The sequence below is a fragment of the Streptomyces sp. NPDC059957 genome (genome assembly GCF_042730015.1).
Lineage (GTDB): Bacteria > Actinomycetota > Actinomycetes > Streptomycetales > Streptomycetaceae > Streptomyces.
Window position 1 is genome coordinate 114,800 of sequence record NZ_JBHWMB010000005.1, and the last position, 56,498, is coordinate 171,297.

At 70.6% G+C, this 56,498-nt stretch carries 50 protein-coding genes and 1 riboswitch (2 of these 51 running past the window's edge); of the genes, 23 read left to right on the forward strand and 27 right to left on the reverse strand.

What is annotated here, in order from left to right; all coding sequences use genetic code 11:
• Positions 1-159: the 5' portion of a GNAT family N-acetyltransferase gene (locus ACFWBW_RS05410; protein ID WP_385368596.1), read on the reverse strand. The gene continues 729 nt to the left of window position 1, outside the view; only the first 159 of its 888 coding nucleotides appear in the window; it begins with the start codon at positions 157-159; its stop codon lies beyond the left edge, outside the window.
• A gap of 134 nt (positions 160-293) precedes the next feature.
• Between ACFWBW_RS05410 and ACFWBW_RS05415 the strand changes: the two genes are divergently transcribed.
• Positions 294-944 (forward strand): HAD family hydrolase, encoded by a 651-nt coding sequence (locus ACFWBW_RS05415; RefSeq protein WP_385368598.1) that lies wholly within the window; start codon positions 294-296, stop codon positions 942-944.
• A 25-nt stretch (positions 945-969) separates the two neighbouring features.
• Complete coding sequence (locus ACFWBW_RS05420) at positions 970-2,289, forward strand: globin domain-containing protein (protein WP_385368739.1); 1,320 nt, start codon at positions 970-972, stop codon at positions 2,287-2,289.
• 29 nt (positions 2,290-2,318) lie between these two features.
• Here the strand turns inward: ACFWBW_RS05420 and ACFWBW_RS05425 are convergent, their stop codons facing one another.
• From ACFWBW_RS05425 to ACFWBW_RS05440, 4 genes are all read right to left on the reverse strand, one after another.
• Positions 2,319-2,798, reverse strand: coding sequence for an NUDIX domain-containing protein (locus ACFWBW_RS05425; protein WP_385368599.1), 480 nt, complete (start codon positions 2,796-2,798; stop codon positions 2,319-2,321).
• 118 nt (positions 2,799-2,916) lie between these two features.
• Positions 2,917-4,080, reverse strand: coding sequence for a cystathionine gamma-lyase (locus ACFWBW_RS05430; RefSeq protein WP_385368601.1), 1,164 nt, complete (start codon positions 4,078-4,080; stop codon positions 2,917-2,919).
• The gene (locus tag ACFWBW_RS05435) at positions 4,077-4,568 is read right to left on the reverse strand and encodes a low molecular weight protein-tyrosine-phosphatase (protein WP_385368603.1); all 492 of its coding nucleotides are present in this window, start codon (positions 4,566-4,568) and stop codon (positions 4,077-4,079) included. The genes ACFWBW_RS05430 and ACFWBW_RS05435 overlap by 4 nt, the downstream gene beginning before the upstream one ends.
• A gap of 12 nt (positions 4,569-4,580) precedes the next feature.
• Positions 4,581-4,964, reverse strand: coding sequence for a phage holin family protein (locus tag ACFWBW_RS05440; RefSeq protein ID WP_385368605.1), 384 nt, complete (start codon positions 4,962-4,964; stop codon positions 4,581-4,583).
• Positions 4,965-5,054: 90 nt separating this feature from the next.
• Here ACFWBW_RS05440 and ACFWBW_RS05445 point away from each other — a divergent pair, with 90 nt between their 5' ends.
• The 4 genes from ACFWBW_RS05445 (at position 5,055) to ACFWBW_RS05460 (ending at position 7,341) form a co-directional block, all read left to right on the forward strand.
• On the forward strand, positions 5,055-5,372 hold the full coding sequence (locus ACFWBW_RS05445; RefSeq protein ID WP_243331175.1) for a cupin domain-containing protein: 318 nt from the start codon (positions 5,055-5,057) through the stop codon (positions 5,370-5,372).
• A 174-nt stretch (positions 5,373-5,546) separates the two neighbouring features.
• On the forward strand, positions 5,547-5,765 hold the full coding sequence (locus ACFWBW_RS05450) for a DUF5326 family protein (RefSeq protein WP_385368741.1): 219 nt from the start codon (positions 5,547-5,549) through the stop codon (positions 5,763-5,765).
• A gap of 291 nt (positions 5,766-6,056) precedes the next feature.
• Positions 6,057-6,794, forward strand: a complete 738-nt coding sequence (locus tag ACFWBW_RS05455; RefSeq protein ID WP_385368743.1) for an IclR family transcriptional regulator — start codon at positions 6,057-6,059, stop codon at positions 6,792-6,794.
• Between the two features lie 97 nt (positions 6,795-6,891).
• Positions 6,892-7,341 carry an SsgA family sporulation/cell division regulator gene (locus tag ACFWBW_RS05460; protein WP_243331178.1) on the forward strand — a complete coding sequence of 150 codons (450 nt, stop codon included), beginning with the start codon at positions 6,892-6,894 and terminating at the stop codon, positions 7,339-7,341.
• Positions 7,342-7,555: 214 nt separating this feature from the next.
• Here ACFWBW_RS05460 and ACFWBW_RS05465 read toward each other — a convergent pair whose 3' ends face one another.
• A complete protein-coding gene (locus ACFWBW_RS05465; RefSeq protein WP_385368608.1) occupies positions 7,556-8,962 on the reverse strand; it encodes a YibE/F family protein in 1,407 nt (468 codons plus the stop codon).
• Between the two features lie 72 nt (positions 8,963-9,034).
• A riboswitch (TPP riboswitch) is annotated at positions 9,035-9,179 on the forward strand.
• Here ACFWBW_RS05465 and thiC point away from each other — a divergent pair.
• On the forward strand, positions 9,174-10,961 hold the full coding sequence (thiC, locus tag ACFWBW_RS05470) for a phosphomethylpyrimidine synthase ThiC (protein WP_266906913.1): 1,788 nt from the start codon (positions 9,174-9,176) through the stop codon (positions 10,959-10,961). Its footprint overlaps the riboswitch before it by 6 nt.
• A gap of 73 nt (positions 10,962-11,034) precedes the next feature.
• On the opposite strand, the gene ACFWBW_RS05475 is transcribed toward thiC, so the two are convergent.
• Together ACFWBW_RS05475 and ACFWBW_RS05480 are read right to left on the reverse strand one after the other, a co-directional pair.
• The gene (locus ACFWBW_RS05475) at positions 11,035-11,898 is read right to left on the reverse strand and encodes an FkbM family methyltransferase (RefSeq protein ID WP_385368610.1); all 864 of its coding nucleotides are present in this window, start codon (positions 11,896-11,898) and stop codon (positions 11,035-11,037) included.
• 49 nt (positions 11,899-11,947) lie between these two features.
• The gene (locus ACFWBW_RS05480) at positions 11,948-13,036 is read right to left on the reverse strand and encodes a glycosyltransferase (protein ID WP_385368612.1); all 1,089 of its coding nucleotides are present in this window, start codon (positions 13,034-13,036) and stop codon (positions 11,948-11,950) included.
• A 284-nt stretch (positions 13,037-13,320) separates the two neighbouring features.
• On the opposite strand from ACFWBW_RS05480, the gene ACFWBW_RS05485 reads away from it, so the two are divergent.
• The 3 genes from ACFWBW_RS05485 to ACFWBW_RS05495 all read left to right on the forward strand — a co-directional run bounded on the left by ACFWBW_RS05485 (position 13,321) and on the right by ACFWBW_RS05495 (position 16,689).
• The gene (locus tag ACFWBW_RS05485; RefSeq protein WP_385368614.1) at positions 13,321-14,427 is read left to right on the forward strand and encodes a hypothetical protein; all 1,107 of its coding nucleotides are present in this window, start codon (positions 13,321-13,323) and stop codon (positions 14,425-14,427) included.
• Positions 14,428-14,595: 168 nt separating this feature from the next.
• The gene (locus ACFWBW_RS05490; RefSeq protein ID WP_385368616.1) at positions 14,596-15,585 is read left to right on the forward strand and encodes an aldo/keto reductase; all 990 of its coding nucleotides are present in this window, start codon (positions 14,596-14,598) and stop codon (positions 15,583-15,585) included.
• A gap of 264 nt (positions 15,586-15,849) precedes the next feature.
• Entirely contained in the window at positions 15,850-16,689 is an 840-nt protein-coding gene (locus ACFWBW_RS05495; RefSeq protein WP_385368618.1) for a hypothetical protein, read from the forward strand.
• A 3-nt stretch (positions 16,690-16,692) separates the two neighbouring features.
• On the opposite strand, the gene ACFWBW_RS05500 is transcribed toward ACFWBW_RS05495, so the two are convergent.
• From ACFWBW_RS05500 to ACFWBW_RS05510, 3 genes are all read right to left on the reverse strand, one after another.
• A complete protein-coding gene (locus ACFWBW_RS05500) occupies positions 16,693-17,505 on the reverse strand; it encodes a hypothetical protein (RefSeq protein WP_385368620.1) in 813 nt (270 codons plus the stop codon).
• 148 nt (positions 17,506-17,653) lie between these two features.
• Positions 17,654-18,910, reverse strand: a complete 1,257-nt coding sequence (locus ACFWBW_RS05505; protein ID WP_385368745.1) for a metallophosphoesterase — start codon at positions 18,908-18,910, stop codon at positions 17,654-17,656.
• A 215-nt stretch (positions 18,911-19,125) separates the two neighbouring features.
• Complete coding sequence (locus ACFWBW_RS05510; RefSeq protein WP_214954921.1) at positions 19,126-20,241, reverse strand: LacI family DNA-binding transcriptional regulator; 1,116 nt, start codon at positions 20,239-20,241, stop codon at positions 19,126-19,128.
• A gap of 362 nt (positions 20,242-20,603) precedes the next feature.
• Between ACFWBW_RS05510 and hisC the strand changes: the two genes are divergently transcribed.
• Positions 20,604-21,686, forward strand: a complete 1,083-nt coding sequence (hisC, locus tag ACFWBW_RS05515) for a histidinol-phosphate transaminase (RefSeq protein ID WP_385368622.1) — start codon at positions 20,604-20,606, stop codon at positions 21,684-21,686.
• Positions 21,687-21,729: 43 nt separating this feature from the next.
• Here the strand turns inward: hisC and ACFWBW_RS05520 are convergent, their stop codons facing one another.
• The gene (locus tag ACFWBW_RS05520; protein ID WP_385368624.1) at positions 21,730-22,098 is read right to left on the reverse strand and encodes a cyclophilin-like fold protein; all 369 of its coding nucleotides are present in this window, start codon (positions 22,096-22,098) and stop codon (positions 21,730-21,732) included.
• Positions 22,099-22,287: 189 nt separating this feature from the next.
• On the opposite strand from ACFWBW_RS05520, the gene ACFWBW_RS05525 reads away from it, so the two are divergent.
• The 4 genes from ACFWBW_RS05525 to ACFWBW_RS05540 all read left to right on the forward strand — a co-directional run bounded on the left by ACFWBW_RS05525 (position 22,288) and on the right by ACFWBW_RS05540 (position 30,220).
• Entirely contained in the window at positions 22,288-23,793 is a 1,506-nt protein-coding gene (locus ACFWBW_RS05525) for a cytochrome ubiquinol oxidase subunit I (RefSeq protein WP_385368626.1), read from the forward strand.
• An 18-nt stretch (positions 23,794-23,811) separates the two neighbouring features.
• Entirely contained in the window at positions 23,812-24,813 is a 1,002-nt protein-coding gene (gene cydB / locus ACFWBW_RS05530) for a cytochrome d ubiquinol oxidase subunit II (protein ID WP_385368628.1), read from the forward strand.
• Between the two features lie 51 nt (positions 24,814-24,864).
• Positions 24,865-28,461 carry a thiol reductant ABC exporter subunit CydD gene (gene cydD, locus ACFWBW_RS05535; protein ID WP_385368630.1) on the forward strand — a complete coding sequence of 1,199 codons (3,597 nt, stop codon included), beginning with the start codon at positions 24,865-24,867 and terminating at the stop codon, positions 28,459-28,461.
• A 79-nt stretch (positions 28,462-28,540) separates the two neighbouring features.
• Positions 28,541-30,220, forward strand: coding sequence for a GAF domain-containing sensor histidine kinase (locus ACFWBW_RS05540; RefSeq protein WP_385368747.1), 1,680 nt, complete (start codon positions 28,541-28,543; stop codon positions 30,218-30,220).
• Between the two features lie 86 nt (positions 30,221-30,306).
• Here the strand turns inward: ACFWBW_RS05540 and ACFWBW_RS05545 are convergent, their stop codons facing one another.
• Positions 30,307-31,227 (reverse strand): HAD-IIB family hydrolase, encoded by a 921-nt coding sequence (locus tag ACFWBW_RS05545; RefSeq protein WP_385368632.1) that lies wholly within the window; start codon positions 31,225-31,227, stop codon positions 30,307-30,309.
• Positions 31,228-31,404: 177 nt separating this feature from the next.
• Here ACFWBW_RS05545 and ACFWBW_RS05550 point away from each other — a divergent pair, with 177 nt between their 5' ends.
• On the forward strand, positions 31,405-31,671 hold the full coding sequence (locus ACFWBW_RS05550) for a hypothetical protein (RefSeq protein WP_385368634.1): 267 nt from the start codon (positions 31,405-31,407) through the stop codon (positions 31,669-31,671).
• A gap of 102 nt (positions 31,672-31,773) precedes the next feature.
• Entirely contained in the window at positions 31,774-32,679 is a 906-nt protein-coding gene (locus tag ACFWBW_RS05555; protein ID WP_385368636.1) for an LLM class flavin-dependent oxidoreductase, read from the forward strand.
• 73 nt (positions 32,680-32,752) lie between these two features.
• On the opposite strand, the gene ACFWBW_RS05560 is transcribed toward ACFWBW_RS05555, so the two are convergent.
• The 3 genes from ACFWBW_RS05560 to ACFWBW_RS05570 all read right to left on the reverse strand — a co-directional run bounded on the left by ACFWBW_RS05560 (position 32,753) and on the right by ACFWBW_RS05570 (position 38,353).
• Positions 32,753-35,770, reverse strand: a complete 3,018-nt coding sequence (locus ACFWBW_RS05560; protein ID WP_385368638.1) for a tetratricopeptide repeat protein — start codon at positions 35,768-35,770, stop codon at positions 32,753-32,755.
• Complete coding sequence (locus ACFWBW_RS05565) at positions 35,767-37,662, reverse strand: HSP90 family protein (protein ID WP_385368640.1); 1,896 nt, start codon at positions 37,660-37,662, stop codon at positions 35,767-35,769. The genes ACFWBW_RS05560 and ACFWBW_RS05565 overlap by 4 nt, the downstream gene beginning before the upstream one ends.
• Positions 37,663-37,813: 151 nt before the next feature.
• Complete coding sequence (locus ACFWBW_RS05570; protein ID WP_385368642.1) at positions 37,814-38,353, reverse strand: RNA 2'-phosphotransferase; 540 nt, start codon at positions 38,351-38,353, stop codon at positions 37,814-37,816.
• Between the two features lie 135 nt (positions 38,354-38,488).
• Between ACFWBW_RS05570 and ACFWBW_RS05575 the strand changes: the two genes are divergently transcribed.
• On the forward strand, positions 38,489-39,310 hold the full coding sequence (locus ACFWBW_RS05575) for an aquaporin (protein ID WP_385368644.1): 822 nt from the start codon (positions 38,489-38,491) through the stop codon (positions 39,308-39,310).
• Positions 39,311-39,415: 105 nt separating this feature from the next.
• On the opposite strand, the gene ACFWBW_RS05580 is transcribed toward ACFWBW_RS05575, so the two are convergent.
• Genes ACFWBW_RS05580 through ACFWBW_RS05595 form a run of 4 tightly spaced genes read right to left on the reverse strand, consistent with a single transcriptional unit; the run spans position 39,416 to position 43,908 of the window.
• Positions 39,416-40,330 (reverse strand): MerR family transcriptional regulator, encoded by a 915-nt coding sequence (locus ACFWBW_RS05580; protein ID WP_243331221.1) that lies wholly within the window; start codon positions 40,328-40,330, stop codon positions 39,416-39,418.
• 10 nt (positions 40,331-40,340) lie between these two features.
• The gene (locus ACFWBW_RS05585) at positions 40,341-41,264 is read right to left on the reverse strand and encodes a metal-dependent hydrolase (RefSeq protein ID WP_385368646.1); all 924 of its coding nucleotides are present in this window, start codon (positions 41,262-41,264) and stop codon (positions 40,341-40,343) included.
• Positions 41,261-43,033: an SDR family oxidoreductase gene (locus tag ACFWBW_RS05590; protein ID WP_385368749.1), complete on the reverse strand. Its 1,773-nt coding sequence runs from the start codon at positions 43,031-43,033 to the stop codon at positions 41,261-41,263. Before ACFWBW_RS05590 ends, ACFWBW_RS05585 begins: the two co-directional genes overlap by 4 nt.
• A 5-nt stretch (positions 43,034-43,038) precedes the next feature.
• Positions 43,039-43,908 carry a M24 family metallopeptidase gene (locus ACFWBW_RS05595; RefSeq protein WP_385368648.1) on the reverse strand — a complete coding sequence of 290 codons (870 nt, stop codon included), beginning with the start codon at positions 43,906-43,908 and terminating at the stop codon, positions 43,039-43,041.
• A gap of 227 nt (positions 43,909-44,135) precedes the next feature.
• On the opposite strand from ACFWBW_RS05595, the gene ACFWBW_RS05600 reads away from it, so the two are divergent.
• The 5 genes from ACFWBW_RS05600 (at position 44,136) to ACFWBW_RS05620 (ending at position 48,447) form a co-directional block, all read left to right on the forward strand.
• Positions 44,136-45,173 (forward strand): ABC transporter ATP-binding protein, encoded by a 1,038-nt coding sequence (locus tag ACFWBW_RS05600; protein ID WP_385368650.1) that lies wholly within the window; start codon positions 44,136-44,138, stop codon positions 45,171-45,173.
• On the forward strand, positions 45,163-46,050 hold the full coding sequence (locus tag ACFWBW_RS05605) for an ABC transporter permease (RefSeq protein WP_385368652.1): 888 nt from the start codon (positions 45,163-45,165) through the stop codon (positions 46,048-46,050). The genes ACFWBW_RS05600 and ACFWBW_RS05605 overlap by 11 nt, the downstream gene beginning before the upstream one ends.
• Positions 46,047-46,958 (forward strand): ABC transporter ATP-binding protein, encoded by a 912-nt coding sequence (locus tag ACFWBW_RS05610; protein WP_385368654.1) that lies wholly within the window; start codon positions 46,047-46,049, stop codon positions 46,956-46,958. Before ACFWBW_RS05605 ends, ACFWBW_RS05610 begins: the two co-directional genes overlap by 4 nt.
• Before the next feature lie 14 nt (positions 46,959-46,972).
• The gene (locus ACFWBW_RS05615; RefSeq protein ID WP_385368656.1) at positions 46,973-47,692 is read left to right on the forward strand and encodes an ABC transporter permease; all 720 of its coding nucleotides are present in this window, start codon (positions 46,973-46,975) and stop codon (positions 47,690-47,692) included.
• A 113-nt stretch (positions 47,693-47,805) separates the two neighbouring features.
• A complete protein-coding gene (locus tag ACFWBW_RS05620) occupies positions 47,806-48,447 on the forward strand; it encodes a rhomboid-like protein (protein WP_385368658.1) in 642 nt (213 codons plus the stop codon).
• 141 nt (positions 48,448-48,588) lie between these two features.
• On the opposite strand, the gene ACFWBW_RS05625 is transcribed toward ACFWBW_RS05620, so the two are convergent.
• From ACFWBW_RS05625 to ACFWBW_RS05655, 7 genes are all read right to left on the reverse strand, one after another.
• The gene (locus ACFWBW_RS05625) at positions 48,589-49,401 is read right to left on the reverse strand and encodes an HAD family hydrolase (RefSeq protein ID WP_385368660.1); all 813 of its coding nucleotides are present in this window, start codon (positions 49,399-49,401) and stop codon (positions 48,589-48,591) included.
• Positions 49,398-50,675 (reverse strand): serine--tRNA ligase, encoded by a 1,278-nt coding sequence (gene serS / locus ACFWBW_RS05630; protein ID WP_385368661.1) that lies wholly within the window; start codon positions 50,673-50,675, stop codon positions 49,398-49,400. The genes ACFWBW_RS05625 and serS overlap by 4 nt, the downstream gene beginning before the upstream one ends.
• 527 nt (positions 50,676-51,202) lie before the next feature.
• Positions 51,203-52,138: a prephenate dehydratase gene (gene pheA, locus ACFWBW_RS05635; protein WP_385368663.1), complete on the reverse strand. Its 936-nt coding sequence runs from the start codon at positions 52,136-52,138 to the stop codon at positions 51,203-51,205.
• Between the two features lie 42 nt (positions 52,139-52,180).
• Positions 52,181-53,422 (reverse strand): iron uptake transporter deferrochelatase/peroxidase subunit, encoded by a 1,242-nt coding sequence (gene efeB / locus ACFWBW_RS05640; protein ID WP_385368751.1) that lies wholly within the window; start codon positions 53,420-53,422, stop codon positions 52,181-52,183.
• 71 nt (positions 53,423-53,493) lie between these two features.
• Positions 53,494-55,551 carry a copper resistance CopC/CopD family protein gene (locus ACFWBW_RS05645; RefSeq protein ID WP_385368665.1) on the reverse strand — a complete coding sequence of 686 codons (2,058 nt, stop codon included), beginning with the start codon at positions 55,549-55,551 and terminating at the stop codon, positions 53,494-53,496.
• A gap of 22 nt (positions 55,552-55,573) precedes the next feature.
• Complete coding sequence (locus tag ACFWBW_RS05650) at positions 55,574-56,077, reverse strand: copper chaperone PCu(A)C (RefSeq protein ID WP_385368667.1); 504 nt, start codon at positions 56,075-56,077, stop codon at positions 55,574-55,576.
• Positions 56,074-56,498, reverse strand: partial view of an SCO family protein gene (locus tag ACFWBW_RS05655; RefSeq protein ID WP_385368669.1) — the 3' portion only. It continues 229 nt past the right edge of the window; 425 of the gene's 654 nt are visible here — the last part of the coding sequence; the start codon falls outside the window, past its right edge; its stop codon occupies positions 56,074-56,076. The genes ACFWBW_RS05650 and ACFWBW_RS05655 overlap by 4 nt, the downstream gene beginning before the upstream one ends.

Sequence of the window (56,498 nt, forward strand, 5' to 3'; positions counted from 1 at the left end):
GGGGGCGTCGATGCCGTAGCCGTGTCCGGCGGCGAGCAGCAGACCCCACTTGTGGTCCTCGCGGGGCCAGCCGCGGTCTTCGGAGAGATCGGCGCAGTGGCGGAGGTCGTCCACGGTCAGTGCGCGGATCGGGAGGGAGGCGAGATGTGGTGGTGTCACGCGCCCAGACTGGTTCATCGAAGGCGACCCGGTCCAGAGGATTTGGGATGGATGTTTCACGTGAAACATCCACCCGAGGTCCGTGGGCGGCACCCACTGTTTCACGGGAAACGAAGGTACTAGCCTCGACGGTTATGACCCTCCTTCACCTGTTCGACCTCGACGGGACGCTGATGTACGGCTCGGCCTCGCCGGTCGAGATCTCGCGCCAGCTCGGGCTGTCCGACGAGATCGCCGAGTTGGAGCGGGCCTTCGCCGCACGGGAGCTCCAGCCGCACCAGTTCGCACTGGCGGCGCAGACGCTCTGGGCGGAGCTGACCCCGGCACACGTCCGGGCCGCGTTCGACGGGGCTCCGTGGCTGTCGGGGATCCGGGAGGTCTGGCAGGAGATCCGGGGGCGCGGGGACTACTGCGCGGTCATCTCGCTGTCGCCGTCGTTCTTCGTGGAGCTGCTGCTGGAGTGGGGTGCGCACGCCGCGCACGGCTCGGTCTTCCCGGAAGTGCCCTTCACCCGGCTGGTGGACGTGGCCGGGATCCTGACGCCGGAGGGGAAGGTGACGATCGCCGACCGGCTGTGCGAGCAGTTCGGCGTGACCCGGGCCGATTGTGTCGCGTACGGGGACTCCAGTACCGACGTGGCGCTCTTCGCGGCGGTCCCGCTCTCGGTCGCGGTGAACGCCCGGCCCTACCTGGTGGAGCGTGCGACGCACGTGTACGAGGGCCGGGACCTGCGCGAGGCATACCAGCTGACAGGGGTGGCGCGCACGGGAGTTGAGGCATCTTAAGGGGAAAGTGGGTTCGAAACGCGGAATTCCCGCATTTCCCCGCAAGCTCTGGGGCGGACTGGCACGCTGTGAAACCCGGAACCACGGATTCGAAGGCCGTGGCGCGTGCAGACCTACCGAGATGCTCGAAGCGAGGCACCGCATGGACGCTCCGCCCACCAGATCGGCAAGACGGGGGTCATCCCGGATACCGTCCGGGGACGGGGCGCCCGAGCCCTCCCCCGAACCCTCTCCCGATGCGGTGCTCATCCGCCGGACCCTCGCGGAGATCGCACCCGTCGCCGACAAGGTGACCTCTTACTTCTACGCCGTCGTCTTCACGGGATACCCGGACCTGCGGGGGCTGTTCCCCGCCGCGATGGACGTACAGCGCGACCGGCTGCTGAAGGCGCTGCTGACGGCCGCCGAGCACATCGACAACCCCGAGGTGCTCACCGCCTACCTGCGCCGGCTGGGCACGGGACACCGCAAGTACGGAACCCTGCCCGAGCACTATCCGCCGGTGGGAGAGGCCCTGATCGGGGCGCTGTCCAAGTACGCGGAGGCCACTTGGGGGCCGGAGACCGAAGCCGCCTGGGTGCGGGCGTACACCGCGATCTCCCAGATCATGATCGACGCGGCGGCCGAGGACGTGCCCAAGGCGCCGCCGTGGTGGCACGCGGAGGTGGTCTCGCACGATCTGCGCACCTCCGACATCGCGGTGCTCACCGTCCGCCCCGACCAGCCCTACCCCTTCCTCGCGGGTCAGTACACGACCCTGGAGACTCCGTGGTGGCCGCGGATCTGGCGGCACTATTCCTTCGCCTCGGCGCCGCGTGCGGACGGACTGCTGTCCTTCCACGTCAAGGCCGTTCCGGCGGGATGGGTCTCCAACGCGCTCGTCCGGCACGCCCGCCCCGGCGACGTGCTGCGGCTCGGGCCCCCGGCGGGATCGATGGTGGTGGACCACAGCACCGACAACGGGATGCTGTGCCTGGGCGGCGGGACGGGCATCGCCCCGATCAAAGCGCTGATCGAGGACGTGGCCGAGCACGGAGAGCGGCGCCCGGTGGAAGTGTTCTTCGGGGCGCGCAGCGACGACGACCTGTACGACAAGGACACGCTGCTGGGGCTGCAGCGCTCGCACCCCTGGCTGTCGGTGCGCCCGGTGGTCTGCGACGAGGGTCTGGCCGGACAACTGCCCCAGGCCGTCGGCACCCACGGGCCCTGGAGCTCGTACGACGCGTTCGTCTCGGGGCCGGCCGCGATGATCCGCAGTGGGGTGGACGCGCTGAAGAGGATCGGGATCCCCGGGGAGCGGATCCGGCACGACGAGGTGGAGGAACTGGCGGGCGTCGCCGGCTGATTCCGGCGGCGGCGCCCGCGTGCGGTGGGTCAGCCCAGGTCGGGGGCGTGCATCGCGCGCACGCCCTCGATGTTGCCGTCGAGGTAGTGGCGCAGGGACAGCGGGACGAGATGTACCGCGGCGATACCGACGCGGCTGAAGGGCACGCGGACGATCTCGTACTCGCCCTCCGGCTCGTCGATCTCGGGGCCGTGCCGCTGACTGGGGTCCATGGATTCGAGATGGCAGACGAAGAAGTGCTGCACCTTGACGCCGGTCACTCCCCCGTCGGCGATGTGCTCGACGGTGTCGACGAAGCAGGGCACGACATCTGTGATCTTCGCGCCGAGTTCCTCGTGGAGTTCTCGGTGGAGGGCGTCGACGACGGTCAGGTCCGAGGGCTCCACGCCCCCGCCGGGGGTGAGCCAGTACGGGTCGACGCCGGGTTTGGTCCGCTTGATGAGGATCAGGTCGCCACCGTCGAGCAGAATCGCGCGGGCGGTGCGTTTGACCACTGGACGTTCGGTCATGGGAGAAGAGTGGCCCAGACTTCCCCTTCTGAAACGCGTGCCGGTGAAACCCGCCGGGCGGGGATCCGGGCGGTCCGAGCCGCAGGACAGCGTTCTCGGACCGCCCTCGGGCAGGCGGTCAGCTCTGCGCGGCCGCCAGGTCGAGTGCCCGCAGGACGTCAGTGACCAGGTCCTCGGTGTCTTCGGCCCCGGCGGAGAAGCGGATGAAGCCCTCCGGAACGTTGTCGCCGCCCCACCGTCGGCGGCGCTCCGCGGTGGACCGCACCCCACCGAAACTGGTGGCGTCCTCGACGAGCCGCAGGGCGGCCATGAACCGTTCCGCGTGCGCGCGGTCGGGCAGGGTGAAGGAGACCACGGAGCCGAAGCCGCGCATCTGCCGCGCGGCCGTCTTGTGGGACGGGTCCGTCGGCAGGCCCGGGTAGCGCAGCCCGGTGACGTCGCCGCGGTCGGCGAGGGCCTCGGCGACGGCGAGGGCGTTGGCCCACTGGCGCTGGGCGCGCAGCTGGATCGTGGACAGGGACCGGTGGGCGAGCCAGGCCTCCATGGGGCCGGGGATCGCGCCGACCACCTTGCGCCAGCGGCGGATGCCGGCGGCGAGCTCGGCGTCGCGGCAGACGACGTACCCGAGGAGCAGGTCACCGTGGCCGGTCAGGCCCTTGGTGCCGCTGGCCACCGAGAAGTCGGCGCCCAGTTCGAGGGGCCGCTGTCCGAGCGGGGTCGCGAGGGTGTTGTCGACGGCGACGAGGGTTCCGCCGGCGTGCGCCGCGTCCACGAGGCGCCGTACGTCGCAGACGTCGAGCCCCGGGTTGGACGGGGTCTCCAGCCACAGCAGCCGGGCTCCGTCGAGAACCGGGAGCTGGGCGTCCTCGCCGGTGGGGGCGGTGCGCACGTGGACCCCGTAGGCCTCCAGCTGCTCCCGTACGAGGGGCAGCGCCTGGTAGCCGTCGTCGGGCAGGACGACGGTGTCGCCGGGGCGTGCCTGGGAGAGCAGGACGGCGGATACGGCGGCCATGCCGGAGGCGAAGACGACCGTGTCCACCCCGTCCAGGCCGGGGGCCTCCAGCTCTCCGATGGCCCGCTCCAGCAGGGTCCAGGTGGGGTTGGTGTCGCGGCCGTAGGTGTAGGGGCCCTCGACGTCGCCGGGGAGGTGGAAGTGGGCGGCGAAGACGGGGCCGGGCAGCGGCGGCTCGTTCTTGACGGGCTCCGGCAGACCGGCGCGGACGGCGACGGTGCCGTCGCCGAGCCGCTCGGACGCCGGGGGCACGGGGGCGGGGGCGTTCATGGGGTGTGCTCCTTCACGGCTTCGCTTACGGCGGCCAGCAGGCCGGGGCTCGCCGCCTCGACCAGGTGCAGGCACTCCTCGAATCCTTCGAGGGGGCCGTAGTAGGGGTCCGGTACGTCGGCCTGTGCGGTCGGGGCCGCCGGATCGTAGGACCGCAGCAGCCGGACCTTGGCGGCGTCCTCCGGGGTGGGGGCGAGCGCCCTGAGGTCGCGCAGGTGTCCGGCGTCGAGCGCGATGACGAGGTCGAGGCCGGCGAACCAGGAGGCCCGGAACTGCCGGGCCCGGTGTCCCGGCTCGTATCCGGCGGCTTCCAGGACGGCCACGGTGCGCGGGTCGGCCCCGTCGCCCTCGTGCCAGCCGCCGGTGCCGGCGCTGTCGACCTCGACCAGGCCCGAGAGCCCGGCGTCGGCCACACGGGAGCGGAAGACCGACTCGGCCATGGGTGAGCGGCAGATGTTGCCGGTGCAGACGAAGCACACGCGGTACATGGGCGCCCGGCTTCAGTTCTTGTCGGGCAGGACCATGTTCGCGGCCCAGGAGACGATGGAGACGATCAGGGCGCCGACGATCGCCGACCAGAAGAAGTTCTCCACGTGGAAGCTGAGGTCGAACTGCTTCGCCAGCCATGAGGTCAGCAGCAGCATCGCCGCGTTCACCACGATGGTGAAGAGGCCGAGGGTGAGGACGAAGAGCGGCAGCGAGAGCAGCTTCACCACGGGCTTGACGATGAGGTTGACCAGGCCGAAGATCAGCGCGACCAGGATCAGGGAGAGTGCTTGGTGGCCCTTGCTGGTGTCGTCCTCCAGCGTGATGCCCGAGACGAGCCAGATGGCGACGGCCAGGGCTGCCGCGTTGGCGAGGGTCTTGACTACGAAATTCGTCATGTGTCTGATCGTTGCAGAGAAGGTCCCGGTGGAACATCAGCTGATCTGCGGATGCTTGCCGGACGAGAGCGCACAAGGGGTACAAAGAAGATGAAGGCCTTCCGGCTGGACGAGCTCGAGGCCGAGCGGGCCGCGAACGAGGGTGCCTACCTGCAGTTCCTGCGCGAGCGGAACATGTCGGTCGGGCTCTACGCGCTGGACGCCGGGCAGAACGATCCCCAACAGCCGCACGGCCAGGACGAGGTGTACTTCGTCGTCAGCGGCCGGGCCTCGATCACCGTCGGGGAGGAGACGACGATGGTCGCCAACGGGAGCGTGGTCTACGTGCCGGCCGGGGTGCCGCACAAGTTCCACCACATCACCGAGAACCTGAAGGTAATGGTCGTCTTCTCTCCGCCGGAAGGGTGAACGGACCCGGGGTCTGAGGGTCCGGAGCCCCGTCCCCCTAGGGGTCGGATCAGGGGACTACGGGGGCTCGCGGGCCCCCGTCGGGAGCCGTGGCCTCCTAGCATCGAGAGCAGGAGTTCACCGGACTAGACGGACTAGACGGACTAGGAAGAAGAGGTCGAGGACATGGAAGGCATCCGAGGGATATTCGAGGGCATGCCCTGGTGGGTCAAGTGGGTCGCCGTCCCGCTGCTGGTGCTGTTCGTCTTCGGTGGTGTGATCACCAGCATCATCGGTGCGCTGATCGGCTTCCTCTTCAAGGCGCTGCTCCTCGTGGCCCTCGTCGGAGGCCTGATCTTCGTCGTCAGGAAGTTCAAGGGCACCAAGTCGAAGTCCTCTGCCGGAGAGTGGTAGAACTGGCGCAAGCAGGGTCACAGTGGGATTAACCCAGCTGAGGGAACGTGAAGCGCTAAACCGCTCACAGCCCGGGAATCGGCGGATAGAGTGGCAATCTGTGCCGTTCCCTGGGCACCGAACGCCGGTACTGCCGCTCTGACCTGCGGTTCTTTGTTACAGCCACCGAGCACGACCCCCAGGAGTCACGGCACGCGCGGGGGCGGCCCCCGCAGGGCGGGCCCCCCCAAGGCTCGCCGCCACGCCTGGGGGTGAGCTTTGTCTTCGGTTCACAATGCCGGTGTGCCGACTCTGATCGGTTCGGTGCAGCGGGCACTGAGGCTGCTCGAAGCCGTGGGTTCCCATAGCGAGGGAGCCCCGGCGAAACAACTGGCGCGCGAGGCCGGGCTCCCGCTTCCCACCGCGTACCACCTGTTGCGCACCCTGACGCACGAGGGCTATCTGCGACGGGAGAGCGGGGTCTTCGTCCTGGGCGATGCCGCGGGCCGTCTGGCCGGTGGCGGGCTTCAGCAGAAACGTCGCAGCATGATCCTCGACTCCCTCGCGCACTTCCGCGACGCGGTCGGTGCCCCCGTCTACTTCGCGGTCTACCGCGAGGGTGAAATCGAGGTCGTGGGTGTCTCGGACACCCCGGCGAACCCGGCCTGTGAAGAGTGGGCCGACTTCCGCGAGACCGGCCACGCGCACGCCATCGGGCAGTGCCTGCTCGGCCAGCTCGACGAGAAGGCGCGCAAGGACTACTACGACCGTCACCCGGTCGAGGCCATCACCCCCTACACCGTGCGGGATTTGAGGGCTCTGGAGCTGCGGATCGGCTCCATGGAGCGGATGCAGCCGGTGACAGAGCGTCAGGAATACGCCCTGGGCACGGTGTGCGCGGCCATCCCCATCACGGCCGGCGACACCGCCGCGACCATGGCGATTTCTCTCCCTCTGCACCAGGAGAATCGATTGCTGTATGCGGTCGATCGGCTACGGAGTGAAGTAGGCGCGCTGTTGAGCACCCTCTCGTTCTCTATCAGTATCTGAAAACTCACTCCTTGTGATCTGCAAGCGCTTACACCACTCTTGTCAAGAGGGCCTTGGGGGATCATTCCTGGCCACTTCCACTACAGCGGGGTAGGCAATGCGCGAGTCGGTACAGGCAGAGGTCATGATGAGTTTCCTCGTTTCCGAGGAGCTCTCGTTCCGGATCCCGGTGGAGCTCAGGTACGACGCTCGTGATCCCTACGCAGTTCGCCTGACCTTCCACCTTCCCGGAGATGCGCCCGTGACCTGGGCGTTCGGCCGGGAGCTTCTTCTGGACGGCATCAACAAGCCGTGCGGTGACGGCGATGTCCACATCGCCCCGACCGATCCGGAGGAACTGTCCGATGTCCACATCCGGCTGCAAGTAGGCGCAGACCGGGCACTCTTCCGCGCGAGCGCGGCGCCACTCGTGGCGTTCCTCGACCGCACCGACCGGATCGTCCCGCTCGGCCAGGAGCGCAACCTCGGCGACTTCGAGGAGAACCTCGACGAGGCGCTCGACAAGATCCTCGCGGAATCGCAGCAGAACGAGCAGAACGCGGGCTGAACGAAGCCCGGCCGGACATCCGCTGACCAGGGTGTGCCGGCACTGATTACCGCACCATCTGCATTACCTGCACCATCTGCATCATCCGCACCACCTGCATGACCGGATCCACGCACCACGGCTCAGCGTGCCGACGCGCTGAGCGCTCCACCTTGCCGTTCCTCACGACCGGCCGTGTGCGCGAACTGACCAGTCGCGCCCGCCGGTCCGCCTTTCAGCGCTTGCGCCGCCGACCCCGGCCGCCGCGGAGCGGCCCCGAGGCCGCTGTGGCCGCCGGGGATTCCGCGCGGTCGGCGGACACCACCAGCGCGGCCAGCGCCGTCGTCACGGGTACCGAGGCGACCAGTCCGATGGAGCCCACGAGGGTTCGTACGATCTCCTCCGCGACCAGCTCGCTGTTGGCCACCGAGCCCATACTGCTGTTCGCGATCGAGAACAGGAGGAGCAGCGGCAACGCCGCTCCCGCATAAGCCAGTACCAGGGTGTTCACCACCGAGGCAATGTGGTCGCGGCCGATGCGGATGCCCGCCCGGTAGAGCCCGCGCGGTCCCATCGACGGGTCTGCCTGGTGGAGTTCCCAGACCGCCGAGGTCTGAGTGACGGTCACGTCGTCAAGTACGCCGAGCGATCCGATGATGACACCCGCAAGCAGCAAACCGCTCATGTCGATGTTCGGGTAGAGCCCGTGGATCAGGCCGGTGTTGTCGTCGGTGTTGCCGCTGAGGAAGGCCCAGTCGATGAACAGCGAGCCCAGCAGGCCGATCAGCAGCAGCGAGATGATCGTGCCGAGGACCGCGACCGAGGTGCGGGCCGTCAGCCCGTGGCACATGTAGAGCGCGATCAGCATGATCGCGCTGGCTCCGACCACGGCCACGACCAGCGGATTCGACCCCTGCAGGATCGCGGGGAGGATGAAGAGGGTCAGCACCGCGAAGCTGACGGCGAGGGCGATGAGCGCGAACAGTCCGCGCATCCGCCCGACGAGGACCACCGCGAGGGCGAAGATGCCCGCGAGCAGGGCCATCGGCAGCTTGCGGTTCACGTCGATCACGGAGTACTGGAGGTCCCGGGGCGCGTCCGGGGCGTATGCGACCACGACGTCCTGGCCGTCCGTCAACTGTCTGGGCGCGCCCGGCTGGACGATCTCGACGAACTCTCGGCCCTTGTCGGGGCCGCTGCCGACCCTGATGGTGGCCTTCTTGCACTCGCCGGTCTGCGCCGCGAGGGCCTCGCGCCCCTCGGGGGTGGAGGTGTCGCCGGTGGCCGGCACCTGCGCGGCGTTCACGGATTTGCAGTCGACGTTTTGGAGCGCGACGACCGTGGCCTCCTGGGTCTGCCGGTCGAAGCCGACCCCGGTGCGTTCGTGGCCCGGCGCGCCACCGGGCCAGAGCACCGCCATGCCGATCACGACGGCGGCCGCGAAGGGGATCAGCACGGCCGCGATCACCTTGCGCAGGTGCTTCGATACGGGGGCCGCCGGGCCATGGCTGTGCGCATGGCCGTGGGAGTGTCCGGGAGACCGGTCGGGCGAGTGACCCGGGTCCGCGTGCGCGTGGCCTGCGTGGTCGGAATGGCCAGCGGGATCCGTGGGCTCGGTGGGGGGCTGCGGCGAGGACGTCACTGACTGATCATCGCAACAGATGAGGGGGCCCACTGTTCAGCACGCCACACATGACGCTAGCGTGGGGGCTACTTTGCACAACGCGGGAGCTCGGAGCACCGGGCTGAGAGGGCGCTGATCACCGTTCGCATTCGAATATGCGTACGGGAGGAGGCTGCGTCGACCGCCGAACCTGTTACCGGGTAATGCCGGCGTAGGGAGATTAGGTCTCATGACCATTCAGGACGCACGCACGCCTGCCGTCAGCCAGGACGCCGATGGCCAGACCGAGCGCCAGCCCGGCTGGCACAAGGGATACGTGGCGGGCTCCCGCCCCGACATCCGGGTGCCGGTTCGCCAGGTCCACCTCACCAACGGCAAGGACGTCACGCTCTACGACACGTCCGGTCCGTACACCGACCCGCAGGTCGAGACCGACGTCCGCCGCGGCCTGCCGCCGCTGCGCGAGAACTGGATCATCAGCCGCGGCGACACCGAGGAGTACGCGGGCCGCCCCGTGCGCCCCGAGGACGACGGCATCAAGCACACCTCGCCGCGCGGTGGCCTCAAGAACCTCGACGCGGTCTTCCCGGGCCGTCCGCGCCAGCCCCGCCGCGGCCGCGGCGGCGCCGCGGTCACGCAGCTCGCGTACGCCCGCCGGGGCGAGATCACCCCGGAGATGGAGTACGTCGCGATCCGCGAGAACGTCTCCCCCGAGGTCGTCCGCGAGGAGATCGCCGCAGGTCGCGCGGTCATGCCGGTCAACGTGAACCACCCCGAGATCGAGCCGATGATCATCGGCAAGCGATTCCTGGTGAAGGTCAACGCCAACATCGGCAACTCCGCGGTCACCTCCTCGATCGAGGAGGAGGTGGACAAGATGACCTGGGCGACCAAGTGGGGCGCCGACACGGTCATGGACCTCTCGACCGGTCGCAACATCCACACCACCCGCGAGTGGGTGCTGCGCAACTCTCCCGTGCCGATCGGCACCGTGCCGCTGTACCAGGCGCTGGAGAAGGTCGACGGCCGCGCCGAGGACCTGACCTGGGAGATCTACAAGGACACGGTCATCGAGCAGGCCGAGCAGGGCGTCGACTACATGACGGTCCACGCCGGCGTGCTGCTGTCGTACGTGCCGCTGACCGCGCGCCGCAAGACCGGCATCGTCTCGCGCGGCGGTTCGATCATGGCCGCCTGGTGCCTGGCGCACCACAAGGAGAACTTCCTCTACACGAACTTCGAGGAGCTCTGCGAGATCCTCGCGGCGTACGACGTCACGTACTCCCTGGGTGACGGCCTGCGCCCCGGTTCCATCGCGGACGCCAACGACGCGGCGCAGTTCGCGGAGCTGAAGACGCTGGGCGAGCTCAACACGATCGCCAAGCGGTACAACGTGCAGACGATGATCGAGGGCCCCGGGCACGTCCCGATGCACAAGATCAAGGAGAACATCGACCTCCAGCAGGAGATCTGCGAGGAGGCGCCGTTCTACACGCTCGGCCCGCTGACCACGGACGTCGCGCCCGCGTACGACCACATCACCTCGGGCATCGGCGCCGCGATGATCGCCTGGTGGGGCACCGCGATGCTCTGCTACGTCACGCCCAAGGAGCACCTGGGCCTGCCGAACCGCGACGACGTGAAGACCGGTGTCATCACGTACAAGATCGCGGCCCACGCGGCGGACCTGGCCAAGGGCCACCCGGGCGCCCAGGAATGGGACGACGCCCTGTCGGACGCGCGGTTCGAGTTCCGCTGGGAGGACCAGTTCAACCTGGCCCTCGATCCGGACACGGCCCGTGAGTTCCACGACGAGACCCTCCCGGCCGAGCCGGCCAAGACCGCGCACTTCTGCTCCATGTGCGGTCCGAAGTTCTGCTCGATGAAGATCTCCCAGGACATCCGCCGCCAGCACGGTGGCGACCTGGGCGCCGAGGAGATCGAGGCGGGCATGGCGGAGAAGTCCGCCGAGTTCGCGGCCGCGGGCAACCGCGTGTACCTGCCGCTGGCCGACTGACCCCGGTCCCGGCACACACGGACGGCCCGCGACACCTTGGGGGGAGTCGCGGGCCGCCGTTGCGTACGCCGTGTCAGCCCAGTGCGGCGAGATAGCGGTTCGGTGCGTCGGGATCGGCGAGACCCCGCATGCTCAGCTGGGCAAGGCAGAAGTAGGCGAGGTCGGTCGAGTCGTAGACGTGGTGGGCGACCAGGGCCAGCTGCCCGAGTTGCTCGTCGGTCATCGACTCGGGCTGCCCGAAGTCGCGCACGTACACGACATCGGCTTCGAGCAGCTGGTGCCGGGCCACGCGGAAGTCTCCGCCGAAGATCACGGGGGCGATCGGCCAGCGCTTGATCGCCGCGAAGGCGTGCGGGATGAACCCCTGGCCGCGCAGCTCCTGGTCCACGTCACCGAACACGGGCTGGTCCTCGTACAGCGGGACGAAGGAGACCTCCGTGTGCACGGCCACCGCCCCGGCCAGTTTCTCCCGGGCGCCCTGGAAGACCATCAGCTCGGCTCCCTGGATGTCGATCTTCAGCAGGTCGAAGGTGCCGACCGCTTCGACGTCGTCCAGTCGCCGGGTGGAGACAGGGACCTCCTCGCGGATCCGGCCCCACTCGCCGAACCCGTTGAAGAGCCCGAGCCTGTTCGTGTCGGGGCGGAAGAGGCTGGTCATCCCGGAGCTGGCGGCTACGAAGAGCGTGTGGGTGCCGCCGTCGCCCAGGGCGTCGGGCAGGTAGGTCTCGTACGGGCCCTTGCGGTGTTGCAGGGTGTCCAGGGCGTCGGGCTGGGGCTCGAACCCCGTCACTCTGCAGAGGCCGGCCTCGAGCATGCGTCGGTACGGCGGGTCTCCGTCGATCGGATTGGCGCCCACGTCCACCACGTGGGTCGGCCGGGCCGGCCGCACCAGGTCGAGCAGGGGTGAAGCGGTGTGGGCCGAGGTGGTGATGGTCATGGGCGCTCTCCGGGTAGCGGGCTGGCGAGGGTGTGAGGAGGGCGGACGGTCAGGCGAATGCCCGGGAGCCCACGCCCAGCTTGCGCCGCGCGAACTCGAGGTTCGCGAGGATCCGGTCCTGCTGGTCGTCGGGCAGCTTGCCGTCCTGGAGCAGGCGTTCGCAGCAGTCCGATGACTCCTGGTACTCCCCGGTCCAGTACGCGGCCACCGTGAGCTCGTCGAGAGCCCGCCAGTCGTGCCATGCGAACTCGACGAAGAGGATGTCGTCCGGATATGGCACCCGTACCGCCTGCCGGGCGAACATGTAGGCGAGGGGCCAGCGGCTTTCGAGGCGGCAGAGGCGGGCGAGGTCGCCCAGGGCCTCGGCGCGTGAGGGACGGCTCTCGTGCGCGCGGAGGTAGCGGTCCATCACCTCGGCCGACGGCCTTTCGAGGGTGACCGCGAGCCGTGCGGCGTAGAGCTGCGCGCAGTAGGTCTCCTCGGCCCAGCCGCCCATGGCCACGCGGTGGTCGTAGGCGGCGAGGGACTTCTCCGGCTCTCCCGCGTCGCGCCAGCTCTGGGCCAGGTAGAACGCGTAGCGGGTGTTGTCGGGTTCCTTCGCGAGACCTTCCGTGAGGACTTCCGCATCGCGCAGGTACTTCGCCCGCTGGCCTTCCTCCCGGAGGCGGCCCCCACCGCCGACGGAGAGGATGTTGAAGCCCTCCATCACGTCGCGGCCGTACTCGGTGCCGCATTCGATGTACTCGTGGAGCACTCCCACGTAACGCCAGGGCAGCCGGGTGGAGACCAGTGCCGGCCGCCAGTGGACGATCGGACCGTCGTGCAGTGCGACCTGGTACGCGTCGAGCGTCAGGTCCGGCATCCGGAACCCGGGCTGAATCTGCATCTCGTCGTCGCCGTCGATGAACAGCAGGTAATCGGCGCTGGAGCGGGCGAGTTCGATCGCCTCGGTGCGGCTGCCGTCGAAGCCCTTCCACGGCCGCTCGTGGAGCGTGCCGGGCAGGTCGCCGAAGCAGTCCCGGATGACGTCCTGGGTGCCGTCGGTGGAGCCCGTGTCCACGATCACCCAGGTGTCGATCAGGGGGCGCACCGACTCCAGGCACTTCCGGATCGTCGGTGCTTCGTTCTTGACGATCATGTTCAGACAGATGGTCGGCCTCACCGCAGCACCCTCTCGTCGGACGGAACGCGGGCGACGTTAGGGAGTGCGGCTGCCGATGGGTCGGCGGCACGCCGATGGCGTGCCCACCGGGTGGGCGGCGGCACTGCCGTTCGGGGGTGACTGATGGGCCGATCTGCTGATAAATATCCCGGACGCCTCAAGCTGTCCGTTCATCTGTCCGTAAGCACCAAGGACGTTCGAACCCGCAGCCGGGGCGCTCCCCGTTCCGGCTCGCATTCCGTTCCGAAGGAGCGCTGCAGATGAGTCGTGAGCACCAGACCAAGCTTCAGCTTGGTCCCGTCCCCCGCAACCGTGCCTGGATCGCGGGAGGTGCCCTGGCATCCCTGTCCCTCGTACTCGTGGGCATGGCCAGCCCTGTCGTCGCGGCGGTCAAGCCGACGGCCACGGCGGTGAGAGCCACTGCCCCGGCGGGCGGTGGCGGAGGCGAGGACTGCGAGCCGTACGACGACGCGCGCCGGGGCGGCGGGGGCGACGACGGGGACGAGGGCTGGCGGGACGACGACGGGCGTGATCACTACGACGGGCACGACCATGGGTGCCCGCCCCCCGGGCCGACTGGTCCGACGGGGCCGACTGGTCCCACCGGCGCTACGGGTGCGACGGGTGCGACGGGTGCCACGGGTGCCACGGGTGCGACGGGTGCGACGGGTGCCACGGGTGCGACGGGTGCGACGGGTGCCACGGGTGCGACGGGTGCCACGGGTGCGACGGGCACCACGGGTGCGACCGGTGCCACGGGTGCGACGGGTGCCACGGGTGCCACCGGTGCGACGGGTGCCACGGGTGCCACCGGTGCCACGGGTGCGACGGGTGCGACGGGTGCGACGGGTGCCACCGGTGCCACGGGTGCGACGGGCGCCACGGGTGCCACGGGTGCGACGGGTGCCACGGGTGCCACCGGCCCGTGTTCCGACATCGACACCTACGCCCCTTCGGGTACTGAGGACTTCCAAGCCGCGCTCACCGGCGGGAAGACGTACGCAGGTAGGGCCCCCTCACTTGGCGGGACGATCGCCTGGCAGGACCTCACCAACACGGTCGCGACCATGACCGACCCCGCGAACCCCAACTACCCGGGCAACGTCTGCGCCGTCGCGATCGAGGCCCAGGGCAACAACGCGTACGTCAAGGTGCTGACGGAGTCCGGGACCGTGTGGCAGACGCACGGTGACATCAATGGCACCATCTTCGTCTGGGACGAAGGCTGGTTCCAGCAGACGACGCCCACACCGGCCGTGCTCCTCAGAACCCCGTTCAAGGGTGAGCACAAGGCGCAAGGTACCCCGAACAAGGTCCCGTCGGCCCTCATGCCCAAGTCCGCTCACCCGGCCAAGCCGCGCAAGTGACCTGCCCGGCCTGACCTGACGTAGTACCTACACGCAGTATCAACGCGGCCCGGCCCGCCCCCGGATGTCAATCCGGGAGGCGGTCCGGGCCGCCGAAGTCTGGGCTCGTGAGGTCCGGGCGGTCGTACCCCACGTGAGGCGGACGTCAGCGCGCACTGCCTCGGCACCATGATGTTCGGCGCGGTGGGCAATCCGGATCACGAGGAGTGCGCCCGGATCATCCACGCCGCGCTCGATCACGGGATCAACTTCGTGGACACCGCGGACATGTACTCGGCCGGGGAGTCCGAGACGATCGTGGGCAAGGCCCTCAAGGGCCGGCGGGACGACGTCGTGCTCGCGACCAAGGTGCACTTCCAGATGGGCGAGGGCCGCAACCGCAGCGGGAACTCCCGGCGCTGGATCGTGCGTGCCGTCGAGGACAGCCTGCGCCGACTGGACACGGACTGGATCGACCTCTACCAGGTGCACCGGCCCGATCACGGTACGGACGTCGAGGAGACCCTGTCCGTCCTCGGCGATCTGGTCCGGGCCGGCAAGATACGGGCCTTCGGCTGCTCCACCTTCCCGGCCGAGGAGATCGTCGAGGCGCACCACGTCGCCGAACGGCGGGCTCTGCCGAGATTCCGGACCGAGCAGCCGCCGTACTCGATCCTCGCGCGCGGCATCGAGAGCAATGTGCTGCCGGTGGCCCGGAGGTACGGGATGGGCGTCCTGACCTGGAGCCCGCTCGCGTCCGGATTCCTGAGCGGGAAGTACCGGCTCGGCAGCGCCATCGACATGGCCTCGGGGCGTGCGGCGCTGACTCCGGCCCGCTTCGACCCCGCGATTCCGGGCAATGTCGCGAAGCTGGAGGCCGTGGAGCAGCTGGTGGAGCTCGCCGGCTCGATCGGCTGCACGCTGCCCGAGCTGGCGGTGGCCTTCCCGCTGGCGCATCCCGCCGTCACCTCTGTGATCACCGGGCCGCGGACCATGGAGCAGCTGGAATCACTGGTGAAGGGCGCCGGACTGGTCCTCGACGACGCGACCCTCGACCGGATCGACGAGATCGTGGAGCCGGGCCGGAATCTGTACCACCCGGACGGCGCCTGGCGCTCACCGGCGCTCGCGGATGTCGCGCAGCGGAGGCGGGCGCCGGCAGACCGGTCCGCAGCTTAGACGGATGAACACTCCGATGTTTCACGTGAAACAGAGACGGGTGTTTCACGTGAAACATGACGCATGGCAGCGGGCCCTGCCTGCGCAGACTCGTGTGGCCGTGCGGCAGGCCGCCAAGTGGCGGTGTGCGCTGCGCCGTTCCGCTGACTCATGGGCGCGCCGGTCGGGCTCGCAGGGTCGGGGTCCTCAGGATTGCCCCCGGAGCCCGGTCGTACTTCCGGACTTCGCAGGTCGATTCGATCCGGTGTCTGCGAGGAGCGGTACATGAGTTCTGAGAACAAGGCCCGTACCTACCTGGGGCCGCTGCCCCGACGGGCTACCTGGCTGACGGGAGGCACGCTCGCTTCGGTGGCGCTGGTGCTGGCGGGCCTGGTGTCCCCGGCGGTCGCGCTGGCCCAGGTGCCGGGGAGCCCGGACCGCTGCAAGTCCCAGCAGCAGAGAGCGGCTGCGCCGGCCCAGGAGGCGGCGGTCGGGAGCGGGCAGCTCGCCCACGGCAGCGACTGCAAGGTGGGTCCGACGGGCCCGCGGGGCCCGCGCGGACCCAAGGGTGCGACGGGTGCCACCGGACCGCGGGGCGCGACCGGCCCCACCGGACCCACCGGCCCGACGGGCGCGACCGGGGCCTCGGGGACCAACGGGGCGACGGGTGCGACCGGTCCGACCGGGCCCACCGGGCCCACCGGCCCGACGGGCGCCACGGGTGCCACCGGGCCGTGCAACGACATCGACAGCTACTCGCCCTCGAACAGCGAGGACTTCCACGCCGCCCTCACGGGCGGAGTCGCGTATGCGGGACGGGCCTCCGTCCCCGGCGGCGTGCCGGTCTGGCAGAACATCAGCGACGCCGACGACAACCCGGGCTTCCCCGTTGGACGTGCCTGCGGCATCTCCATCGCGGCCCAGGGCAACAACGCGTACATCAAGGTGCTGACCACGAACGGCCAGGTGTTCCAGACACACGGCGACGTGGCGGGCGCGACCTTCGTCTGGGACGAGGCCTGGACCCAGCTCCTACCGGCTCCGAACCCGGCGCTCGGACTCCGCAGCAAGGGCATCGAGTGGAAGGGGGACCTGGCCTCCTCCGGCGGGCCCAACGGCCTGTAGTACTCACTCCGGGGCGGTCTCCGGGCCGCCGAAGTCCGGGCTGGTGAAGTCCGGAGACGAGTAGCCGGGACGGGGCCCCTCGGCAGGGGCCCCGGGACTGGTGAAATCGGGCCGGGTGTATCCCAGGTTGGGGATGCGCCCGGCTCCCGGCTTTCGGGGGGCCGGGAAGCCGGACCCCGCGCTGGGATCGGCCAGCGCGTCCCGGAGGAACGGCACGATGCCCCGCTCCAGCAGGGCGTTGCGCCAGGCCTCCCGGGCCCGCGCCACTTCGTCGGGTACCGCCTCGGTCTCGTCCGCCACCACCTCGGTGGAACTGTTGCGGACGGCCGTCACGAGCAGCCCGATCACGGCGAAGAGCAGTGCGGCGGCGGTGAGCCCGCCGAAGAGCCAGCCCGCCGTCAGCATCGTGTCGGCGAAGGCCGGTTCGGGTTCGATCATCTTCAGGATGTAGCCCACCAGCAGGAAGATCAGCATGGCGGTACCGGCCAGGACCGGTGCGAGGACCGCGACCACGGCGCTGACGCCCGCGCCGCCGCCCTGCCCGTCGTCTTCCTCCCCCGCCGTCCCGGGGGTGGACAGGATCTCGTCCTGCCGTTCTTTGCGGATCTTCACGTAATGGTCGTACTCGGCTGCGGCCGCGGCCGCCAGCAGTGAGGTGGCCCCCATGGCCATGGTGCGCAGCTGTTCGGCGTTCAGCCGCTCGCCGAGGGCGGCGAGCTCGGGCCGGGCGTTCGCCGTGCGCAGCGCCTCGTCGAGGAGCCGATCGAACTCCGGTCGGTCTTCGGTGAGCAGGTGCGGAGCGCTGGTCATGTGCATCCCCCGATGCTCCGTAGGGACCGGTATGCCCGCGTAGAACGGGGCGCCGGCACAAACGGAGGAGAGCCTGCTACGGATAGAGCGATGGTAGAGCGCCCACGCCGTGCGTCGACAGGGGCTTTCCGGAAATACCCAGCTCCGGGAAGCCTCAGTCGTTCAGCGGGAGTTGCACGACGAGCAGTTTGCCCGCCATCGTCACGCCACCGTCCATGGCGATGGCCAGGCCTTCCGCGTAGACGTGGGGGCCGACGACGGCCTCGGGACCGTGCGCTCCGTCGCCGTCCTCGGTGCCCACCTCGCCCAGCAGGTACGGGATGGGGCTGTGGCCGTGCACGACGCGACTGCCGCCGTAGGTGCCGATGAGCTCGCGCACGGCCTGGGGGCCGGTCTCCTCGTCGCGGAAGGCGAAGCGCTTGGTGAACTTGCGGAACAGGTCCCAGGTGATGTCGGCGTCGTTGCGGTTGAGTAGCTCGTGGATGGTGTCGTTGACGTCCTCGACCGAGTCGCCGTAGTCGAGGTAGGCGGTGGTGTCGGAGTGGAGGAGCAGGTGGTCCTCCACGAGGACCGCCGCGTCCAGCCGGGACATCCACTGGAGGTGGACGTCCTGCAGCCGGTCCATGTCGGTGCGCTGGCCGCCGTTGAGGAGCCAGGCGGCCTGGAAGGTGGCGGTGCCGGCGCCGGAGACGATCGGGGTGTCCCCGAACCGCTTGGCGCCGATGAGCAGCAGCTCGTGGTTGCCCATGAGGGCTTTGCAGTAGCCGCCTGCGGCGGCGGCTTCGGCGGAGAGCCGCATGACGAGGTCGATGACCCCGATGCCGTCGGGGCCGCGGTCGGTGAAGTCGCCGAGGAACCAGAGCCGGGCGTTGCCGGCGGACCAGTTGCGGTCGGCGTCGATGAGCCCCTGGAACTGCAGTTCGGCGACGAGTTCGTCGATGTAGCCGTGGACGTCGCCGACGACGTAGAGCGGGCCGGGGCCCTCGCCGGGGGTCTCCTGGGGGACGTACTGGATCTGGACGGTGTCGCCCGGGCCGCCGAGGGCGCCGCGTCCGATGACGGGGAGGTCGCGCTGCGTCGGGGTGTACCCGTCGGGGTCGCTGTCCTCGGTGACGTGGCCCATCGGGCGGCCGGGCTCGCCGAGGACGCGGGCGGCGCCGTACGGGGCTGCGTGGCCGTACGCGTGCTGCGCGGGGACGGGAGCGGGGCCCGCGTCGTAGTACGCGGGGTACTCGCCGTAGACGGGGGCGTCAGCCCCGAGCCCCGCGGGTCCGCCCGATCCGGCTGCTGCGGCCCCCTGGGGGACGGTATGCGAGGCGGGTTCGGCGACCGGCAACCGGAAGTCCCGCTCGGTGTCCGTCCGCACCGCGGGTCCCTGACCGGCCCCCTGAGTCATCGACCCCTCCACCACCGTCGCGCTGCCGTACACCTGCGGACCCTTCCGCCTCCGGGGTGGAGGGTCCGTGATGTCGTGCGCCCATCATAGGAATGCAGCTCGCGCTCTGTGACGCACCAGGGGTGGTGAATCCTGAGCGGAGCCGGTCCTTCCTGCCGTTTTCTCCCGATATCGGTGTTGCTGAAATCCTAGGCGGGGCCGGAAGCCCCGCCGTTGGGCCGGCGTGATGGTCAGTCCTGTGCCGGGGATCGGGGCGGGCTGACGGTCGTGCGGGGCTGCCTGCGCTGGGACGAGGTACGGATGATCAGCTCGGTCGGGATGACCTGTTCGACGGGTCCGCCCGTGTCGACGCCCTCGATGGCGTCGATGAGCAGCTGGACGACGGCGGTGCCGATGCGGCGGGGTTTGAGGGACAGGGTGGTGATGGGCGGTTCGGTGTTGGCGTACACGGTGGATTCGCTGCAACACACGAGCAGCAGATCTTCGGGAACGCGCAGGCCGTAGCGGCGGGCGGCGGCGAGCAGGTCGGTGCCGTTGGGGTCGAACAGACCGTAGACCGCGTCGGGCCGGTCGGGCCGGGCGAGCAGTCGGTCGGCGGCTACGGCGCCGGCGCACGGATCGTGGGCGGGGTAGGACTCGTAGACGGGGTCCTGGCCCACGCGCTCGCACCAGCGCAGGTAGGCCGTGGTGGAGAGCCGGGTGTAGGTGTCGGTGGTGGTGCCGGTCAGCAGCCCGATGCGACGGGCTCCGGCGGCGGCGAGGTGGTCGAGGAGGCCCAGTACGGCGGCCTCGTGGTCGTTGTCGACCCAGGCGGTGACGGGGAGTGAGCCGGCAGGGCGTCCGTCGGAGACGACGGGCAGACCCTGGCGGACCAGTTCGGTGACGACGGGATCGTGGTCGGAGGGGTCGATGACGACGGTGCCGTCGAGGGCCACGTTGGACCAGACGTCATGTCGGGAGGTGGCGGGGAGGATGACGAGGGCGTAGCCGCGAGCGAGCGCGGCGGAGGTGGCGGCCCTGGCCATCTCGGCGAAGTAGGCGAATTCGGTGAAGGTGAAAGGTTCATCCCCGTACGTCGTCACGGTCAGGCCGATGAGGCCCGACTTGCCGGTACGGAGGGTGCGGGCCGCCGCGGAAGGGCGGTAGCCCAGCCGGTCTGCGACCTCGCGAACGTGGCGGCGGGTGGCGTCCGGCAGCCGTCCCTTCCCGTTGAGGGCGTCGGAGACGGTCGTGATCGAGACGCCCGCCGCGGCGGCCACGTCCCTGATGCCGGCCCGGCCTTGTCGGCCGGCGGCCCGCCGGGTGGTCTCGGTCCGGCTCACCTGATGCTTCCCTGCTGCTGTCATGGCGAGCCGATAGTAGGGCTCGGTGGGCAGGGCGGTCCGGATGCATATGCACGCGTTGACAGGCACGATTCTGCACGGTTCGCCACCCCCAATGACCTTGGAAACGAAGGTGTTTGGTCCCGAAGTGTGTCTGGTGTCCTTGCCGACGGGACCGTGCATGCCAAAACGGTGCGCCCTCGGGCTCTGCTCAACTCACCTGTACGAGGGACGCGCGCCACGGCGCAGGCCACCGGCGCACGCATATATGCGTGCGCTCTCCCGCATTCCAGGCGCCTGCCGTTCTCGGATGGACGGAATCCTCATAAGGTGAGGAGTATTGAGTCGACGGCGACGTCGTACGGGATGGTCGAGGAGGACCTGCGGTGAGCGAGAAGAGCCCGAAGCTGCGCGCCGAGCTGGACGGCATCCCCACCTACAAGCCCGGAAAGCCCGCGGCAGCGGGCGGCCCGGTCGCTTTCAAGCTGTCCTCGAACGAGAACCCGTACCCGCCCCTGCCTGGGGTGCTGGAGAGCGCGGTCGCGGCGGCCGGCCACTTCAACCGGTACCCGGACATGGCGTGCACGGGCCTGGTGAACGAGCTCGCGGAGCGGTTCGGGGTCCCGGTCGAGCACATCGCCACCGGCACCGGCTCGGTCGGCGTCGCCCAGTCGCTGATCCAGTCGACGGCGGGTCCGGGCGACGAGGTCATCTACGCCTGGCGGTCTTTCGAGGCTTATCCGATCATCGTTCAGATCTCGGGTGCGACCTCGGTCAAGGTCCCGCTCGGCGAGGGGGACGTGCACGACCTGGACGCGATGTTCGAGGCGATCACCGAGCGGACCCGCCTGATCTTCGTCTGCAACCCCAACAACCCCACCGGTACCGCGGTGCGCCGTGCGGAGCTGGAGCGGTTCCTGGACCGGGTGCCCTCCGACATCCTCATCGTCCTCGACGAGGCGTACAAGGAGTTCGTGCGCGACGTCGAGGTCCCGGACGGCATCGAGCTCTACCGCAGCCGCCCCAACGTCGCCGTGCTGCGTACGTTCTCCAAGGCGTACGGGCTCGCCGGCCTGCGCGTCGGCTTCGCAGTGGCACACGAGCCGGTGGCCGCGGCGCTGCGCAAGACCGCGGTGCCCTTCGGCGTCAGCCAGCTCGCCCAGGACGCGGCGGTCGCCTCACTGCGGGCCGAGGACGAGCTGATGGGCCGCGTCGGCTCGCTGGTGAGCGAGCGCACCCGGGTCTACGGGACGCTGCTGGCCCAGGGCTGGACCGTGGTGCCCGAGACGCAGGCCAACTTCGTGTGGATGCGGCTCGGGGAGCGGACCGCCGACTTCGCGGCGGCCTGCGAGAAGGCCGGCGTGGTGGTCCGGCCCTTCGCGGGCGAGGGCCTGCGGGTCACGATCGGAGAGCCCGAGGCGAACGACCTCTTCCTGCACACGGCGGAAGCGTTCTTCAAGGAGCTCTAGAGCTCCCGGGAGCCGGCCGGGCCTGTGGTCGGGCCGGCTCCGGTCAGGCCAGTTCCACGCGGATGGGGTCGCCGTCGCGGACGGTGGCCAGCAGGCGGGGGTCGCCGTCGAACGAGCCGAGGACGTTGCACGGGCTCGCCAGGCGGCTCTCGCCCCCGCGGGAGATCGGGGTGGGGCCGTAGGGCAGCGCGAGTGCGTCGCCCTCGGTCCAGAACGCCACCGTGCCGGGCTCGACGACCTGCCGGGCGTCGTGCTCCAGCGCCACGGAGACGCCGGTGTCGAAGTAGACCTCCTCGCCCCAGGTGTTGGCGGAGGCGGAGATGGGGAGCGCGTCGGCGAGCGCCTTGGCGGTGGGGGTCTCGTCGAGCGTTGCGATGAGCTGGCCGGCGGGCCAGAGGAATCGAATCTTCATGGGTCGCATTCAACAATCTGTTGAATCTATTCGCTAGGGGGGACCCCCCTGGAAGGTGCCGAAAGCAGTGCGACATAATGCTTGTGAATGTGAACGCGTTCACAAGCGTGTCCTGCTTCCTCCCGGATTGAGTGGGATACGAGAGGCAAACTGCGGCTGTGACCACGGCGAAACGAAGGAGACGACGACGTGGACCTAGCTTTGGCGCCAGAGACCCTGGCGCGATGGCAGTTCGGTATTACCACCGTCTATCACTTCCTCTTCGTTCCCTTGACGATCTCGCTGGCCGCGCTCGTCGCGATCTTGCAGACCGCCTGGGTGCGTTCGGAAAAGGAGAAGTACCTCAAGGCCACCAAGTTCTGGGGCAAGCTCTTCCTGATCAACATCGCGATGGGCGTCGTCACGGGCATCGTCCAGGAGTTCCAGTTCGGCATGAACTGGTCCGACTACTCGCGGTTCGTCGGTGACATCTTCGGAGCTCCGCTGGCCTTCGAGGCGCTCATCGCCTTCTTCTTCGAGTCCACCTTCATCGGCCTGTGGATCTTCGGCTGGGACAAGCTGCCGAAGAAGATCCACCTGGCCTGCATGTGGATGGTCTCGATCGGCACCATCCTGTCCGCGTACTTCATCCTCGCGGCGAACTCCTGGATGCAGCACCCGGTCGGCTACCGGATGAATGCCGAGCGCGGCCGGGCCGAGCTCACCGACTTCTGGCTGGTTCTCACGCAGAACACCGCGCTGACCCAGTTCTTCCACACCATGACGGCGGCCTTCCTGGTCGGCGGCGCGTTCATGGTCGGGATCGCGGCCTTCCACCTCGCCCGCAAGAAGCACATCCCCGTCATGCGGACCTCGCTGCGACTCGGCCTGGTCGTCATGATCATCGCCGGTCTGGGAACCGCGATCAGCGGAGACCTGCTCGGCAAGGTGATGTTCAAGCAGCAGCCGATGAAGATGGCCGCCGCCGAGGCGCTCTGGGACGGCGAGGCGCCTGCGCCCTTCTCCCTCTTCGCCTACGGCGACGTGGAAAAGGGCCACAACACGGTGGCCATAGAGATTCCGGGCCTGCTGTCCTTCCTGGCCAACGACGACTTCACCTCGTTCGTCCCGGGCATCAACGACGTCAACAAGGCCGAGCAGGAGAAGTTCGGGCCCGGTGACTACCGGCCCAACATCCCCGTCGCCTACTGGGGCTTCCGCTGGATGATCGGCTTCGGTATGGCCTCGCTCGGAGTCGGCATGCTGGGGCTCTGGCTGACCCGCAAGAAGTTCATGCTGCCGCCGGGGCTGCGCACCGGTGAGGAAGAGGTCCCGCACTTGGTCCTCTTCAAGAAGGCGCTGAGCCCCAAGCTCACGAACTGGTACTGGATCCTCGCGCTCTGGACCATGGGCTTCCCGCTGATCGCCAACTCCTGGGGCTGGATCTTCACCGAGATGGGCCGCCAGCCCTGGGTGGTCTACGGGGTCCTGCGCACCAGGGACGCGGTCTCGCCGAACGTCTCCCAGGGCGAGGTGCTCACCTCGATGATCGGCTTCACGCTGCTCTACGCCGTGCTCGCCGTGATCGAGGTCAAGCTCCTCGTGAAGTACGTCAAGGCAGGCCCGCCCGAGCTCACCGAGGCCGACCTCAACCCGCCGACCAAGATCGGCGGGGACGACAAGAACCCCGACCGGCCGATGGCCTTCTCGTACTGAGGCTGAGGAGACCACACCATGCAACTCCACGACGTCTGGTTCGTGCTCATCGCCGTTCTGTGGATCGGCTACTTCTTCCTGGAGGGCTTCGACTTCGGAGTCGGCGTCCTGACCAAGCTGCTGGCCCGCAACCGCACGGAGAAGCGGGTCCTGATCAACACGATCGGGCCCGTGTGGGACGGCAACGAGGTCTGGCTGCTCACGGCCGGCGGTGCGACCTTCGCCGCCTTCCCGGAGTGGTACGCCACCCTCTTCTCCGGCTTCTACCTGCCGCTCCTGATCATCCTGATCTGCCTCATCATCCGCGGGGTCGCCTTCGAGTACCGGCACAAGCGGCCCGAGGACCGGTGGCAGACCAACTGGGAACACGCGATCTTCTGGACCTCGCTGATCCCCGCGTTCCTGTGGGGCGTGGCCTTCGCCAACATCGTGCGCGGAGTGAAGATCGACCAGGACATGGAGTACGTCGGAACCTTCTTCGACCTGCTCAACGTCTACTCGATCCTCGGCGGCCTGGTCACCCTGACCCTGTTCACCTTCCACGGCGCGGTGTTCACCTCGCTCAAGACGGTCGGCGACATCCGGGACCGCTCGCGCAAGCTGGCGCTGCGGCTCGGGGTGGTGACCGCCGTCCTGGCGCTCGCCTTCCTGATCTGGACCCAGGTCTCGCGCGGTGACGGATGGAGCCTGATCGCCATGATGGTGGCGGTACTGGCCCTGGTCGGAGCCCTCGGCTTCAACTTCGCGGGCAGGGAGGGATGGGCCTTCGGCCTGTCGGGGGTCACCATCGCGGCGGCCGTCGCGATGCTCTTCCTGACGCTGTTCCCGAACGTCATGCCGTCCTCGCTGAACGACGCCTGGAACCTCACGGTCACCAACGCCTCGTCCAGCCCGTACACCCTGAAGATCATGACCTGGTGTGCGGCGGTGGCGACCCCGGTCGTCCTGCTCTACCAGGCGTGGACGTACTGGGTGTTCCGCAAGCGCATCGGCACGCAGCACATCGTCGACGTGCACTGAGCGCGCTCCGCCTGTCCCGCCCCGCCCGTTCCTGCCTGGGGGATGTTTCACGTGAAACCGATCGACCCGCGCCTGCTTCGGTACGCCCGGTCCACCCGCCTCTTCCTGGGAGCGGTGGTGGCCCTCGGGCTCGCCGGGGCGGGGCTGGTCGTCGGCCAGGCCATGCTGGTCGCCGAGATCGTGGTCGGTGCCTTCGAGGACGGACTGGACGGCGGAGACCTGCGGACGCCCCTGCTGCTGCTCGCGGCGGTGGCGCTCGGCCGGGGGCTGGTCGCCTGGCTGACCGAGCTGGCCGCGCACCGGGCGAGCGCGGCGGTCAAGTCGGAACTGCGCGGCCGGCTGTTGGAGCGGGCGGCGGAACTCGGACCCGGCTGGCTGAGCGGACAGCGGACGGGCTCCCTGGTGGCCCTGGCCACGCGGGGAGTGGACGCACTCGACGACTACTTCTCGCGGTACCTGCCCCAGTTGGGGCTCGCGATCGTCGTCCCCGTGGCGGTGCTCGCGAGGATCGTCACCGAGGACTGGGTGTCGGCGGCGATCATCGTGGTCACGCTCCCGCTGATCCCCCTGTTCATGATCCTGATCGGCATGGCCACCCAGTCCCGGATGGACCGCCAGTGGCGGCTGCTGTCCCGGCTCTCCGGGCACTTCCTGGACGTGGTGGAGGGACTGCCGACCCTGAAGGTCTTCGGCCGCGCGAAGGCGCAGGCGGAGTCCATCCGCAAGATCACCGATGACTACCGGCAGGCGACGATGCGCACCCTGCGCATCGCGTTCCTGTCCTCGTTCGCGCTCGAACTGCTGGCGACCCTGTCGGTGGCGCTGGTCGCCGTGACGATCGGCATGCGGCTCGTCCACGGCGAGCTCGACCTCTACACCGGGCTGGTGATCCTGGTCCTGGCGCCCGAGGCGTACCTGCCGCTGCGTCAGGTCGGGGCGCAGTACCACGCGGCGGCGGAGGGGCTGGCCGCCGCGGAAGAGATCTTCGAGGTGCTGGAGACCCCGGTCGCCGCTTCGCGGGGGACGGACGGCGTTCCGGTCTCGGGACTGCGGATCGAGCTCGACGGGGTGGCCGTCCGGTACGAGGGCCGGGGTGAGGACTCCCCCGGACCCGTCTCGCTGACCGTGGAACCGGGCGAATGCGTGGCCCTCACCGGGCCGAGCGGTGCGGGCAAGTCCACGCTGCTGCAGGTGCTGCTGGGCTTCGTGACGCCGAGTGCGGGCCGGGTCCGGGTCGGGGACGCGGACCTGGCAGCTCTGGCGCCCGAGCAGTGGCGGGAGCGGATCGCGTGGGTACCGCAGCGGCCGCACCTGTTCGCCGGGACGATCGCGGAGAACGTACGGCTGGCGCGGCCCGGTGCCGCCGATGCGGAGGTCACCGCCGCCCTGGTGGACGCCGGGGCGTGGGAGTTCGTACGGGCCCTGCCGCGCGGGGCGGCCACCCTCCTCGGCGAGGGCGGGGTCGGTCTGTCCGCCGGGCAGCGCCAGCGTCTCGCGCTGGCGCGGGCGTTCCTGGCTGACCGGCCGGTGCTCCTGCTCGACGAGCCGACGGCGGCGCTGGACGGCGAGACCGAGGCGGCCGTCGTGGAGGCGGTACGCCGCCTCGCGGTCGGGCGGACCGTCCTGCTGGTGGTGCACCGGCCGGCGCTGCTGGCGCTGGCCGACCGGGTCGTGAGGGTCGGTGCCGGCCCCGCCGGGGCGTCCCCCGCCGCTCCCCTTCCCGCCGTGCGGGCGGGACGGACGGCGGCGGGAACGGCGCCGCGCGATCCCGGCGAATGGATCCTCGGGGACGCTCCGGAGCGGGCGGGCGGTACGGGCGGCGGCGACGCCGGCGGCAGCGCTGCAGGCGGGGGCGATGCCGGCGGCGGCGATCCGCTCAGGCGGGTGCGGGGCGTGGCCAAGGCCTGGCAGGGACGGTTCAGGCTCGGGCTGCTCCTGGGAGCGCTGGCCGTCGGGTGCAGCGTCGGGGTGATGGCCGTCTCCGGATGGCTGATCTCGCGCGCCTCCGAACAGCCTCCCGTGCTGTACCTGATGGTCGCCGTCACCGCGACGCGGGCCTTCGGCATGGGCCGGGCCGTCTTCCGCTACGCGGAGCGGCTCGTGTCCCACGACGCGGTCCTGCGGATGCTCGCAGACCTGCGCGTTTCGGTGTTCCAGAGGCTGGAGCGCATCGCGCCCGCCGGACTGCGCACCCAGCGGCGCGGGGATCTGCTGACCCGGCTGGTGGCCGACGCCGACGCCCTGCAGGACTACTGGCTGCGCTGGCTGCTGCCCGTCGGCACCGCGGTGCTCGTGGGCACCGGCTCGGTGGCGTTCACCGCCTGGCTGCTGCCCGGGGCCGGGGCGGTGCTCGCCGTCGGGCTGCTGGCCGCCGGTGTCGGGGTACCGCTCGTCAGCGCGGTCTGCGCCCGCCGGACGGAGCGCCGGCTCGCCCCCGCCCGGGGCGAGCTCGCCACCCGTGTGGCGGATCTGCTCACCGGAACCGCGGAGCTCACCGTCGCCGGAGCACTCGGCGGGCGCAAGGCCGCCGCCAAGGACAGCGACCGCACACTGACCGGGATCGCGGCCCGCGCGGCCGCCGTCACCGGGCTCGGGAGCGGGCTGTCCGCCTTGGTGAGCGGGCTGACCGTGGTGTGCTCGGCCGCCGTCGGGGCGAACGCCGTCGCCGGGGGCCGGCTGTCAGGGGTGGCCATGGCGGTGGTCGTCCTGACCCCGCTGGCCGCCTTCGAGGCCGTCAGCGGGCTTCCGCAGGCCGTCCAGTACCGACAGCGGGTCCGGCGCAGCGCCGAGCGGGTCTACGAAGTCATCGACACGCCCGCCCCGGTCACCGAGCCGGAGCGGCCCGAAGCCCTGCCCGCCTCGCTCTTCCCGCTGCGACTGACCGGGCTCGCCGCCCGCCACCCGGGGCAGGAGAAGGACGCGCTGAGCGGGCTCGACCTGACGCTGGAGGCGGGCCGCCGGATCGCGGTCGTCGGGCCCTCGGGAGCCGGCAAGACCACGCTGGCACAGGTCCTGCTGCGCTTCCTGGACCAGCACGAAGGTTCGTACACCCTGGGCGGGACCGAGGCGCGCGCCCTCGACGGGGACGACGTGCGCCGGGTCGTGGGCCTGTGTGCCCAGGACGCGCACATCTTCGACAGCTCGGTACGCGAGAACCTGCGCCTGGCCGCCCCGGGGGCGAGCGAGGCGCGGCTGCGGGAGGCCCTCGCCGCGGCCCGGCTGCTGGAGTGGGCCGAGGGGCTCCCGGACGGGCTGGACACCCTGGTCGGCGAGCACGGTGAGCGGATCTCCGGCGGTCAGCGCCAGCGTCTCGCCCTGGCACGGGCGTTGCTCGCGGACTTCCCGGTCCTCGTCCTGGACGAGCCGGCCGAGCACCTGGACCTGGCCACCGCCGACGCGCTGACCGCGGACCTGCTGGCCGCGACCGAGGGCCGCACCACCGTGCTGATCACGCACCGGCTGGCCGGCCTGGAAGAGGTCGACGAGGTACTCGTCCTGGACGGCGGCGCCGTCGTCCAGCGTGGTGCGTACGCGGAGCTGGCGGCGGCTCCCGGCCCGCTGCGCGGGCTGCTCGAACGGGAGCGGGAAGCGGACCTGACGGGCGGCTCCGGGCAGGCTCGACTTTCCTCGCTAAAGGGGACTAACTAGGCTCAAGGGCATGTCAGCGCAGGAGTCGCATGAATCGCCCGAGTACCCGCCGCAGCCCTCGCCGGAATCGCCCGACCCGATGGAGGCCGCGACCGCCGCCACCCGGAGCCTCCAGGGCCTGTCCACCGAGCTCACGGCCCGGGTGCCGCAGCTGCTGGAGGCCATGCGGTCGGTCGGTACCGGACTCGAGCTCCACTCCACGCTGGACCGGATCTGCGAAACGGCCGCCGAGCTCGCGGACGCCCGCTACGCGGCCATCGGCGTGGTCGACACAGAGGGCCCGGGACTCTCGGACTTCGTCACCTTCGGCATCAGCGACGCGCTGGCGAAGAAGATCGGGCACCGCCCGGACGGGAAGCGCGGCCTGCTCGGCGCCTTGATCTCGAACCCCGACCCGGTCCGCCTCGCCGACCTGAGCAAGGACCGGCGTTCGGCGGGCTTCCCCGCCCATCACCCGCCGATGAAGACCTTCCTCGGCGTTCCGATCCGCGTCCAGGGAGAGATCTTCGGGAACCTCTACCTGGCGGAGAAGAACGGCGGCGGCGAGTTCAACGACTACGACGTCCACATGGTCCGGGTCCTGGCGACCGAGGCGGGCATCGCCATTGGCAACGCCCGGCTCTACGAGGCCGCCACCCAGCGCGAGCGCTGGATCGACGGCTCGGTCGCCGTCACCACGGCCCTGCTGTCGGGCGGGGACGCGGACGACGCGCTCGCGGTCGTAGCCGAACAGGCCCGCCGGCTCGCCGATTCGGCCGCCGGGATCGTGATGCTGCCGGCCGAGGAGGGCGGGATGGAGATCGTCGCCATCTCCGCGGAGAACCCGGCAACCTCTCTCGGCGTCGTCATTCCTGCCGAGAGCCCCGTGGTGGCCCGGCTGCTGGAGGGCGAGCCGGTCTTCGTGGACGACGCCGCCTCGGACCCGCGCATGATCAGCCGTCTGACCAGCCAGTACGGGGCCTGCATGATGCTGCCGCTGCAGAGCGGGGGCCGGGTGCTGGGGGCCCTCGTCACGCCGCGGGCGCGCGGAAAGCGCCCGTTCACCGAGGCGGAGCGGACCCTGGCCACGCAGTTCGCCTCACAGGCGGCCCTGGCGCTGATGATGGCGGAGGCGCAGCGGGACCGGGAGCGCCTCGCGGTGTTCGAGGATCGCGACCGGATCGCCCGCGACCTGCACGACCTGGTCATCCAGCGGCTCTTCGCCACCGGGATGATGCTGGAGGGCGCCCAGCGCCGCTCCATCGTCCCGGAGGTCCGCGAAGGTGTCGGCAAGGCCGTGGACGAGTTGGACGTGACGATCCAGGAGATCCGCACCGCGATCTTCGCGCTGCAGCAGGGGCCGGCGGAGGCCCCCTCGGGGCTGCGCACCCGGGTGCTGCGGGAGATCAACATGGCTGCGGTGCCACTGGGCTTCAAGCCCGCGCACCGCTTCCTCGGACCGATCGACGCGGTCGTCGGCGAGCTCGTCGGAAAGAACCTGATCGCGGCCCTGCGCGAGGCGTTGTCGAATGCCTTCCGGCACTCGGAGGCGTCGCGGATCGAGGTGGTGCTGGACTCCACGGTGAGCCTGGCCGACGGGCGTCCCGGGGTCCGCCTGGAGGTGGCCGACGACGGGGTGGGCATCCCGGAGGGCGGGCGGCGAAGCGGGCTGCGGAACCTGCGCCGACGGGCCGAATCGCTCGGCGGGTCCAGCTCGTACGGCCCCGGTCTCGGCGAGGAGGGCGGCGGGACCACTCTGGTGTGGGAGGCCCCGCTCTAACCGCGCTCCGCTGTGGCTTTGCCGCGCTCCGCGGTGGCTGCGCCGCACCGTGGCTGCGCCCCGCTGTAGGTGTACCCCGCGGTGGTTTACGCCTCGGTCCGGGCGGTCCGCTCGGCCAGGATGCGCTCGATGACCAGGGCGACGCCGTCCTCGTTGTTGGCGACCGTACGGCCCGACGCGGCGGCGATCACATCCGGATGGGCATTGCCCATCGCGTACGAGGTGCCGGCCCAGCCGAGCATCTCCACGTCGTTCGGCATGTCGCCGAAGGCGACCACCTCGGCCGGGGAGATGCCGCGCTCCTCGCAGCACAGTGCCAGGGTGCTCGCCTTGGAGACCCCCGGGCCGCTGATCTCCAGTAGGGAGGTCGGGCTGGAGCGGGTGATCGAGGCGAACGCGCCGGCGACGGAACGAGCCAGGGCCAGGAACTCGTCCGGAGCCAGCTCGGAGTGGTGCGCGAGCACCTTGAGGACGGGCGCCGAATCGTCGTCCGTGGCCTCGTGGAGCAGTTCCTCGGCGGTGGCGACATTGGCGCCCGGGTCTTGGAAGAACGGCGGGTACTGCGGCTCGTAGTTGATGCCGGTGGTCAGCTCGACGGCGAAGGAGGTGCCGGGGGCGGCGCCCCGCAAGGCCTCCACCACCTTGAGTGCCGCGATCCGGGGCAGCGGCCTGACCTGAACGAACTCCCGGCCCGTGGGCGGCTGGTCGGTGGCGTGCCGGTTCATGGCATGCAGGTCGACGACGGCGGCGCCGTTCGCGCAGATGGCCAGGCCGTGGCCCTGGACGTGGTCGCTGACCACACCCATCCAGCGGGCCGGGCGTCCGGTCACGAAGAACACCGCGATGCCTGCCTCCTCGGCGGCGGCGAGGGCGGCGACGGTGCGCTCCGAGACGGATTTGTCGTCGCGCAGCAGGGTGCCGTCGAGGTCGGTGGCGATGAGCCGGGTCGCGGGGGTTGGCCCGTCCGGGCGCTGGGGAGCCGAGGTCACGGCTCCATCTTCGCCCATGCCAAGGGTCGGCGACGTTTCACGTGAAACATCCCGCGACCGTGGCCCGGGCGATGTTTCACGTGAAACATCGCGACATGGTTGTCAGTGGGCGGTGGAAGGATCCCCTCGCCGGTTCCGCTGCTGTTCGCGCTGCCGGCTTCGGTGCCGGTTCCGACGACGTCACACGGGGGCGACGTGCTCATCCCTTCAGTCCGCGCGGTGGATTGCGACGCCTGTGGCGGCCCGCGCGCCAGGTGGGTCGCGAGCCTGGCCATGGCCTTGTGCACGGTGTGCGAGCGGGCGGAAGCACACCACCCGGAGCGCGAACCGGTGCTGGTGGGCGAGGTCCTGGCAGACGCGGCCGACGCCCTGGCCCACGCCGGCAGCATCGCGGCTCCGGCCCGCCCCTACTCCGCCGTCCTACTGGCCCTGTGGCGGAACAAGGCCCAGACCGGGACGTGACGGCATCCGGGTCATTCGGCGAGCAGTGCGATGCCGGATCGATCCGACCGTGTCGCCGGGGGAAGCCGACGCCTCGCTGCGGGGCGGACGTAGGCTCGGGGCATGAGTCTGCGCCTGAGCACCGTGATCCTGCCTGTCGACCGCTGGCACGAGGGAGGTCGCGCCAAGTGGCAGCGGGCCGAGGAACTTGGGTTCCACGCGGCCTACACCTACGACCACCTTTCCTGGCGGACCTTCCGGAACGGGCCGTGGTTCGGCGCTCTGCCGACGCTCACGGCTGCCGCGACGGCCACGGAGCGGCTGCGCCTCGGCACGCTCGTCACCTCGCCGAACTTCCGCCACCCGGTGACGCTCGCCAAGGAACTGATCTCCCTCGACGACGTCTCCGGCGGACGGATCACGCTCGGCATCGGCGCCGGAGGCAACGGCTTCGACGCCACCGTGCTCGGCCAGGAGCAGCCGTGGACCCCCAAGGAGCGCGCCGACCGGTTCGGGGAGTTCCTGCCGCTGCTCGACCGGCTGCTCACCGAGGATTCCGTCTCGCAGCGGGGCACGTTCTACTCGGCGGAGGAGGCCTTCAACCTCCCCGGGTGCGTCCAGCGGCCCCGGCTGCCCTTCGCCGTCGCCGCGACCGGCCCGCGCGGCCTGAAGCTCGCCGCACGGTACGGGCAGGCATGGGTGACCACCGGTGACCCGAAGATCTTCGACGAGGGCACCCCGGAGCAGTCCGTGCAGGCCCTGCGCGGCCAGGTCGAGAAGCTCGGCAAGGCGTGTGCGGAGACCGGCCGGGAGATTGCCGACCTGGACAAGATCCTGCTCACGGGCTTCACCCCGGACCGGGGGCGGCCGCTGGAGTCCGTGGCGGCCTTCGTCGACTTCGCCGGCCGCCACCAGGAGCTCGGCTTCACCGAGCTCGTGATCCACTGGCCGATCCCCGACTCCGACTTCGCCGCCGACCAGGGCGTCTTCGAGCGGATCGCCACCGAGGCGCTCGCCCAGCTGGGCTGAGACGGGGTGAGCTGAACCGCTGCCGCCACCGCTGCCGTCGCCCTAGGGTTCGGAGCGACGGCAGCGCGCACCCTCAGGACGAGGTGCGCAGCAGGTGTTCCGTGGTCCGGTCGGCGCTCTCCAGGAGCCACTCCGGGGCCACGCCGTCGGGCAGTGCGCGCACCTCGGCGGCCAGCGCCGAGACCCGGGCGGCGCCGGCTTCGGGCCGGCCCAGCTCGTGCTCGGTCCAGGCGGCGTTGTTCACGCACTGGAACCGGGCCTGCAGATGGTCCGGGCCGAGCTCCGCGTGGAGGCCGGCGGCCCGCTCCCACAGCAGGATCTCCTCCAGCCGCAGCGCCTCGAGCTCCGCCTCGCCCAGTGGTTGGGCGGGCCCGGAACCCCGTCCTTCCTCCTCGTCCGCCTCCTCGTCGGCGCGGACCCGGCGGTCGAGGACCTGGGCGAGCTGGTTCCAGGTCTCGGCCAGTTCGGCCCGCGCCTCGCGGTCCCCGGGGCCCTGTGTCAGCGCGGCGGTCAGGACCTCGGCCGCCTCGTCCATCCGGGCCCGGGCCCCCGCCACCCCGGTGTCGGTGACCTCTTCGCGCAGCCCCAGCCAGGCCAGCGACCGCAGGATCCGTACCTCGGCGACCGGTGCGTCCTTCGACCGCCGGCGCAGTTCGAGGGCCCGCTCGTACGCGGCGACCGCCTCCGGCACCAGCTGCGCCTCGGAGAGTTGATCGGCGGCAGCCTGGGCGAAGCCGGCCTGCGGTCGCGGGTCCTCCCAGTTCTCGGCCAGCTCTGCCGCCAGCAGGTACTGCTCGGCCGCGCCCCGGGGATCGTGCAGCTCGCGCAGCAGGTCGCCCAGGAACTCCCGTACGGAAACGGCCTGGCCCTCCCCGTGCTCCAGCAGGTCCGGCAGCGTCGACTGCAACACCTCGACCGCCTCGGCGGTGTTCCCCTCACGGGCGTGGCACCGGGCGAGCAGCAGCCTGGCCTGGGCCCCGCCGTCGGCGGTGAGCCCGGCCTGGTCGAACCAGTACGCCGCCTCCAGAGCGTGCCGCGCGGCCTCCGCGTCGGCCTCGCCGCGCCCCAGCAGGATGTCGGCGAGGGTGAGCCGTACGACGCCCTGCGCCTCGGCGTCGGTCACCTCCGCGGCATGCGCCAGCCCGGCCCGGGCCGATTCCTCGGCCTCCGCGGCCCGGTCCAGCGACATCAGCACGCCTGCCCTCAGCACGAGCGGGTCCACGGCGAGCCACGGACGGCCCGCCGCCACCGAACGGTCGGCGGATCCGGCGAGCAGGGTCAGGGCATGCTCCGGGTCGCCCTGCGAGAGGGCGAGGCGGCCCAGCATCTCCTCGGCCTCGGCGACCACGTCGGGCACGGTCGCGGCGTAGGCATCGGCGAAGGCGGCGAGTTCGGCGACCAGCTCGCCGTGGCCGTGCTCCCCGTCGTGGCCGGAGCCCTGCCCGTGGCCGTCGCCGTGCCCGTGCTCGGGGTCCTCGGTCGCCTCGACCGAGCGCAGGTAGGACTCCACCCGGATCCCCGTCAGCTCCGCGAGCGCGATCCGCCGGGTCCGCAGCGGCTCGCCCGCGTCCAGCGCCTCGGCGGCGCGCAGGGCGACCGCCAGCAGCCCGCGCAGCTCCCCCGCCTCCGTGCCCGACTGCGCGGCCACCGTCGCCAGCCGCAACTCGGCCAGGGCGGCGCGCTCCGCGAGCCCCAGTTCCCGGTAGCGCTCGCGTACGCCGGCCAGCAGTTCCGAGGCGTCGCCGGCGCCGGCCCGAGCGGCCGCCAGGGCCCGGTGGTCCGCCACATCGGCGGCGGCCAGCGGATCGGACCCGGCAGCTGCCTCGGGGCGCAGGGCCACCTGCTCCCAGAGCGCGTCGGCGCCCGGGTGCCCGAGATCGCGTGCCTCCCGGGCCCGTGCCACGAGTTCCGGGAAGCCCTCGGCCGGGGCCGCCGCCCTGGACACCGGGGCGGGGCCCGGCTGCGGGAGCGCCGCGAGCCCGGAGCTTCGTACGCCCAGCGGCAGGGCCTCGTTCAGCGGGGCGGCGCCGATCCGCGCGAGGAATCGCTCCGACACCCGGGTGGAGCCGTTGCGCGCGTCGAACCGCTGGGCGATGTCGAGCGCCCCGTCACGCAGCACCTCGTACAGCTCGGACACGGTGCACGGGCTGCCCTCGTAGGCGACTGTCGGGCTCGGGCCGTGACCCAGCTCCGTCAGACGGCGCAGCAGGACGAGGACTCCGCCGTGGAAGGCCAGCTGGTCGGAGAGGTTGGCGAGCGGGGCCACGTACGCCGCGTGCTCGGCGAGGATCTCCAGACCGCGGGACTCGTTTCCGGTGAGCGCGCAGAACTCGATGTGCCGGCCCACCGAGGGCAGCAGGCTCTCCTTGCCCCGGGCCATCCGGTATCCGCGCAGATGGGCCGAGCGGGCTTCGTCGAACCGGCCGAGCCGCACCAGCGGCAGCAGTGAGGCGGCCAGCACCCGGTGGGGTTCCTCGGCGCAGGTCTGCTCACCGGAGAGCACCGGCTGCCAGAGCACCAGGGCCTCGGCGTCGTCGCCGCGCAGCACGGCGTACTGGCCCTGGCTGTTGAGCTCGCAGGCGTGGCAGTCGCTCATGTCGTCGCGGTCGGCGGCCTGCCAGCGCTTGTACGCGCGTCCGGCCCGCTCGTCGTCACCGGTCGCGTCGGCGAGCCACAGCTCGGCCTCGCGCACGGGACGCTCGCTGTAACCGGCGATCCGGTAGCGGCGCTCCATCTCGTCCAGCCAGCCGGCGGCCGACTCAAGCGGGATCTCCGGAGAGTTGCCGATGGCGCTGGCGATCCACTTGAACTGCCAGAACAGCGAGTGGGCGTCCCACTCGTCGAAGGCGCCCTGGTCCTTGTCGTACTCCTGGAGCAGCCGGGCGAAAGGGACGAGCATCTTCGGCGACTCGGAGCTGTACAGGTAGGCGTTGATCAGGTTGTCCAGTGCCGCACGGAACAGCGGGCGGTCCCCGGTCGCCTCGGCGGCGGCGGACAGCGCCTCGGCGTGCGCGTTGCGGGCGGACCCGCCCGGGGCCTGGCGGTTCTCGGCCAGTCCGCTCTCGATCTCCTCGCGGGTCAGCGTGCTCACTTCTGCTCCTCCTGGGCGTCTGTGCCGGCCGTGCCGTCTGTGCCGTTCGTGCGGTCCGTGGTGCCGACCGGGTGCGTCGCCCATTCCAGGAGCCCGAGGAAGGCCCGGTTGAGCAGCGTGGTGTCGGCCGCGCGCAGCGGCCGCTGCGACCTCAGCAGGGCCTGGCCGTACAGCGATTCGACGGCTGTGGCGGTCAGGGCCTCGTCGGGAAGGGCGGCGATCCGGCGGATGAGCGGGTTGTTGTGGTTGAGCACGAGGCGGGCGCGCGGAGCGGAGCCGCGCAGCGAGCCGAGGATGCCGCTCCACAGCGAGTCGGCGCTCTCCAGGGCGGCGGTGCGGTCGCGCTCCTGACGGGCCTGGCGGTCGTCGAGGTAGAGCGCCGGGACGGCGGCGGGCTGGAAGGCGCGCAGGACCACGTCGCAGCTCTGGGGTTCCAGGCGGGTGCGGGCGGTGGCCAGGAAGGGGGCCAGGGCCAGTTCGGCGGAGGTCGGGACCGGATCGAGGCGCTCGGTGACGGCTCCCGCGTCGAGCTCGGTGACCTTGAGCTCCGGGCGTACGGAGGGCAGCAGGGCCAGCAGATCGGCGTCGTAGGTGTAGCCGGCGTTGATGACCCCGAGTCCGTGGGCGGCCGCGATCGGGGCGATCTGGCGGAACTCCTCCACGGTGCGGGTGAAGTGGATCTCGGTGTGCGCGGCGGCGAACTCCTCCAGGCTCATCGAACCGTCGCTGGTCTCGAACGGCAGCCAGGGCAGCATCAGGCCGAGCAGCTCGGCGTCGTGCCGGGCCAGCGATTTCACCCCGAGGTGGTGGACGCTCAGGAAGGCGGCCAGCCGCTCGGGTTCGCTGGTGGCGAGCTCGGCGAGCCAGGCGCGGACGCGGGCGCCGAGGGCCTCGCGCACGGCGGCCAGGGTCTCGTCGTCGTACAAGTTCTCGCGGGAGGCGGTGGGCCGCAGGGTGTCGGTGTCCAGGACGGCGCGGACGAAGAACGCCCAGTCGGGCAGCAGGTTGTCGGCCTTGTCGGTCAGCAGCATGCCCTTGAGGTGGACGCGGTGTCCGGACCGGTGGGCGGGGCTGGTCGGCTCGGGCAGGACGTACGCGACTCCGCGCACTCCCGCCACGGGAAGGTCGAGGTCGATGCTGTCGAGCGGGGTGAAGCCGAAGAGCTGCGCGCAGTGCGCGGCGAGCGCGACGCGGCGGGCCGCGGGGGTGGGGAAGGGCCGGTCCCAGACGGCGGGCCGGTCGGTGACCGGGCGGGGTCCGGCGGCGGAGCCGTCGTCGAAGGTGATGTCGTAGGGCAGCAGGGAGCCGTAGTCGCGGGCCAGTTGCTCGACCTTGGCCGGGACGGTCCACTCCTCGGCGCCGGGGCGGGCCTCCAGGACGACGGTGGTGCCGGGTTCCGGGCGGTCGTCGGAGGGCAGTTCGCGGACGGTGTACGAGCCGTCGTCCGTGGCCAGCCATTCGACGGGCGCGGCCAGCGGGTCGCGGGCGGAGCGGGTGACCACGCGGATCTGGCGGGCGACGACGAAGCAGGCGAGCAGGCCGATGCCGAACTGGCCGAGGAACTCCTGGCGGGTGGTCTCCAGGCCGTGTGGGCCCCCGCGCTTGGAGCTGCGTCCGATGGTGGCGAGGAGGGAGTGGGCCTCGTCGGCGGTCAGGCCGATGCCGCTGTCCTCGATGGTCACGCGGTTGCCGGTCGCCGACAGGCGGATGGCGATCTCGGCCTCGGGGTCCAGGGCGTGGCGGGCGGTGACGGCGTCGACGGCGTTCTGGAGGAGCTCGCGGACGTACACGCGGGGGCTGGAGTAGAGGTGGTGGGAGAGGAGGTCGACCAGGCCGCGCAGGTCGACCTGGAAGGTGTTCGGATGGGTTTCTCGGGCTTCTTCGGACGTCATGGGGCGTCACCTCGCGTGCTGGTACGGGTTGTTCGGCGACCGCGAGGTACCCCCCTCACAGATCCCGGAGTGAGGAACAGCGTAGGGGGATGATCTGACAATCCTTCGGTGAATTCCGGTGCCTGTGGGGGTTCTCCCGGGCATCTCCGGGTTATTGGAACCGCAGGAATTGCGGCGGCACGGAGTCCGCCAGCCACACGCCATTGGCGCTGATCCGAAAGACGTGCCCCGCGGCGCGCATCGCCGCCGCGTCCACGGCGAGGACGACCGGCCGGCCGCGGCGTGCGCCGACGCGGGTCGCGGTCTCCCGGTCCGGGGAGAGGTGGACGTGGTGGCGGGCCATCGGGCGCAGCCCCTCGGCGCGGATCGCGTCCAGGGCGGCCGCGACGGTGCCGTGGTAGAGGTACGCGGGCGGTTCGGCCTCCGGCAGGCCCAGGTCCACGGGGACGGTGTGCCCCTGGCTGGCGCGGATCCGGCTGCCGTCGACGGCGAACCGCTGCTTGTCGTTTGCGGCGACCACGTGGTCGAGCTCGGCACGGGTGATGGGGAAGCCGTGGGCGGCGCCGGCGCTCAGGAGATCGTCGATCTCCACCCAGCCTTGCGGGTCGAGCACCAGTCCGATGCGTTCCGGCTGATGGCGCAGGTGTTTCGAGACGTATTTGGACACCTTGACGGTGCGCTTGTCATTCATTCGCCCAGCGTGACGGCTCGGCCGGGTCCGGCGCAGCGATTTTTCGCCGTTCTCTCGAACCTGGACTCCCCCTATCGCGTTTCCAAGATACGGAATACATTTTCCGCTGAACTGCCACTCAAGGGGGAGAAAAGTATGACAAACAGTGCGTCTCTGTCGCGGCGTGCGACCGCCGAGCTCGTCGGCACCGCCGCCCTCCTCGTGGTCGTCATCGGATCGGGAATCCAGGCCGCCGCGCTCACCTCGGACACGGGCGTGGCCCTGGTCGCCAACTCGCTCGCCTCGGCCATCGGGCTCGGGCTGATCATCACTCTCTTCGGGCCGCTCTCGGGCGCCCACCTCAACCCGGTGGTCACCCTCACGGCCTGGTGGGGGCGTCGCACCGGCGGTGAAGGACTCGAAGGCCGGGAGGCCCTGGTCTACGTGGCGGCGCAGACCGCCGGGGCCATAGGCGGGGCCGTCCTCGCGGAAACGATGTTCGGCCGCATCCCCGGTTCCTTCTCCACCCAGGTCCGCGACGGCGGACACCTGCTCGTCGGGGAGGTCGTGGCCACCGCCGGACTGGTCCTGGTGATCCAGGGCCTTGGCCGCATCGGCCGGCCGAAGCTGATCCCGGCCGCGGTCGCCGCCTACATCGCCGCCGCGATCTGGTTCACCTCCTCCGGCTCCTTCGCGAACCCGGCCGGCACCATCGGGCGCAGCTTCAGCGACTCCTTCACCGGCATCGCCCCGCAGTCGCTGCCGGGGTTCGTCGCCGCCCAGCTCGTCGGCGGGGTCCTCGGCCTGGTCCTCGCGGGCCTGCTCTACGGAAGCACCCGCCCGGCAGCCGCCTCCCCCGCCGCAGCCGCCTCCCCCGCGGCCGGCTCCTCCACCACCGACACCGCGGGTACCGCCGCCACGGTCGGTCCGGTGGCCGAAACCAACGTGCCCGGAACGGCGTTCCAGGCCGTCGGCTGACCCTCCGGGGACGGTTCCCCACAGGTCGGTCGGACTTGTCCACAGCCCTTTGCGCCGGTTTCGGCGACAAAAGCGTGATCCGGCCTGTGGACTACTGAGCGAGCACTACCGGCCGCCGCGACTGGCCAGATCGTTCATCGTCCGGGCCTGCAACTCCCGCTCCGTGGCGGCCCGGACGAACTCCGCCACATGGTCGGGCCCCACCAGTTCCTGCACCGCTCGCACGGTCTCCGCGGGCAGCGCCACCGGGGCCGGCCCGGAGGGCTGGGGAGTCCCGACGGCCCCGAGGTGCCGCTGGAGGTGCCGGGTCGCGAAGAGGCGCATCGCCCGCGCCAGTTCCGCGTCCACCGTCTGCTGGGCCAGTGGCCGCAGTCTCCGTACCATCGTCGCCGCCTCGGCCGCGTCCGAGTCCGTCGGGGGGACGGCCCCCAGGTACCGGGCGAAGACGTGCTCCGTGGTGAATTCGAGGAAGCGCGAGGCGATGAGCTCCACCTGGCCGCGCAGCTCCCGCAGATGACCGGTGATCGCGGGCAGCGGGACCCCGGCGGCGTACAGCTCGGCCGCCACGGACAGCTCCTGCGGAGACGGTACGAGGAACTGGTCCGGGCGCCCCGGGATCCGCTCCAGCACGCCCAGCTCGCACGCCTCGCCGACCGCTTCGTCGTCGGGCTTGCCGCCGAACCGCTCGTTCAGCTCGTCCCGGCTTATCCGGGCCGCTTCCTCGTCCGTCCACGGCCCGTGCACCTCGGCCACCAGCCCCAGGACACCGCCGAGACCGCGGCCCGCGTCCCAGGCCTCCAGCAGTTCCTTGATGGAGGCCAGGGTGTACCCGCGGTCCAGCAGGTCGGCTATCTGGCGCAGCCGAGCCAGATGCGTGTCCCGGTAGACATTGGAACGGCCTCGCCGCTCCGGCTTCGGCAGCAGACCGCGGTCCTGGTACGCCCGGATCGTGCGGACGGTCGCACCGCTGTGGTGCGCCAGATCCTCGATCCGGTACTCGGCTACTGCCTGCTCGGACAATCCCGGCTCCCTACGACATGGCGGCTCGGCCGATCGCGCCCGCAGCGGACCGGGCGGCAGGTGAGGCCGCGAGGTACTCGACCGCCCTGCGCAGCGAGCCCTCCTGCGAGGGATGGTACGACCGCCGCAGGTAGCGGGGTATGGCCGCGGCGAGCTCTCTCCAAGTGGGCAGCAGCCCCTTGGCCACGGACCGGTTGTGCTCGCGCAGCGAATAGCGGGTCCGTCCGCGCAGCCCCGGGTCGTTGCGCAGGAGGTACGAGGCCCCCGCGATCCACAGCCAGCCCATGACCGGCGCGACCACGGCCATACCCTCGATGCGCCGGGCGTAGCGGGGCAGGCCCGAGCCGCCGCAGTGCTGGTACATGTCGAAGGCGACGGAGCGGTGCTCCACCTCCTCCGCGCCGTGCCAGCGCAGCAGATCGAGCATGACCTCGTCCGCTCCGGCCGCGTCCAGCCCCTCGGCGCCGAGCACCCAGTCCCCGAGGACCGCCGTGAACTGCTCGATCGCGGCGACCAGCGAGAGCCGGAAGCGCAGCCACTCCTGCGCCGTGATCGGGGCACCGAACGGCGGGGTCTCCCCGAGCAGCTTCTCGAAGAGGAAGTCCACGTACTTCGTGTACGCCTCGGTGGGCAGCCGCTGTTCGGCGAGGTGGTCCAGGACGTAGGAGTGCTGCACGCTGTGCGTGGCCTCCTGGCCCATGAAACCCTTCACCTCGCTGCGCAGCTCCGCGTCCGTGACCAGGGGCAGGGCCTCTTTGAAGACCTTCACGAACCACCGCTCACCGGCCGGCAGCAGCAGGTGCAGCACGTTGATGACGTGGGTGGCCGTGGGCTCGCCCGGTATCCAGTGCAGCGGTGTGGCCTTCCAGTCGAAGGCCACCCGGCGCGGTGCGATCGCGTACGGGGCAGCCCTGCCCGCGACCGCCCCGCTCACAGCTTGGGCTCCAGTTTCGCGAACCGCCGCAGGGTCCCCGGCGCGAACCGGGACATCCACAGGGCGCCCTTGGACTCGGGGGTCACCGGGACCACGGCCTGGTTCTTCACGACCGCGAGCAGGATCGCGTCCGCGACCTTCTCCGGCGGGAAGTTGCGCAGCCCGTAGAGCCGGGAGGACTTCTGCTGGCGCCGCTTCTCCTCGGCCTCGTCCACTCCGGCGAACCGGGAGGTGGCGGTGATGTTGGTGTTGACGATGCCGGGGCAGATGGCCGACACACCGATCGACTTCGAGGCCAGCTCGGCCCGCAGGCACTCGCTGAGCATCAGCACCGCCGCCTTGGAGGTGCTGTACGCGGGCAGTGTCTTGGACGGCAGGTAGGCGGCGGCGGAAGCGGTGTTGACGATGTGCCCGCCCTGGCCGCGCTCCGCCATCTGCTTGCCGAAGAGCCGGCAGCCGTGGATGACGCCCCACAGATTGACGTCGAGGACCTTCTTCCAGTCCTCGGTGCTCGTGTCCAGGAACGGTCCCGACAGGCCGATCCCGGCGTTGTTGACCAGGACGTCCACGATCCCGTACTCGGAGGCGACCTTCGCGGCGAGCTTCTCCATGGCCTGCTCGTCGCTGACGTCGACGCACTCGCCCCAGGCCTGCGGCGAGCCGACCAGGCGCGCCATGTCGGCGGTCCGGGCGGCGCCGTCGGCGTCCCGGTCCACGCACACCACCCGGGCGCCGGCCTCGGCGAAGGCGAAGGCGGTGGCCCGGCCGATGCCGCTCGCGGCTCCGGTCACCAGGACCAGCTGGCCGCCGAAGCGGTCCGCGTACCTGCCCGGGGCCTTCTGCTCCGGCGCCCGCGTGGCGGGCTCCTCCCGCGAGGTGACGAACTCGGTGATCCACGCGGCCAGCTGGTCGGGCCGGGTCCGCGGCACCCAGTGCTTGGCCGGCAGGGTGCGCCGCACCAGGTCCGGTGCCCACAGCTCCAGCTCGTCGTAGAGCCGCTCGGAGAGGAAGGCGTCCCCGGTGGGGGTGATCAACTGCACCGGTACGTGGGCGTACGCGTCGGCGCGCGGCCGGCGCAGCCGGGCCCGGACGTTGTCCCGGTAGAGCCAGGCGCCGTGCGCGGCGTCGGAGGGCAGCGAGGCCGTCGGGTAGTCCCCGGCGGGGACCTTCTCCATCCGCTCCAGGAACTTCGGCCACTGCTTGCCGAGCGGACCGCGCCAGGCGAGCTCCGGCAGCACGGGGGTGTGCAGCATGTACACGTACCAGGACTTGACGCCCTGCTGGAGCAGCTGGGCGGCCCTGCGCGGGGTCGGCCGGGCCATCCGCTTCTTGATCCAGTGTCCGAAGTGGTCGAGGGAGGGCCCCGACATCGAGGTGAAGGACGCGATCCGGCCCTCGGTACGGGCGACCGTCGCGAACTCCCAGCCCTGCACGGAGCCCCAGTCGTGGCCGACCAGGTGCACCGGGCGGTCCGGGCTGACCGCGTCCACGACCGCGAGGAAGTCGTCGGTCAGCTTCTCCAGGGTGAACCCGCCGCGCAGCGGCTTCGGGGCGGTGGAGCGCCCGTGGCCCCGCACGTCGTAGAGCACGACGTGGAACCGGGAGGCCAGCCGCTCGGCGACCTGCGACCAGACCTCCTTGCTGTCCGGGTACCCGTGCACCAGGACCACGGTCGGCCGGTCCGCGTCACCGAGTTCGACGACGCACAGCTCGACCCCGCCGGTGCTCACCCAGCGCTCGCGCGCGCCCGCCAGGCCCGCGTCCGTCATTGCGCTCATGCCGTCTTCTCCTCAGCCCAGCGCCGCACGTGCGGCAGATCGTCGTCCAGCCAGTACGCGCTCTCCTCGGGGTCCCGGGAGTCGGTGACGACCAGGATCTCCTCGAACTTCGCGCCGGTGCCCCGGAAACCCAGGTGCGGCTCCACCGCCCACAGGCCGGGCTGGGGCGGGTGGTCGGAGAAGTGGTACGGGCTCCACAGCGGGGACCAGCCCTCGCGGTGGCCGCGCAGGGCATCGGAGGCCAGCCCCTTCAGGGCCTGGGTGCCGAACCCGAACGCGGTCGGCGCCCAGCTCCGCTCCTTGACCCGGTCTATCTTGTGCGCGATGACGCCGAAGGGGTAGGCCCGGTGCCGGTTCGTGTACCCCTGGTGGATCATCAGCCGCTCCACCTCCTCGTAGATGTCGCGCAGGGAGCGGCGCTCGCGCACCTGGTCGAGGATGAGCGTGCGGTGCGCCTGCAGATCGGACATGAGCCGGTCCTGCACCGGGTTGAGGCCGAGGCTGCCCGAGTACCCGATGTCCGCGGTGTGGCCCTTGTAGACGGGGGCCATGTCGAGGATGAACGGCATCCCCGGCTCCAGGGCCCGGTTCGTCGGGAAGAACTGCAGGGGGATCTTGAAGCCGGTGAAGGCGGTCCGGTCCCCGAACCACGCGAACGGCATGTGGAACCAGTCCCGCACACCGCGCTCGCGCAGCCAATCGCGCTGCATCCGCGCGGCCTCGCGCTCGGTCACGCCGGGGCGCAGCTGCGCCGCGACGGCCTCGGCGCACTCGTAGGAGAGGCGCTGCACCTCCTGGAACCCGCGCAGCTCGGCGGAGAGTTCCGTGGTGCGTCGCTTCGTGCGTTGCCTGGTGTCCCCAGCCATGCCAGCCGTCCGTCCATATAGCCGTACGCGCCCGTAACTTGACACTGATGAATGTGACAATGACCGGAGATCACGTCAAGGCCCGTGCACGGACCTGTGGACAAAGTTGTCCGGTACGCATCAGCCCTACGTCAGCCTTATGTCGGGGTCCGTAGTCCTGAAGGCGGAGAAAGGATCGAGCTCCAGGTCTGACGATCCGGGCTCCGTACGCCACTAACGTCGTTCACGTGACTGTCATCGCGACCGAAAGCCTGAGCAAGCGGTACCCCCGAGTGACCGCCCTCGACCGGCTCTCCTTGGACATCGGACCCGGAGTTACCGGGCTCGTTGGCGCCAACGGAGCCGGCAAGTCCACGCTGATCAAGATTCTGCTGGGACTCTCCCCCGCCACCGAGGGCACCGCCGCCGTGCTCGGACTCGACGTAGCCACCCATGGCAGCGCGATCCGCGAGCGCGTCGGCTACATGCCCGAACACGACTGCCTGCCCCCCGACGTCTCGGCCACCGAGTTCGTCGTGCACATGGCGCGCATGTCCGGGCTCCCGCCGACCGCCGCCCGTGAGCGCACCGCGGACACCCTGCGCCACGTGGGGCTGTACGAGGAGCGCTACCGCCCCATCGGCGGCTACTCCACGGGCATGAAGCAGCGCGTCAAACTCGCCCAGGCGCTGGTCCACGACCCGCAGCTGGTGCTCCTCGACGAGCCGACCAACGGCCTCGACCCGGTCGGCCGCGACGAGATGCTGGGCCTGATCCGCCGCGTCTACACCGACTTCGGCATCTCGGTCCTGGTCACCTCGCACCTGCTCGGCGAGCTGGAGCGGACCTGCGACCACGTCGTGGTCGTCGACGGCGGCAAACTGCTGCGCTCCAGCTCCACCAGCGACTTCACCCAGACCACCACGACCCTCGCGGTCGAGGTCACCGACTCCGACGCCCACCCGGACGGCACCGCCGCCCTGCGCAAGGCGCTCACCGAGGCGGGACTGACGCTCCACGCGGGAGAGGAAGAGGGCCTGCCCGGAGCCGGCCACATCCTCCTCGTCGAGGCCACCGGCGAGGCCACGTACGACGTCGTCCGCGACACGGTCGCCGATCTCGGCATCGGCCTGGTCCGCATGGAACAGCGCCGCCACCACATCGCGGAGGTCTTCCGCGACAGCGACGCGGCGGCCGCCCGTGCCGAGCAGTTCGCAGCCCAGTCCGCCCAGGCCGCCGCCTGGGCCGCCACCCAGCAGAAGGGAGCCGGTTCCGATGGCGCCTGACACCTCGACCCAGATCCACAACATCGGCTACCGGTCCTACGACGGCCCCCGGCTCGGCCGCTCCTACGCCCGCAAGTCGCTGTTCGCACAGTCCCTGCGCGGCGCCTACGGACTCGGCCGCTCGGCCAAGTCCAAGGTGCTGCCGATGCTGCTCTTCGCGGTGATGTGCGTCCCCGCGCTGATCCTCGTCGCGGTCGCCATCACGGTGCCCGGCTCCACGGCGCTGCCGATCAAGTACACGACGTACGCGATGACCACCCAGGTGATCGTCTACCTCTACCTGGCCTCCCAGGCACCGCAGTCCGTCTCGAGGGACCTGCGCTTCAAGACGGTGCCGCTCTACTTCTCGCGGCCCATCGAGCGCGTCGACTACGTCCTGGCCAAGTTCGCGGCCATGGCCTCGGCCCTGTTCATCCTCACGGCCACCCCGCTGCTGATCATGTGGATCGGCTCGCTCCTGGCGAAGTTCGACTTCGCCGACCAGACCAAGGGATTCGGGCAGGCACTGGTGTCGGTACTGCTGCTGTCGCTGCTCTTCTCCGGCCTCGGCCTGGTCATGGCCGCGCTCACCCCGCGCCGCGGCTTCGGCGTCGCCGCCATCATCGCCGTGCTCCTGATCCCCTACGGCGCCGTGTCCGCCGTCCAAGCCATCGCTTATGAGACCGGCTCGACCGGCGGCATCGAGTGGCTGGGCCTGTTCTCCCCGATGAGTCTCATCGACGGCCTGCAGACCGCCTTCCTCGGCGCCGACTCCGGCTTCCCCGGCAGCGAGGGCCCCTCGGGCGCCGTCGGCTTCGTCTACCTGCTCGTCATCCTCGGCCTCATCGCCGGCTCCTACGCCGCCCTGATGGCCCGCTACCGGAAGGCCGGGCTGTGAGCATCATCGACATCGACCACACCTCCCGCTGGTTCGGGAACGTCGTCGCCGTCAACGACGTGACCATGCGCATCGGTCCCGGAGTCACCGGCCTGCTCGGCCCCAACGGCGCCGGCAAGTCCACCCTCATCAACATGATGGGCGGCTTCCTCGCCCCCTCCACGGGCACCGTCACCCTCGACGGCACCCCGATCTGGCAGAACGAGCAGGTCTACAAGCAGATCGGCGTCGTGCCCGAGCGCGAGGCCATGTACGACTTCCTCACCGGCAAGGAGTTCGTCGTCGCCAACGCCGAACTGCACGGTCTCGACGAAGCGGCCGCCCAGCGGGCCCTGGCCACGGTCGAGATGGAGTACGCCCAGGACCGCAAGATCTCCACGTACTCCAAGGGCATGCGCCAGCGCGTGAAGATGGCCTCCGCCCTGGTCCACGACCCGTCCGTGCTGCTGCTCGACGAGCCGTTCAACGGCATGGACCCGCGCCAGCGCATGCAGCTCATGGAGCTGCTGCGGCGGATGGGCGACGACGGCCGCACGGTGCTCTTCTCCTCGCACATCCTGGAGGAGGTCGAACAGCTCGCCTCCCACATCGAGGTGGTCGTCGCCGGCCGGCACGCGGCCTCCGGAGACTTCCGCAAGATCCGCCGCCTGATGACGGACCGACCGCACCGCTACCTCGTCCGCTCCTCCGACGACCGGGCCCTCGCCGCGGCCCTGATCGCCGACCCGTCCACCGCCGGGATCGAGGTCGACCTCAAGGAAGGCGCCTTGCGCATCCAGGCCGTCGACTTCGGGCGCTTCACCGAGCTGCTGCCGCGGGTCGCCCGCGAGCACGGCATCCGGCTGCTGACGGTCTCGCCTTCCGACGAGTCCCTCGAGTCGGTCTTCTCCTACCTCGTCGCGGCCTGAAGGAGCTGGCACCCATGTACAACCCCACCGTTGCCCGGCTCACCTACCGGGCCCTGCTCGGCCGCCGGCGCGCACTGATCCTCTGTGTGCTGCCCGTCCTGCTGATCGCCATCTCCATCGCGGTCCGTGCCTTCACCGGTCTCGACGACAAGGTCGCCGCCGATCTCCTCGGCGGCTTCGCCCTGGCCACGATGGTCCCGCTGATCGGCGTCATCGCCGGCACCGGTGCCATCGGCCCGGAGATCGACGACGGCTCGATCGTCTACCTGCTCTCGAAGCCGGTGAAGCGCCCGACGATCATCATGACGAAGCTGACCGTCGCGATCGCCGTCACCATGGTCTTCTCCGCGATCCCCACCCTGATCGCCGGCTTCATCCTCAACGGCAACGGCCAGCAGATCGCCGTCGCATACACCGTGGCCGCCCTCGTCGCCTCGGTCGCCTACAGCGCCCTGTTCCTGCTGCTGGGCACCGTCAGCCGGCACGCGGTCGTCTTCGGCCTGGTCTACGCCCTGATCTGGGAGTCGCTCTTCGGCAGCCTCGTCGACGGAGCCAAGACCCTCAGCGTCCAGCAGTGGTCGCTGGCCCTCGCGCAGAAGGTCGCGGGCGAGGGGTACGTGGACGCCACCGTCGGGCTGCCCACTGCGGTGATCCTGCTCGTCGCGGTCACCGTCGGCGCCACCTTCTACGCCGGACAGAAGCTCCGCAGCCTGAAGCTGGCGGGCGAGGAGTAGGACGTCCGCACCGGCGCCCACGGGGGCGCCGGCAGCGGATGTTTCACGTGAAACAGTGCCCCGCCCGGCCCACCGGCCAGGCGGGGCACAGCTTTGCGCGAGATCATCAAGCCATGATCGAGCACACCGAGCCCGAGCCGTCCAGGCCGGTACGGTCCTGGATACGCTCCGCGCCCGGCACCCACATCTGGCTGCTGATCATCGTGGTCACCAGCATCGTGGTCGTGATCGTGCCCGACCATCTCGAACACGTTCTGCTCCACCGCAACAGCAGCAACATCCACGAGCTCGCCCGGCACCCGATACGGGCGCTGCTCAGCAGCGCGTTCTGGATCGAGGACCCGGCCTCGCTCCCGCTCTACTTCGTCCTCTTCGAGATCTTCCAGGCCAACGTCGAACGCTGGCTCGGCACCCTGCGCTGGCTCTTCATCATCGCGACCGGACACATCACGGCCACGCTGATCAGCCAGAAGCTGGTCCTCATGGCCATCCAGGACAACCGCGCCGCACGCAGCATGGTCCACGTCGTCGACATCGGCGTCAGCTACGGGCTCGCGAGCGCCGTCGGGGTGCTGACGTACCGCCTGCCCGGCCCCTGGCGCTGGCTCTACCTGGCCGGCTCCGTGGCCTTCTTCGGGCTCCCGCTCGTCTCCGGCGGCACCTTCACCGACTTCGGCCACGCCATCGCACTGGCCGTCGGCCTCCTCGCCTGGCCGCTGACCCGGCACCCGAACCCGAGCCGGATCCACGGCTGACGCACGGAAATTCACTGGTACGAGGCGTGCGGCGGGGGCAGAGTGAGCCGTGCGGGGAGCAACAAGAAGGTCCGGAACAGCCACTTCGAGCGCGCCTGTCGGCGCGGGCCGTTCCGGACCTTCCGTTCGTCTTCCGCTCTGTTATGCGGCGCCCAGCAGACGCTCCAGGACCACGGCGATGCCGTCCTCCTCGTTGGAGGTGGTGACCTCGTCCGCCACCGCCTTGAGCTCCGGGTGCGCGTTGGCCATGGCCACTCCGTGCGCGGCCCAGCCGAACATCGGGATGTCGTTGGGCATGTCGCCGAAGGCGATCGTCTCGGCCGCCTTCACCCCCAGCCGGCGTGCGGCCAGCGAGAGGCCGGTGGCCTTGCTCAGTCCCAGCGGCAGTATTTCCACGACGCCCGGACCGGCCATGACGATGCCGACCAGGCTGCCCACGGTCTCCCGGGCCACCTGGACGAGGGCGTCCTCGTCCAGCCCGGGGTGCTGGATGTACAGCTTGTTCAGCGGAGCCGACCAGACCTCGGCGGTGTCCTCCAGGTAGAGCGCGGGAAGGCCCCCCTGGACCTGGTAGCCGGGGCCGAAGAGCACCTCGCCCTCGACTCCGTCCCGGCTGGCTGCGATCGCCAGCGGACCCACCTCGGCCTCGAGCTTCTCCAGCGCCAGCGCGGCCAGCTTCCGGTCGAGCGTGACCGAGGTCAGCAACCGGTGCGCACCCGCGTCGTAGACCTGCGCGCCCTGCCCGCAGACCGCGATGCCCTTGTAGCCGAGGTCGTCGAGGACGTGCCGGGTCCACGGCACGGCGCGGCCGGTGACGATGATGTGCGCTGCGCCCGCCGAGGTGGCCGCGAGGAGCGCCTCACGGGTGCGTTCCGAGACGGTGTCGTCGCCGCGCAGCAGCGTCCCGTCGAGGTCGGTCGCGACGAGCTTGTACGGGAACGGGGCCGTGCTCACTTGGTGATCGGCTCCAGGATTTCCCGACCGCCCAGGTAGGGCCGGAGCACCGGGGGCACCCGGACCGTGCCGTCGGCCTGCTGGTGGTTCTCCAGGATCGCGACGATCGTGCGCGGGACCGCGCACAGCGTTCCGTTCAGGGTGGACAGCGGGGCGGTCTTCTTGCCGTCGCGGTAGCGGATCGACAGGCGGCGGGCCTGGAAGCCGTCACAGTTCGAGGCGGAGGTCAGCTCGCGGTACTTGCCCTGAGTGGGGATCCACGCCTCGCAGTCGAACTTGCGGGAGGCGGAGGCGCCCAGGTCGCCGGTGGCGACGTCGATCACCTGGAACGGCAGCTCCAGGCTGGTCAGCCACTGCTTCTCCCAGTCCAGGAGACGCTGGTGCTCGGCCTCGGCCTCCTCCGGCGCGACGTACGAGAACATCTCGACCTTGTCGAACTGGTGGACGCGGAAGATGCCGCGGGTGTCCTTGCCGTACGTGCCGGCCTCGCGGCGGAAGCACGGGGAGAAGCCGGCGTAGCGCAGCGGCAGCTTGTCCGCGTCGATGATCTCGTCCATGTGGTACGCGGCGAGCGGGACCTCGGAGGTGCCGACCAGGTAGAGGTCGTCGCCCTCCAGGTGGTACACGTTCTCCGCGGCCTGGCCGAGGAAGCCGGTGCCCTCCATGGCGCGCGGGCGGACCAGTGCCGGGGTGAGCATCGGGGTGAAGCCGGCCTCGGTGGCCTGTGCGATGGCCGCGTTGACGAGGGCGAGCTCCAGCAGGGCGCCGATGCCGGTGAGGTAGTAGAAGCGCGAGCCGGACACCTTGGCGCCGCGCTCGACGTCGATGGCGCCCAGGGACTCGCCGAGCTCGAGGTGGTCCTTGGGCTCGAAGCCCTCGGCGCCGAAGTCGCGGATGGTGCCGTGCGTCTCGAGGACGACGAAGTCCTCCTCGCCGCCGACGGGCACGTCCGTGTGGACGACGTTGCCGAGCCGCAGGAGCAGCTGCTTGGCGGCGTTGTCCGCCTCGTTCTGCTCGGCCTCGGCCGCCTTCACGTCCTGCTTGAGCAGATCGGCCTTCTTCAGCAGCTCTGCCCGCTCCTCCGGAGAGGCCTTGGGGATGAGCTTGCCGAGCGACCTCTGCTCGTTGCGGAGTTCGTCGAATCGCATGCCTGAGGACCTGCGGCGCTCGTCTGCGGAGAGCAGTGCGTCGACGAGGGCGACGTCCTCTCCACGGGCGCGCTGCGAGGCGCGGACACGGTCAGGGTCTTCACGGAGCAGCCGGAGGTCAATCACCCCTCCAGGCTACCGGGCCGGGCTTCCGGGGAGCGCACCGATATCACGCTGCGTGTCGCTTTGTCCTAATTGCCGCGAATGGAAAACTTCCGGCGGGAGACTGGAAGCGACCCTTCCGCGGGGGCCGATAAAACCGGCCCCATTCCCCGAAAAGGGGCAGGGTGGCAGTGATCGGGCAGCCTCTGAGCAGGAGGGGAGAGGCTTCCTTGTCCACAGGAATTCCCCAGCCGACCGGCTTATCCACAGGCTGTGTGCCGCATCTGTGGACACAGGAATAGATCAATCTCGACTGTGGAGCACGCGGGCCCAATCAGGGTTCAAACCACCCTCACACACTCATTCGGGTGGGAATGACTCGCCCCAAAGAGTTGATCGGTGATACGGGGGTGACACCGTTCACCTCCCGCTCGTCAGCGCGAAACCTGCGCCACCCGACCGATTTGTCGACCTTGTCGTGCTGCTCTGTCGACTTGTCCCCAGGTCTGCACCGATCCCTGTGGATAACTCTGTGGACAGTGGACAGAGCGTTAGGGGCGCCCGTCGAGGCAACGTGTCAGCCAGTCCGAGGCCGCCGTGAAGTCGCCGTCCGAGGTGCCGGCCCGGGAGGCCTGGACGTCACCCTGAGCGACACCGGCGCGCGGGTAGGAGCCGAGGAACCGGATCTGGGGGCAGGTGCGCTTGAGGCCCATGAGCGCCTCGCCGACCCGGCGGTCGGAGATGTGCCCTTCGGCGTCGACGGCGAAGCAGTAGTTGCCGATCCCCGCGCCCGTGGGCCGGGACTGGATCAGCATCAGGTTCACCCCGCGGACGGCGAACTCCTGGAGCAGCTCCAGCAGCGCACCGGGGCGGTCGTCGCCCATCCACAGCACGACGGAGGTCTTGTCGGCGCCGGTCGGCGCGGCCGGCCGGGCAGGCCGCCCGACCAGTACGAAGCGGGTCTCCGCGTTCTGCGCGTCGTGGATCTCGGTGACCAGCGGGACCAGCCCGTAGGTGGCGGCCGCGAACTCCCCCGCGAAGGCGGCGTCGAAGCGGCCCTCCTGGACCAGCCGGGCACCGTCGGCGTTGGACGCCGCCGACTCCCACAGGGCGTCGGGCAGGTTCGACCGCAGCCAGTTGCGCACCTGAGGCTGGGCGACCGGGTGCCCGGTGACGGTCTTGACGTCCGACAGCTCGGTCCCGGGCCGCACGAGCAGCGCGAACGCGATGGGGAGCAGCACTTCGCGGTAGATCATGAGCGGTGCGCCGGCAGCCAGCTCGTCCAGGGTCGAGGTGACCCCGCCCTCCACCGAGTTCTCGATCGGGACCAAGGCCGCCGCGGCCTCGCCGTTGCGCACGGCGTCCAGAGCGGCCGGGACCGAAACCATCGGGACGAGCTCCCGGGTCGCGGCTTCGGGGAGGGTGCGAAGGGCGGCTTCGGTGAACGTGCCTTCGGGACCGAGATAGGTGAAGCGGGTGGCCGACATGCGATCAGCCTAATGCCGGAGCCCGGACGCCACCTGGGCTGTTCACCCTTCGAGCAGCCGCTGACCCACGTACTCCCCGGCGCGCGCGCCGGGCGGCACCGCGTACAGGCCGCTCGACTCGTGCCGGATGAACGCCGACAGGGCGTCGCCACGGTCGAGCTTGCGCTGGACGGGGACGAAACCGCGGGACGGGTCGGCCTGCCAGCAGATGAAGAGCAGCCCCGCGTCGGGGGTCCCGTCGGCGGCGATCCCGTCGTGGAAGGAGAAGGGACGTCGGAGCATGGCCGCCCCGCCGTTCTGCGCGGGTGCGGAGATACGGGCGTGCGCGTTGGAGGGGATGACCGGCTTTCCGTCGGCGCCGATCTTGTCGAGGGCCATCGCGGTGGTCTCGCCGCCTCCGGTCAGCGGGGCGCCGGTGGCCTTCGTACGGCCGATGACCTGCTCCTGCTGGGCGAGTGACTGCTGGTCCCAGGAGTCGAGCAGCATCCGGATGCGGCGTACGACGGCGTACGAGCCCCCGACCATCCAGGCGTGCTCCGGGGGCACGGTGCCCTGGACGAAGACCCGTCGGTCGAAGTCGGCTTCGGTGGGCTTCGGGTTGTTGGTGCCGTCGACCTGACCCATGAGGTTGCGGGCCGTCATGGGGGAGGCGGTGGCGCCGGGAGAGCGGTTGAAGCCGTTCATCTGCCACCGCGGCCGGGCCGCCTCTCCGGCGTCCTTCTGCAGGGCGCGCAGCGCGTGGAAGGCGACCAGCGCGTCGTCGGAACCGATCTGTACCCAAAGGTCGCCGTTGCTGCGCTGGGCATCGAGCCGGTCGCCGGAGAAGTCCGGCAGCGGGTCGAGGGCGGCGGGGCGGCGCGCGGTGAGGCCGGTGCGCTCGAAGAAGGAGTGGCCGAAGCCGAAGGTCACCGTGAGGGAGGAGGGGCCGGAGCCGAGGGCGATGCCGGTGTCGGCGACCGGCGCGGTCTCGCCCGCCGTCAGCCGCCGTGCGGTATCGGACCAGCGCCGCATCAGGGCAGCGGCCTCGGTACGCCCGGCACCGGGCGCCAGGTCGAAGGCGAGGACGTGCCCCTTGGCCTGGAGGGGCGTGGTGATGCCGGCCTGGTGATCCCCGTGGAAGGCCACACGGGTGGCACCGAGGCTGCCGGGAGCGCCGCCGGGGCCGGCAGTCCCGGGCCCGGACACCTCGGACGCTACGAGGGCCCCGCCGGCGGCGCCGAGCGCGAGCCCGGCGGCGCCCGCGGCGCCGACCGTGCCCAGCAGGCGGCGCCGGGAGATCTCGATACCGGGGAGTTCCGTGGCGCTCTCGGTGCTCGCAGTGGTTTCGGTGGGTGCGCTGTTCTGGGTCACGCTGGTCAGCCGATCTTCACGTTCTTCTGGACGGTCGTCTGGTCGATGTCGGAGGTGCGGACGGTCACGTCGATCCGCCAGTCGCCGGTCAGCGGAAGCTGGACGCCCGATGCGGTCCAGTGCCCGGGAGCGGCGCGCTCGGGGAGGACCGGAAGCGGGCCGATCTCCTTGGCCTCCAAGGTGAACGCCACCTTGAGCTCGGGCAGGTCCACCGGCTTGCCGTCGGGGGTCTCGGCCCACACGTGGAGCGTGTTCGCACCGACGCGGCCCGGATCCAGCTGGAGCCGGACCGAGCCCTTGCCGTTCTGACCGCCGGTGTCGAAGGGCAGCGTCACCTTGACCGCGCGGTCGGGAACGGCGGTGGCGGTGGAGCCGCGCCCGGCCTCCAGCTCGGCGGCACGGCCGGGCTCGGTGCTGGTGAGGATGGTGGTGACGGCCAGCAGGACCACGGCGACGCCCGCCTCGGCCAGGACGGACCTCCGCAGACCCGCGCGGTCCGGATCGGCGTCGCGAGCCTGCTTCTCCCGCGCGGTGCGCCGGGCGGCGTTCTGGCGGGCGAGCTGTGCGGCACGGCGGGGGTCGGAGGCGACGGTGCCGGACGTGTCGGCACCGGACATGTCGGCGCCGGCGGCGGAGGGGCTGACGGTCACGGGCGATGTTTCACGTGAAACATCGGAGGCGCGTTCGCCCTCTCCCTCCTCCCCGGCCTTGCCCTCGGCATCAGCCTCGCCCTGGCCCCCGGCCAGCCGCGAGGTCCACTTCCGGGAGGTGTAGGCGATGGCGACGACGACGGCGACGAGGCCGATCTTGACGAGCAGCAGCCGCCCGTAATCGGTCCCGGTCAGCGCGGACCAACTGCCCACCTGACGCCAGGACTGGTAGGCGCCGGTGCCGGCCAGGACGAGAACGCTGGCGAAGGCGACGGTGGAGAAGCGCCGGATCGCCGTGCGCTCGATCCCCGGGACCTTGTGGAGCGCGACGAGCAGTGCGGTGAGTCCGCCGAGCCACGTGGCGACGGCCAGCAGGTGCAGGATGTCGACGGGCATGGCGAGGGCGGGCTGGATGCCGGTGGAGGCGTGCTCGGACAGTGCCCAGGTGGCGGCGATACCACCGGCGACGACGGTCCCGCCGATGCCGAGCCCGAAGACGAGGTCGCTCTCCCCCTTGGCGTCCTCTTCGGAGACCTCGGAGGTGTCGGGGCCTTCCGAGCCGTTCGAGCCCTCAGAGCCGTTCGCCGCGTGGCGCCGGGCATAGGAGCCGAACAGGACGGTGATGAACAGTGCGGCGGCGCCGAGGAGAAGCAGCCGCGAGACGAGCGAGGCCCCGGACTTGGTCTCCAGGACGGCCTTGAGCCCAGCGAGGTCGAAGGCATCGGAGAAGTTCCCCGACCCGGTGTACGGGTTGCGGAGCAGCAGCATCACCAGGGTGGCCATGGTGAGCGCGACCCAGGCCCGTACGACCAGCTTCTGCATCGGCCGCTGCGCGGCGCCCCGGCGCCAGCACAGGAGGATGAAGGCGGCGGCGCCGACGAGCACGGCGAACCCGGCGTAGGCCACGTAGCGCGCGATGCCGTAGGCGACGGCGACGGGCCCGTCGCCCGCCGTCCGCGAGGGCAGGGAGACGGCGGTCTCGGAGGGGGCTCCGATGGAGAAGGTGAAGGCGCCGGCGATCGGGTGGCTGTCCGCGGATATGGCCTGCCAGGCGACGGTGTAGGTGCCGTCCGGCTGCCCCGGGCGCAGGGCGGTGCCGTAGCGGATGATGCTCCCGCTGCAGAGGTCGCGCAGTTCGCCGGTGTCGACGCGCTTGCCCCGGGGATCCAGGACGCGGATGGAGTCGCCGTTCATGGCGACCCCCTCCGAGAAGGAGAGGGTGATCTGGGCGGGCGCCGTGGCGACCACCGCCCCGTCCGTGGGGTCGCTCGCGGTCAGCGCGGCGTGTGCCGAGGCCGGCGCGGCAGCGGCGAAGAAGGCTGCCAGCAGAGCGGCGAGGACCAGCGTGAGCCGCGGCAGGAGTGCCGTGGCACGGACGCGGGCCGTGGATGGGGTCGGGGCGGTGGCCGTCATGGCGTGTCAGTCCCTCGGTCCGTCAGTGGGCGGTGCCGTCGGTGGATGCCGGAGCCTTGTACGTCCGCTCCTTGACGTCCAGCTCGACCTTCACCGGGCCGGACTTCTCGAAGCGCAGTTCGATGGTGACCTTGTCACCGACCTTCGGGGTGTTCTTGAGCCCCATGAACATGACGTGGTTGCCGCCGCGCGCGAGCCTCAGCTCGCCGTTCGCGGGCACGTCCATGGACTGCACCTGCTGCATCTTCTGATCCTTGGTTTCGTGGACCTGCAGATCGTCGGAGAGCGGGCTCGTGGCGCCGGTCAGCTTGTCGGCCGTCTTGGAGTCGTTCTTGATGACCATGAACGCGCCGGCCATCTTGTCGTTCACGGGCTCCGGCATGTAGCCGCCGCTGACCGTCAGCTTCGGCGCGCCGCCGGAAGCGGACTCGGAAGCGGACCCGGAGTCCGAGGAGCAGCCGGATATGGCGAGCGCGGCCGTCAGGGAGAGCGCGGCGGCGAGGGTGCGGGTGGTGCGGGCGTTCACGGGTTCTCTCCCTTGACGATCTTCGGCAGGTCCTTGGTGTAGTCCTCGACGGTGGTGCTTTCGCCGTAGAGGAGGTACCCCTCGTCCGTCTTGGGCGAGAAGACGATGACCTGGGCGCCGTGCATGGAGACCACGTTGCCGTTGGCGTCCTTCGTCGGGGCCTCGATACCGATGCCGAGGGTGCGCGCGGCGGCCTGGATGGTGGCGAAGTCCCCGGTCAGCCCGGTGAACGCCGGGTCCTGGCCCTTGAGCCACGCGCCGAGGGACTCGGGAGTGTCCCGTTCCGGGTCGGTGGTGATGAAGACGACCTGGAGCTTGTCCTGGTCGGCCTTGGGAAGTGCCTTCTTGGCGACGGCGATGTTGCTCATCGTCAGGGGGCACACGTCGGGGCAGTTGGTGTAGCCGAAGTAGATGAGCGTCG

Bases quoted from the DNA above. Each gene is read 5' to 3' on its own strand.
- ACFWBW_RS05415 (WP_385368598.1), top strand. From the start codon at position 294: ATGACCCTCCTTCACCTGTTCGACCTCGACGGGACGCTGATGTACGGC.
- ACFWBW_RS05425 (WP_385368599.1), bottom strand. From the start codon at position 2,798: ATGACCGAACGTCCAGTGGTCAAACGCACCGCCCGCGCGATTCTGCTC.
- ACFWBW_RS05430 (WP_385368601.1), bottom strand. From the start codon at position 4,080: ATGAACGCCCCCGCCCCCGTGCCCCCGGCGTCCGAGCGGCTCGGCGAC.
- ACFWBW_RS05435 (WP_385368603.1), bottom strand. From the start codon at position 4,568: ATGTACCGCGTGTGCTTCGTCTGCACCGGCAACATCTGCCGCTCACCC.
- ACFWBW_RS05440 (WP_385368605.1), bottom strand. From the start codon at position 4,964: ATGACGAATTTCGTAGTCAAGACCCTCGCCAACGCGGCAGCCCTGGCC.
- ACFWBW_RS05445 (WP_243331175.1), top strand. From the start codon at position 5,055: ATGAAGGCCTTCCGGCTGGACGAGCTCGAGGCCGAGCGGGCCGCGAAC.
- ACFWBW_RS05460 (WP_243331178.1), top strand. From the start codon at position 6,892: ATGCGCGAGTCGGTACAGGCAGAGGTCATGATGAGTTTCCTCGTTTCC.
- thiC (WP_266906913.1), top strand. From the start codon at position 9,174: ATGACCATTCAGGACGCACGCACGCCTGCCGTCAGCCAGGACGCCGAT.
- ACFWBW_RS05475 (WP_385368610.1), bottom strand. From the start codon at position 11,898: ATGACCATCACCACCTCGGCCCACACCGCTTCACCCCTGCTCGACCTG.
- ACFWBW_RS05480 (WP_385368612.1), bottom strand. From the start codon at position 13,036: ATGATCGTCAAGAACGAAGCACCGACGATCCGGAAGTGCCTGGAGTCG.
- ACFWBW_RS05485 (WP_385368614.1), top strand. From the start codon at position 13,321: ATGAGTCGTGAGCACCAGACCAAGCTTCAGCTTGGTCCCGTCCCCCGC.
- ACFWBW_RS05490 (WP_385368616.1), top strand. From the start codon at position 14,596: ATGATGTTCGGCGCGGTGGGCAATCCGGATCACGAGGAGTGCGCCCGG.
- ACFWBW_RS05495 (WP_385368618.1), top strand. From the start codon at position 15,850: ATGAGTTCTGAGAACAAGGCCCGTACCTACCTGGGGCCGCTGCCCCGA.
- ACFWBW_RS05500 (WP_385368620.1), bottom strand. From the start codon at position 17,505: ATGCACATGACCAGCGCTCCGCACCTGCTCACCGAAGACCGACCGGAG.
- ACFWBW_RS05510 (WP_214954921.1), bottom strand. From the start codon at position 20,241: ATGACAGCAGCAGGGAAGCATCAGGTGAGCCGGACCGAGACCACCCGG.
- ACFWBW_RS05520 (WP_385368624.1), bottom strand. From the start codon at position 22,098: ATGAAGATTCGATTCCTCTGGCCCGCCGGCCAGCTCATCGCAACGCTC.
- cydB (WP_385368628.1), top strand. From the start codon at position 23,812: ATGCAACTCCACGACGTCTGGTTCGTGCTCATCGCCGTTCTGTGGATC.
- ACFWBW_RS05540 (WP_385368747.1), top strand. From the start codon at position 28,541: ATGGAGGCCGCGACCGCCGCCACCCGGAGCCTCCAGGGCCTGTCCACC.
- ACFWBW_RS05545 (WP_385368632.1), bottom strand. From the start codon at position 31,227: ATGGGCGAAGATGGAGCCGTGACCTCGGCTCCCCAGCGCCCGGACGGG.
- ACFWBW_RS05555 (WP_385368636.1), top strand. From the start codon at position 31,774: ATGAGTCTGCGCCTGAGCACCGTGATCCTGCCTGTCGACCGCTGGCAC.
- ACFWBW_RS05565 (WP_385368640.1), bottom strand. From the start codon at position 37,662: ATGACGTCCGAAGAAGCCCGAGAAACCCATCCGAACACCTTCCAGGTC.
- ACFWBW_RS05570 (WP_385368642.1), bottom strand. From the start codon at position 38,353: ATGAATGACAAGCGCACCGTCAAGGTGTCCAAATACGTCTCGAAACAC.
- ACFWBW_RS05575 (WP_385368644.1), top strand. From the start codon at position 38,489: ATGACAAACAGTGCGTCTCTGTCGCGGCGTGCGACCGCCGAGCTCGTC.
- ACFWBW_RS05590 (WP_385368749.1), bottom strand. From the start codon at position 43,033: ATGACGGACGCGGGCCTGGCGGGCGCGCGCGAGCGCTGGGTGAGCACC.
- ACFWBW_RS05595 (WP_385368648.1), bottom strand. From the start codon at position 43,908: ATGGCTGGGGACACCAGGCAACGCACGAAGCGACGCACCACGGAACTC.
- ACFWBW_RS05605 (WP_385368652.1), top strand. From the start codon at position 45,163: ATGGCGCCTGACACCTCGACCCAGATCCACAACATCGGCTACCGGTCC.
- ACFWBW_RS05615 (WP_385368656.1), top strand. From the start codon at position 46,973: ATGTACAACCCCACCGTTGCCCGGCTCACCTACCGGGCCCTGCTCGGC.
- ACFWBW_RS05620 (WP_385368658.1), top strand. From the start codon at position 47,806: ATGATCGAGCACACCGAGCCCGAGCCGTCCAGGCCGGTACGGTCCTGG.
- pheA (WP_385368663.1), bottom strand. From the start codon at position 52,138: ATGTCGGCCACCCGCTTCACCTATCTCGGTCCCGAAGGCACGTTCACC.
- ACFWBW_RS05645 (WP_385368665.1), bottom strand. From the start codon at position 55,551: ATGACGGCCACCGCCCCGACCCCATCCACGGCCCGCGTCCGTGCCACG.